This is a genomic window from Streptomyces sp. NPDC004732 (assembly GCF_040609235.1).
In the GTDB taxonomy this organism is placed as follows: Bacteria; Actinomycetota; Actinomycetes; order Streptomycetales; family Streptomycetaceae; genus Streptomyces.
In genome coordinates this window covers 1-56350 of sequence record NZ_JBEXJR010000017.1, presented here as the reverse complement: position 1 = coordinate 56350, position 56350 = coordinate 1, and the positions used below count along the sequence as shown (strand labels likewise).

General features: G+C 70.7%; 55 protein-coding genes and 1 riboswitch (1 of these 56 cut by a window edge). Of the genes, 21 read left to right on the top strand and 34 right to left on the bottom strand.

The genetic code is table 11. The features are described from left to right. The 6 genes from ABZV77_RS36840 to ABZV77_RS36815 form a co-directional block, all read right to left on the bottom strand. A protein-coding gene (locus ABZV77_RS36840) for an FtsK/SpoIIIE domain-containing protein (protein ID WP_356266727.1) crosses the window boundary here: on the bottom strand, positions 1-70 show its 5' portion. 2057 nt of this gene lie to the left of the window's left edge; the window shows 70 of its 2127 coding nt (coding positions 1-70); the start codon lies at positions 68-70; the stop codon falls past the left edge of the window. Positions 71-142: 72 nt separating this feature from the next. Then, a complete protein-coding gene (locus ABZV77_RS36835; RefSeq protein WP_356266726.1) occupies positions 143-301 on the bottom strand; it encodes a pRL2-8 in 159 nt (52 codons plus the stop codon). 2 nt (positions 302-303) lie between these two features. Then, the gene (locus ABZV77_RS36830) at positions 304-630 is read right to left on the bottom strand and encodes a hypothetical protein (RefSeq protein WP_356266724.1); all 327 of its coding nucleotides are present in this window, start codon (positions 628-630) and stop codon (positions 304-306) included. Between the two features lie 102 nt (positions 631-732). Next, the gene (locus ABZV77_RS36825) at positions 733-1590 is read right to left on the bottom strand and encodes a protein spdB (protein WP_356266722.1); all 858 of its coding nucleotides are present in this window, start codon (positions 1588-1590) and stop codon (positions 733-735) included. After that, a complete protein-coding gene (locus tag ABZV77_RS36820) occupies positions 1587-2042 on the bottom strand; it encodes a Pycsar system effector family protein (RefSeq protein WP_356266720.1) in 456 nt (151 codons plus the stop codon). Before ABZV77_RS36820 ends, ABZV77_RS36825 begins: the two co-directional genes overlap by 4 nt. Next, positions 2039-2302: a DUF6284 family protein gene (locus ABZV77_RS36815; RefSeq protein ID WP_356266718.1), complete on the bottom strand. Its 264-nt coding sequence runs from the start codon at positions 2300-2302 to the stop codon at positions 2039-2041. Before ABZV77_RS36815 ends, ABZV77_RS36820 begins: the two co-directional genes overlap by 4 nt. Before the next feature lie 534 nt (positions 2303-2836). Between ABZV77_RS36815 and ABZV77_RS36810 the strand changes: the two genes are divergently transcribed. Beyond that, positions 2837-3649 (top strand): GntR family transcriptional regulator, encoded by an 813-nt coding sequence (locus tag ABZV77_RS36810; protein ID WP_356266717.1) that lies wholly within the window; start codon positions 2837-2839, stop codon positions 3647-3649. After that, complete coding sequence (locus ABZV77_RS36805; RefSeq protein WP_356266715.1) at positions 3646-4398, top strand: glycosyltransferase family A protein; 753 nt, start codon at positions 3646-3648, stop codon at positions 4396-4398. Before ABZV77_RS36810 ends, ABZV77_RS36805 begins: the two co-directional genes overlap by 4 nt. A 469-nt stretch (positions 4399-4867) precedes the next feature. Here ABZV77_RS36805 and ABZV77_RS36800 read toward each other — a convergent pair whose 3' ends face one another. Beyond that, positions 4868-5767 carry an S-4TM family putative pore-forming effector gene (locus tag ABZV77_RS36800; RefSeq protein WP_356266713.1) on the bottom strand — a complete coding sequence of 300 codons (900 nt, stop codon included), beginning with the start codon at positions 5765-5767 and terminating at the stop codon, positions 4868-4870. Between the two features lie 14 nt (positions 5768-5781). Continuing rightward, the gene (locus tag ABZV77_RS36795; RefSeq protein WP_356266711.1) at positions 5782-6642 is read right to left on the bottom strand and encodes a nucleotidyltransferase; all 861 of its coding nucleotides are present in this window, start codon (positions 6640-6642) and stop codon (positions 5782-5784) included. 990 nt (positions 6643-7632) lie between these two features. Here ABZV77_RS36795 and ABZV77_RS36790 point away from each other — a divergent pair. Beyond that, positions 7633-7869, top strand: coding sequence for a winged helix-turn-helix domain-containing protein (locus ABZV77_RS36790; protein WP_150185405.1), 237 nt, complete (start codon positions 7633-7635; stop codon positions 7867-7869). Between the two features lie 289 nt (positions 7870-8158). On the opposite strand, the gene ABZV77_RS36785 is transcribed toward ABZV77_RS36790, so the two are convergent. Beyond that, positions 8159-11377, bottom strand: a complete 3219-nt coding sequence (locus ABZV77_RS36785; protein WP_356266709.1) for a Tat pathway signal protein — start codon at positions 11375-11377, stop codon at positions 8159-8161. A 109-nt stretch (positions 11378-11486) separates the two neighbouring features. Then, positions 11487-12908 carry an FAD-dependent oxidoreductase gene (locus ABZV77_RS36780; protein WP_356266707.1) on the bottom strand — a complete coding sequence of 474 codons (1422 nt, stop codon included), beginning with the start codon at positions 12906-12908 and terminating at the stop codon, positions 11487-11489. A 163-nt stretch (positions 12909-13071) separates the two neighbouring features. On the opposite strand from ABZV77_RS36780, the gene ABZV77_RS36775 reads away from it, so the two are divergent. The 3 genes from ABZV77_RS36775 to ABZV77_RS36765 all read left to right on the top strand — a co-directional run bounded on the left by ABZV77_RS36775 (position 13072) and on the right by ABZV77_RS36765 (position 15417). Then, positions 13072-13890: a thioredoxin domain-containing protein gene (locus tag ABZV77_RS36775; RefSeq protein WP_356266706.1), complete on the top strand. Its 819-nt coding sequence runs from the start codon at positions 13072-13074 to the stop codon at positions 13888-13890. 82 nt (positions 13891-13972) lie between these two features. Continuing rightward, positions 13973-14860, top strand: a complete 888-nt coding sequence (locus ABZV77_RS36770; protein ID WP_356266704.1) for an aminoglycoside phosphotransferase family protein — start codon at positions 13973-13975, stop codon at positions 14858-14860. Between the two features lie 80 nt (positions 14861-14940). Then, positions 14941-15417, top strand: a complete 477-nt coding sequence (locus tag ABZV77_RS36765; protein ID WP_356266702.1) for a GNAT family N-acetyltransferase — start codon at positions 14941-14943, stop codon at positions 15415-15417. Positions 15418-15426: 9 nt separating this feature from the next. Here the strand turns inward: ABZV77_RS36765 and ABZV77_RS36760 are convergent, their stop codons facing one another. The 3 genes from ABZV77_RS36760 to ABZV77_RS36750 form a co-directional block, all read right to left on the bottom strand. After that, complete coding sequence (locus ABZV77_RS36760) at positions 15427-16665, bottom strand: GNAT family N-acetyltransferase (protein ID WP_356266700.1); 1239 nt, start codon at positions 16663-16665, stop codon at positions 15427-15429. 53 nt (positions 16666-16718) lie between these two features. Further along, positions 16719-17744: a zinc-binding dehydrogenase gene (locus ABZV77_RS36755; RefSeq protein WP_356266916.1), complete on the bottom strand. Its 1026-nt coding sequence runs from the start codon at positions 17742-17744 to the stop codon at positions 16719-16721. 90 nt (positions 17745-17834) lie between these two features. Continuing rightward, positions 17835-19022, bottom strand: coding sequence for an NAD(P)-binding protein (locus ABZV77_RS36750; RefSeq protein WP_356266698.1), 1188 nt, complete (start codon positions 19020-19022; stop codon positions 17835-17837). Positions 19023-19154: 132 nt separating this feature from the next. Here ABZV77_RS36750 and ABZV77_RS36745 point away from each other — a divergent pair, with 132 nt between their 5' ends. Next, positions 19155-19841: a pentapeptide repeat-containing protein gene (locus ABZV77_RS36745; RefSeq protein ID WP_356266696.1), complete on the top strand. Its 687-nt coding sequence runs from the start codon at positions 19155-19157 to the stop codon at positions 19839-19841. Between the two features lie 19 nt (positions 19842-19860). On the opposite strand, the gene ABZV77_RS36740 is transcribed toward ABZV77_RS36745, so the two are convergent. From ABZV77_RS36740 to ABZV77_RS36730, 3 genes are all read right to left on the bottom strand, one after another. Then, on the bottom strand, positions 19861-20361 hold the full coding sequence (locus tag ABZV77_RS36740) for a hypothetical protein (RefSeq protein ID WP_356266694.1): 501 nt from the start codon (positions 20359-20361) through the stop codon (positions 19861-19863). Between the two features lie 298 nt (positions 20362-20659). Continuing rightward, positions 20660-21298 (bottom strand): response regulator transcription factor, encoded by a 639-nt coding sequence (locus tag ABZV77_RS36735; RefSeq protein ID WP_356266692.1) that lies wholly within the window; start codon positions 21296-21298, stop codon positions 20660-20662. Then, positions 21295-22494, bottom strand: coding sequence for a sensor histidine kinase (locus tag ABZV77_RS36730; RefSeq protein ID WP_356266914.1), 1200 nt, complete (start codon positions 22492-22494; stop codon positions 21295-21297). Before ABZV77_RS36730 ends, ABZV77_RS36735 begins: the two co-directional genes overlap by 4 nt. Positions 22495-22888: 394 nt before the next feature. On the opposite strand from ABZV77_RS36730, the gene ABZV77_RS36725 reads away from it, so the two are divergent. From ABZV77_RS36725 to ABZV77_RS36710, 4 genes are all read left to right on the top strand, one after another. Further along, positions 22889-23446 carry a heme-binding protein gene (locus ABZV77_RS36725; RefSeq protein ID WP_356266690.1) on the top strand — a complete coding sequence of 186 codons (558 nt, stop codon included), beginning with the start codon at positions 22889-22891 and terminating at the stop codon, positions 23444-23446. A 106-nt stretch (positions 23447-23552) separates the two neighbouring features. Beyond that, the gene (locus ABZV77_RS36720; RefSeq protein ID WP_356266688.1) at positions 23553-24155 is read left to right on the top strand and encodes an ankyrin repeat domain-containing protein; all 603 of its coding nucleotides are present in this window, start codon (positions 23553-23555) and stop codon (positions 24153-24155) included. After that, entirely contained in the window at positions 24152-25297 is a 1146-nt protein-coding gene (locus tag ABZV77_RS36715) for a YncE family protein (RefSeq protein WP_356266686.1), read from the top strand. Before ABZV77_RS36720 ends, ABZV77_RS36715 begins: the two co-directional genes overlap by 4 nt. Before the next feature lie 125 nt (positions 25298-25422). Then, positions 25423-26835, top strand: a complete 1413-nt coding sequence (locus ABZV77_RS36710) for a M1 family metallopeptidase (RefSeq protein ID WP_356266912.1) — start codon at positions 25423-25425, stop codon at positions 26833-26835. 5 nt (positions 26836-26840) lie between these two features. Here the strand turns inward: ABZV77_RS36710 and ABZV77_RS36705 are convergent, their stop codons facing one another. The 5 genes from ABZV77_RS36705 to ABZV77_RS36685 form a co-directional block, all read right to left on the bottom strand. Continuing rightward, positions 26841-27353, bottom strand: coding sequence for a GNAT family N-acetyltransferase (locus ABZV77_RS36705; protein WP_356266684.1), 513 nt, complete (start codon positions 27351-27353; stop codon positions 26841-26843). 10 nt (positions 27354-27363) lie between these two features. After that, positions 27364-28434 (bottom strand): hypothetical protein, encoded by a 1071-nt coding sequence (locus tag ABZV77_RS36700; RefSeq protein WP_356266682.1) that lies wholly within the window; start codon positions 28432-28434, stop codon positions 27364-27366. Then, positions 28412-28768, bottom strand: coding sequence for a PadR family transcriptional regulator (locus ABZV77_RS36695; protein WP_356266680.1), 357 nt, complete (start codon positions 28766-28768; stop codon positions 28412-28414). The genes ABZV77_RS36700 and ABZV77_RS36695 overlap by 23 nt, the downstream gene beginning before the upstream one ends. A 135-nt stretch (positions 28769-28903) precedes the next feature. Next, a complete protein-coding gene (locus tag ABZV77_RS36690; protein WP_356266678.1) occupies positions 28904-29281 on the bottom strand; it encodes a VOC family protein in 378 nt (125 codons plus the stop codon). A gap of 187 nt (positions 29282-29468) precedes the next feature. Further along, positions 29469-30044 carry a TerD family protein gene (locus ABZV77_RS36685; protein ID WP_055567315.1) on the bottom strand — a complete coding sequence of 192 codons (576 nt, stop codon included), beginning with the start codon at positions 30042-30044 and terminating at the stop codon, positions 29469-29471. A gap of 171 nt (positions 30045-30215) precedes the next feature. Here ABZV77_RS36685 and arfB point away from each other — a divergent pair, with 171 nt between their 5' ends. Next, the gene (arfB, locus tag ABZV77_RS36680) at positions 30216-30644 is read left to right on the top strand and encodes an alternative ribosome rescue aminoacyl-tRNA hydrolase ArfB (RefSeq protein ID WP_356266676.1); all 429 of its coding nucleotides are present in this window, start codon (positions 30216-30218) and stop codon (positions 30642-30644) included. A gap of 139 nt (positions 30645-30783) precedes the next feature. Here arfB and ABZV77_RS36675 read toward each other — a convergent pair whose 3' ends face one another. Next, positions 30784-31365, bottom strand: a complete 582-nt coding sequence (locus tag ABZV77_RS36675; RefSeq protein WP_356266910.1) for a flavin reductase family protein — start codon at positions 31363-31365, stop codon at positions 30784-30786. Positions 31366-31790: 425 nt separating this feature from the next. Between ABZV77_RS36675 and cdgB the strand changes: the two genes are divergently transcribed. Further along, complete coding sequence (cdgB, locus tag ABZV77_RS36670) at positions 31791-33428, top strand: diguanylate cyclase CdgB (protein WP_150217750.1); 1638 nt, start codon at positions 31791-31793, stop codon at positions 33426-33428. 87 nt (positions 33429-33515) lie between these two features. After that, positions 33516-34508 carry a carbohydrate-binding protein gene (locus ABZV77_RS36665; RefSeq protein WP_356266673.1) on the top strand — a complete coding sequence of 331 codons (993 nt, stop codon included), beginning with the start codon at positions 33516-33518 and terminating at the stop codon, positions 34506-34508. A gap of 20 nt (positions 34509-34528) precedes the next feature. Here ABZV77_RS36665 and ABZV77_RS36660 read toward each other — a convergent pair whose 3' ends face one another. From ABZV77_RS36660 to ABZV77_RS36640, 5 genes are all read right to left on the bottom strand, one after another. Next, positions 34529-35377, bottom strand: a complete 849-nt coding sequence (locus tag ABZV77_RS36660; protein WP_356266672.1) for a class II fructose-bisphosphate aldolase — start codon at positions 35375-35377, stop codon at positions 34529-34531. A 34-nt stretch (positions 35378-35411) separates the two neighbouring features. Then, the gene (locus ABZV77_RS36655) at positions 35412-36347 is read right to left on the bottom strand and encodes a 1-phosphofructokinase family hexose kinase (RefSeq protein ID WP_356266670.1); all 936 of its coding nucleotides are present in this window, start codon (positions 36345-36347) and stop codon (positions 35412-35414) included. A 125-nt stretch (positions 36348-36472) separates the two neighbouring features. Beyond that, the gene (nagA, locus tag ABZV77_RS36650) at positions 36473-37612 is read right to left on the bottom strand and encodes an N-acetylglucosamine-6-phosphate deacetylase (protein ID WP_356266668.1); all 1140 of its coding nucleotides are present in this window, start codon (positions 37610-37612) and stop codon (positions 36473-36475) included. Beyond that, a complete protein-coding gene (locus ABZV77_RS36645; protein WP_356266666.1) occupies positions 37612-38625 on the bottom strand; it encodes an ROK family protein in 1014 nt (337 codons plus the stop codon). Before ABZV77_RS36645 ends, nagA begins: the two co-directional genes overlap by 1 nt. Before the next feature lie 914 nt (positions 38626-39539). Continuing rightward, positions 39540-40433, bottom strand: coding sequence for a sugar isomerase (locus ABZV77_RS36640; RefSeq protein WP_356266664.1), 894 nt, complete (start codon positions 40431-40433; stop codon positions 39540-39542). 355 nt (positions 40434-40788) lie between these two features. Between ABZV77_RS36640 and ABZV77_RS36635 the strand changes: the two genes are divergently transcribed. From ABZV77_RS36635 to otsB, 3 genes are read left to right on the top strand one after another with little or no spacing between them, the layout of a single operon-like run. Beyond that, positions 40789-42006 (top strand): extracellular solute-binding protein, encoded by a 1218-nt coding sequence (locus ABZV77_RS36635; protein WP_356266908.1) that lies wholly within the window; start codon positions 40789-40791, stop codon positions 42004-42006. A 9-nt stretch (positions 42007-42015) separates the two neighbouring features. Continuing rightward, positions 42016-42294, top strand: a complete 279-nt coding sequence (locus ABZV77_RS36630) for a DUF3263 domain-containing protein (RefSeq protein ID WP_356266662.1) — start codon at positions 42016-42018, stop codon at positions 42292-42294. 19 nt (positions 42295-42313) lie between these two features. Beyond that, positions 42314-43168 (top strand): trehalose-phosphatase, encoded by an 855-nt coding sequence (otsB, locus tag ABZV77_RS36625; RefSeq protein ID WP_356266661.1) that lies wholly within the window; start codon positions 42314-42316, stop codon positions 43166-43168. A gap of 8 nt (positions 43169-43176) precedes the next feature. Here the strand turns inward: otsB and ABZV77_RS36620 are convergent, their stop codons facing one another. The 4 genes from ABZV77_RS36620 to ABZV77_RS36605 form a co-directional block, all read right to left on the bottom strand. Next, on the bottom strand, positions 43177-44691 hold the full coding sequence (locus ABZV77_RS36620) for a right-handed parallel beta-helix repeat-containing protein (protein WP_356266659.1): 1515 nt from the start codon (positions 44689-44691) through the stop codon (positions 43177-43179). A 72-nt stretch (positions 44692-44763) separates the two neighbouring features. Next, on the bottom strand, positions 44764-46179 hold the full coding sequence (locus ABZV77_RS36615; RefSeq protein WP_356266657.1) for a trehalose-6-phosphate synthase: 1416 nt from the start codon (positions 46177-46179) through the stop codon (positions 44764-44766). Between the two features lie 98 nt (positions 46180-46277). Continuing rightward, entirely contained in the window at positions 46278-48386 is a 2109-nt protein-coding gene (locus ABZV77_RS36610) for a hypothetical protein (RefSeq protein WP_356266655.1), read from the bottom strand. 80 nt (positions 48387-48466) lie between these two features. Next, positions 48467-49411: a glucosyl-3-phosphoglycerate synthase gene (locus tag ABZV77_RS36605; protein ID WP_356266653.1), complete on the bottom strand. Its 945-nt coding sequence runs from the start codon at positions 49409-49411 to the stop codon at positions 48467-48469. Between the two features lie 155 nt (positions 49412-49566). After that, positions 49567-49740, top strand: a riboswitch (SAM riboswitch). 17 nt (positions 49741-49757) lie between these two features. On the opposite strand from ABZV77_RS36605, the gene thrC reads away from it, so the two are divergent. From thrC to groL, 4 genes are all read left to right on the top strand, one after another. After that, positions 49758-51053, top strand: coding sequence for a threonine synthase (gene thrC / locus ABZV77_RS36600; RefSeq protein WP_356266651.1), 1296 nt, complete (start codon positions 49758-49760; stop codon positions 51051-51053). Positions 51054-51149: 96 nt separating this feature from the next. Continuing rightward, entirely contained in the window at positions 51150-51425 is a 276-nt protein-coding gene (locus tag ABZV77_RS36595) for a MoaD/ThiS family protein (RefSeq protein WP_306333740.1), read from the top strand. 419 nt (positions 51426-51844) lie between these two features. Further along, positions 51845-52048, top strand: a complete 204-nt coding sequence (locus tag ABZV77_RS36590) for a cold-shock protein (RefSeq protein ID WP_005315736.1) — start codon at positions 51845-51847, stop codon at positions 52046-52048. 317 nt (positions 52049-52365) lie between these two features. Then, a complete protein-coding gene (gene groL, locus ABZV77_RS36585) occupies positions 52366-53991 on the top strand; it encodes a chaperonin GroEL (RefSeq protein ID WP_356266648.1) in 1626 nt (541 codons plus the stop codon). A gap of 93 nt (positions 53992-54084) precedes the next feature. On the opposite strand, the gene ABZV77_RS36580 is transcribed toward groL, so the two are convergent. From ABZV77_RS36580 to ABZV77_RS36570, 3 genes are all read right to left on the bottom strand, one after another. Continuing rightward, positions 54085-54345 (bottom strand): Txe/YoeB family addiction module toxin, encoded by a 261-nt coding sequence (locus ABZV77_RS36580; RefSeq protein WP_356266646.1) that lies wholly within the window; start codon positions 54343-54345, stop codon positions 54085-54087. Continuing rightward, entirely contained in the window at positions 54342-54593 is a 252-nt protein-coding gene (locus ABZV77_RS36575) for a type II toxin-antitoxin system prevent-host-death family antitoxin (RefSeq protein ID WP_356266644.1), read from the bottom strand. The genes ABZV77_RS36580 and ABZV77_RS36575 overlap by 4 nt, the downstream gene beginning before the upstream one ends. Positions 54594-54669: 76 nt before the next feature. Beyond that, positions 54670-55950 carry a hypothetical protein gene (locus ABZV77_RS36570; RefSeq protein ID WP_356266642.1) on the bottom strand — a complete coding sequence of 427 codons (1281 nt, stop codon included), beginning with the start codon at positions 55948-55950 and terminating at the stop codon, positions 54670-54672. Positions 55951-56350: the final 400 nt, after the last annotated feature.

The following is a 56350-nucleotide window of genomic DNA, read 5'->3' as shown; positions in this document are numbered from 1 at the left end:
TGAGGTTCGGGCCCGGCTCGGTGTCGGGCGGGGCGGGGGTTTTGTGCAGGGGAACGACGGTGCCGCTCATGACGGCATCACTCCTGACTGCCCCGGCAGGGGCGGAAAGATCCGGGGGGTGTGAGGCGCGCGGTGGGGGTGGTCACCACCACATGGACGGCTTCTTGGGCACCAGGACGGGGCAGCCGTTGTGCAGGTGGTCCAGGCAGGGCTCGCACTGCGCGCCCTTGAGGGCGCGGTGGATGCTCGGGTTGTGGGCGTGCTCCCAGCACTGCGGGCACTCACCCGGAGGGGTGGCCACGGTCACCACCACCCCGAGGACTTCGCGGCCTTCTTGGCGGCCTTGTCGGCGGCGGCCCGCTTCACGGCCTCGTCCCGCTCGACCTGCAGGGCGTTGATCTCTGCCTGAAGCCGGATCGCGGCCGACTCCCAGGTCGCCGCGCCCTTCTCTTCGGCGCGGGTGGTGCTCTTGTGCCGCACGACGGCCTTCGTCCCGCTGGCCATCGCGGACACCAGGGCGCGGCGCTCGCGGCCGTTCAGTGCCCACATCTCGCGCTTGGCGGCGGCTTCCAGCTTGAGCTTCGTGGTGCGGATCTCACGGTCGATGCGGTTCGTGTCAGGGGTACCCACAGGGGGCCTCCTCGTGAGGAAACGTGCCAGGTCAGGGGGAAGAAGTGCGAGAGGCGTCGGCGGTGCCGGTCGGGTTGGGGCACTCGGCCGACGCGGTGGGCATCAGGCGACGCGCTTCCAGGCGGCCCGGAGCCGGACTTCGGAGGCGGAGTGTCCGGCGGCGCGGAAGCGGGCGGCCATGTCGCGGTAGGACAGGGCCGGGTCCTGGCTGGTGCGGATGTCATCGACCAGCACGTCGAGCGCGGCATCGGTGAGCGCGGGCGCGGCCGCGTCCAGCGCGGGGACCTGCTCGCTGGGGCCCCATACGGGCAGGTCCCAGCGGGCCGTGACGCCGGGCGTGACGGGGCGCGTCACGCTGGTCAGCGCCCTGCCCGTGCCCTCGCCCTTGCGGGCCGTCTCCAGCGTCGACCACGCCCCGGACAGAGTGCGGGCGGTCTTGGCCTGGACGCGGGCGACGCGCGCCCCAGCAGCCGTCACGGCCGTCAGCCGCGTCTCCTCGGTGGCCGCTTCGGCCCGCAGCCGGGCACGGGCCACGGCCGCCTCATCGCGCGCCTCCTGCTGAATGCCCTGGATGGCATCCAGCGCGTGAGGGGTGAGCGCGGTGCGCTCCCACAGACCGTGCACCAGCCACAGCGCCTTCGCGGCGACCGGCAGCCAGGCCACCGCCAGCCACGCCCCGGTGGAGTGGTCGGCGTTCACTGCGTGGGCGACCAGGACCCCGGCAGCCAGGAGGCCGAAGGACCAGCCGACGGCGGTCACGGCGCGGTTGTGGTCGCCCTGCGCGGCCAGGCGGCGTTCGTAGGCGAGGGTGGCCAGCCAGCCGCCGTCGATGCCCAGACCGACGACCAGGGCGACCGGCCACGGCACCGCGCTGCCCAGCCACATCATGAGCACAGTGAGGGTGAGCACCATGGACACGGCCGTCATCGCGACGGCGGGCAGTCCCGTCTTCCCCTTCACAGCGCACCCCCGACCGCGATGAGCGCAGCGAGGACGAGCAGGGCCCCGCCCGCGCGGGTCAGGTCCACCGCCCGCTGCAGACCGGTGAACTTCCTGACCGCGATCCGGGCGAGTTCCGCGATGTGCTGCGCCCGCTGGTCGTGGGCGAGTTCGGCGGTGATCTCCTCGGCGGTCAGCGTCGCCCACCGGGGGAAGCCGACCGGTCGGGCACCACCCAGGGCCGGGCGCACCGACGACAGCAACAGGCTCGCCGCGGCGAGTAGCAGCGCCGTGCCCAGACCGCCCACCACGTAGACGGGCACGGACAGGGAGGCGTCCTTGGCCACCGTCCACGTACCGGCCAGCAGCGCACCGACGAAGGCGAGCAGCAGGCTGGTCTTGGTGTCGGTGCGCGCGATCTCCGCCTTCACCTCGGCGTGCGCGGCCGACAGGTTCGAGTCGATGGCACTCACGCGCCCACCTCCGCGGTGACGGTGACCGTGTTGGTGAGGGCGCGGCGGGCGGCGAGCACCTTGCGGTGGGCCCGCCGGATCCGCCGCGCGTCCAGCTCGGACGGGGTGCGGTCGAGGGTGATGATCTGCGCGTCCAGCAGCTCGATGCCCGCCTCGATCAGCGGCATCTCCTGCTCGATGGCGTCCAGCTCGGCGGCCGTCGGCCCGCCGTCGAACTCGTTGGCGGTAACGGCCGCCTGAAGTGCACCGATGTACTTCATGGGTCGTGTTCTCCCTAGCAGGTGGCAACGGCCCTACAGCGGCCTCGGTGTTCCAGCACTGGGGCCGCGCGCCGTTGAAGTCGGTAGATCCGGCTCCCCTCAGCGCTGCTCGTGCGAGACGAGCAGCGGAGGCAACCGGCCGCAGCAGTAGGCCGCGGGAAGTCGATGCGCTGTTCCACGCACGGAGACAGAACTCGTGCGCGTCCGCCCTCTTGCCGAGGTGGGGCGGACTGACCTCAGACCCATCGACCACCCGTGAGCAGGTAGCTGGGCCAGCACTCTTTTGAGTTCTCAACCAACGGCCAGCAGGGGGCTCCACGTGAAGGCGAGCTGTCCCGAACCGACACGCCACGAGCGCCCCAAGAACGGCTCACCGGACGTGCCATGCCGCCCAGCTCCGGAACGTTGTCCCGGGACTGTCGTTCGGCATGGCAAGAGATTGGCACTAAGTCCCGGGACTGTCAACAGTCCCGGGATAGCCGTCAATCCCGGGACTGTGGTTCACTGGCCTGGTTGATGGAGGAGGGGTTCTGTATGGCACCCAAAACGCCGCAATGGCGTGGACTCGCGGACCAGATCGCTCGAGACATCGCGGCTGGCGCATCCGGGTACCAACCCGGTGACCAGCTCCCACAGATTCGGGACCTGGTTGCGCAAGGCAAGGGATCGAAGACCACCGTCCTTGCGGCCTACAAGGCGTTGGAGGCCGAAGGGCTGGTCAGCATGGTCCGCGGGCACGGGACGAAGGTCCGCCAGCGCCCGCCGCACCAGATCCGCCGCCACCAGGAGCGGTACGTCTGGGAGAAGAAACTGGCACTGCGGCCCGACGAGGTGCGCCGCACCACTGGCGTGGTCGACAAGGACACGGGCCTGGGGCACGACCAGATCGAGACGCACGCGACGTTCAGGGCCATCCCCGCCGATGCAGAGCTCGCCGAACGGTTCGGGGTGGACGCAGGCACCCTGATGCTGCACCGGCAGTACTGGCACAGCGCCGGGGATGACCCGACCGCGCTATCGCTGATCGACTCCTACCTCGTCCACGAGGTCGCGGCCCGTAACCCCGACCTGTTGGACAGCGCGAAGGAACCGTGGCCCGGGGGAACGCACCATCAGCTGAGCACCATCGGGCTTGAGATCGACCGCATCGACGACGGGGTCAGGACTCGGCTCGCCACCCAGGCCGAGGCCCGGAAGCTGGGCATCCCGACCGGCAGTGCGGTGCTCCTCCTCGACAAGACCAGCGTTTCGACCGAGGGCGACGTCGTCGAGTACTCGCACGTGGTGCTCCCCGGCGAGCGGACTGAGCTCCGGTACTCCGTGCCGTTGGAGAGGTGGACCCCATGACCCGGATCATGTCGATCGTGACGCCGGTTCACGATGCGGCGTTGCCCTTCCTGCCCGAAGCCTTCGCCTCGCTCCGTTCGCAGGAGTTGCCGACGGGCTGGGACTGGGAGTGGCTGATCCAGGTCGACGGTGGCAAGGCGACCGATGTGCCTGCCGACATTCGCGAAGACGCGCGCGTCGCGGTCGGCGACAACAGGCGCGGCGGCCCTGGCGTTGCCCGGACCATGGCCTGGGGCCGCAGCCGGGGCGAGCTGGTGAAGGTCCTGGACGCTGACGATGTCCTGCCCGCTGGCGCCCTCGCCCGAGACATCGAGGTGATGGAGGCGCACCCGTCCGTCGGCTGGACGGTGTGCAAGGTGCTCGACCTCATGCCGGACGGCTCACTGGTGCACTACACACTCGGCGATCCGGACCCCGGCCAGCTCACCAGGGGCGAGCTGTACGCCTACTGGACGACCACGCACCGGCCCGCGGTGCATCCCGCGTCGCTCTGCATCCGGGGGGACCTGCTTGCCGAAGCCGGGGGGTGGATGGCGCTACCTGCGTCGGAAGACACCGCCCTATTGCTGGCTCTCGACGTGATGGCCGACGGCTGGTTCATCGGCGAGGCAGGACTCCACTACCGCAAGCACGCGGACCAGACGACCGCCCACCCTGACCACCGTGGCGGTGCTGAGTGGGAGGCCAGGATGGGGGCAATCGGCAAGCATGCGGAAGCCCTTGCGCGTCGGTACTTCCCCACCACCTGAACGCTGCCGACGCATGAGCCCCGGGCATTGCGCCCGGGGCTTTTTGTGGATCAGGGGAATGGGCGCTCTGGAGGTTCCGCGTGGACCCCCAGGAGCCGTTGTTGGGTCAGCACGATAGAACTTTCTCTACACGGTCAAGGCGGCTCGCTCCGCTACCCGCGCGCGGCCTGGCTCCCCGGGCCGCCGCTCCTGTCTCCGCCCCGCTCCGGCCCGGTCTACGAGGCCGCGCGACAAGAGCTAGCGGCCAACTGATCTCAGAGAATGGGCACATCGTGGCTGGGGCGGTCGGCTCCACAGCTTTAGGTAGCCGCTTTGGGGCGAGTCTCGAAGAGCATGGCCCCAACGTCGTGCTTTACGGGCAGGTCCACAGACTGTCCGACTCGCGATGAGCTCACGGGGCCATGATCGCTCGCCCCAAAGCCGCCCCGCCGACCGGTTTGCAATATCCCGCGCGATGTGGCGAGTGGAATCAGGCAAGTTCCTTAGATCTCGCCTGCTCGACATAATCGGCAACACTAACCCGCATCACCTTCTCTCCTCTTTCCCGGAAAGCCCAATAGAACCAATCGGGAATGATTGGATTGGTTTGACGGATAGCGCAAATGCGATCTTGCACCTCGCGACACTTGGCTATGGAGGGAAGTCGGCGGCCCTTCATAGCAGATTCCCAAATGTCAGAGATCTTCGATTCCGCCTTCTCTTTTGCTCGAACGCTATCCATGTTGGACCGCCACATCTCGATGTACTCTCGGAATGTGGGCAGGAGCGGCGTAACCACCGCAGAAATTGAACTTGCGAATGATAACTCAAGTGAGTAGCAAATAGCGATGATCCCGGACGCCCATAAAATTATGGCCGTCATCACAGTCGCGGCCCATCGGCGGTGATTCGAAACACCCCAGGCCAAGTTGCTCCGTTGGCAAACGAGGACGTCGAGGGGGCGGGCCAGAGATTCAGTGTCGCTATACCAATCCTCAAGGCCATCTCCCTTATGCCGATGAGCAGCCTCCACCACAAGCCCGTTTGTTGGGCGATCGGCGAGCACACTGTTCCATGGGAGTTGAAAAATCCCGGTATCGAACTCCTCCTGTACATAGGCGGCCTCCTTGCTCTTCCTCCGCTCTCTCGCGCTGCCCACAATGCTGATCAGCAGGAGCACAACCGCAGATCCGAAGCCAATAGGGGCGCGAGCCGACGGGAAGTAAAGCGCCAAGGCCACACCGATAACGCCTGCCCCGATAACAACAGTGAGCCTGACGTTATGAATCAGCTTGGCGTCCGCATAGAGTCTCCTTTGTGCGGCAAGTACCCTTAGTGACCTAACCGAATTCTGCGCATCGGTGATAGCGGGATTCGTCGACTGGAGCATGGGATCACTTCCAGTCAACCATAGGTGGGGAAGTTATTCCCAAATACAGAACGCCAGATGCGAATCGCTTCACGATGATTGTCTCGTTCGGTATAGGTCTGAAACCAGGCTGACAAAGCCTTACTCTTCGCATCGGCGACTTGATTTTTCGCCTGCAACGCTCGCTCAAGGCTGAGATATTCTGAAACATCCTTACCCTCATGCCACAGCCATTGAAGGGAGGTCTCTGCCTCCAGGAACCATTGGTATACGGCGTATCCAGTATCATCCCAGTCGATTCCCTGCATTTTTAGCGCAATAACTTCCACGTGATAGCTCTGAATTTTGACGTCTTGGCGCCTATTCCAATCTTTCACCATCTTGACGACTCGCTTAAAGTTAGACCCCCTCTCCGAGGATGCGTCCAACATTTGTCGAGAGTGAAGATTTGGCTTCGTCTCGATCCACTCCTCTCGGTTCATGTCGGGAATCTCGTAGTGCGAAACTTTCCCATCGTCATTGCGATAGCGTGCAGCAGGAACGACATCCACGTCAGGCCATGAGAGGAACTTCATGGTCACAGCCTGTCCATTGCGGCGCACAGTGCCGGCACCTGAACCCAAGGCAGACTTCAGATTCATAAGGACAGAGGACGGTTTCTTGTCCTTGATGTGCTTCCCAAAATTGAGGACAAGCATGATGTCGAGGTCGGCATGCCCCTTAAGGGCTGTAAACCTGGGGATTGAGCCCATGGGGAAGCTATCCAAAACATCCAGAGAGCTACCGATCCGGCGAAGGATCCAGTCTTTCCGGGTGTTGGCCATGGTGCGGTGATCACCCGGAAGGTTGATGGTGGAGTAGAACTGATCAAATGCGTAAGCCACGGTCCATGCCACCACCCGATTCTAGCTTCCGGGACAGTTGCGTCAGGAGTTCTCGGTGTATCTTTTTTTGCCGAGACGATAGCGAATCGTGTTTGCCGGAGGAGATTCCGACGGAGGCAGTCCTTCCGCTTTGGGCGTCGCGGCTGCGCGCCGGTCGGGGTTGAGTGCTGTGGCCCTGGACAGACTCAGAGCAGAAGCGCCTTCCCGGGCCGTCCTGGGGCCGCGGAAGGGTGCTCAATGGTGACCTACGTCGACAACTGCCGACAGCTCGGCCGCAGGTCAGGGCGGTGATCGTTGAAGCGGCCGCAGGTACGACCGCCGGTGTTCAGTTGTGGTCGAACAGCGCAGCATCACCACCGCCCGAGTCTGGTGTGCGGCTCGCTAAGCGCGCGCCGCGCCGTTTTCGAGCCTGATTACGCCGGTGCGGTCCCGACCGGGCGTTTCGGGCAGTGCGGGCCGCACTCGTACACCTCGATGGACAAGTCGTGTGCCCCTACGTGCCCTTGGGCACGGCCAGCGGACCTTGCCCCTTCCCAGATCGTGGCGTCGCACCAGCAGCAGTGCCAGCCGAGGTACTGCCAGCCGTTGAGCGTCTTGGCGCGCGGTGGCTTCGGGCGCGAGGTCTCGGTCATGGCCGGTCGGCGAACGGGACTAGGTGGTGCTGCTCGCGGCAGGGGAGGCAGGCGAAGTCCACACGCCCTGGGCCGGATCCCTGTTCCACCACGTTGATGACGCGGACGCCTGCGCTATAGGCGCGGTGCCACGAGCAGTAGCCGTAGCTGCCGGGCTCCATGCTGGCTGTGCTTGGGCTGTTCGGAGTGTTCGGGTGCTGCGTAGCCTCGTTCATGTCGACTCCACGTCAGTCGTCCACGCCCCCGGGTCGTTCGCGCGGCCGCGGGGGTGATGTGCGTTCACGCAGCGTAGGGCTAGCTAGCTAGGGTGGCTAGGCCATGCAAGCTATATCGTCTCGCCGATCCAGCCTGTACTGCCTAGCTTCGGATCATGGATTGGAAGCCGGACATCCCGCGGTGGAAGCAGGTCTACGCCGTCTTTGAGCAGCGGATCGCCGACGGCGAGTACCCGCCGGGGAGCCAGCTGCCGGGTGTCCTCGCGATCCAGGGTGAGTTCGGGATCGCGCAGATGACCGCCCGGCGAGTACTTACTGAGCTTCGGGAAGCCGGGCTCGCGCAGATGCAACCGGGCATCGGAACCTTCGTCACCGAGCTGCCCAAGCCGTAGTTGCGCACCTGCCTCAGGGCGCTCGGACGGCTCGACCAGTCTCAGTTCTAGTCTCGATCGCCGCCCAATCCGGCATGGTCTGCACGCGTCCGCGAACGTCTGCAACACCCTTTGACCTGCGAGGCAGCCCACCCAGGGACGTCCCCGGACCACGGCAGAACTAGCCCGGCCAGCTTGTAATGCGTAGGTCGTCGGTGCGAATCCGACAGGGGGCTCCCGTAGGCGAAGGCCCAGGTCACCTTGGTGGTGGCCTGGGCCTTTGTGGTGTTGCTGGGGGTGTGCGGTGGGGTCAGGTGATCTTTGGTGTGGGCTTTGTTGTTGATGTTCCGTCGTGGTGGCCCGTGCGGTGGGTTGTCACCTTGAGTGTGATCTTTTTGCCGCGGTGGGCGGATTTCAGGGGCAGCGAGGACTTGGTCGCGCCGGTGATCTTCGTGCCGTTTGCGTACCACTGGTAGGCGTACGAGGTCGGGGTGGGTGACCAGGTGCCCTTGGTGGATTTGAGGGTCTTGCCGACCTTGGTGGTGCCGGTGATCGTGGGCTTTGTTGTGGCCTTGGGGGCTGCGCCCTTGGCGACCGTCACCGGGGCGGAGCTCGCGGACGCGTCGCGGTGGCCCGGCTTGTGGGCCGTGACGGTGACGGTCAGTTTTTTGGCCAGGTGTGCTGCCGGGATCTTGTACGTCGAGGTGGTGGCGTCGGGGATCGCCTCGCCGTTCGCCTTCCATTGGTAGGTGTACGAGGAGGGGGTTGCCGACCAACTCCCGGTTGTCGCGGTGAGCTTGGCGCCGACGGCCGCCGTGCCCGTTGCCTCGGGGGCGGTGGTGTTGCTCAGCTGCGGGGCGGTGACGGTGAAGGTGCCCTGCGAGAATTCCCAGCCGCCCGCGATGACGCTGACGTGCCAGGTGCCCTCGGGGACGTCCGTCAGGTCGAGCGTGGCCTTCAGGGTGCGGTAGTCCGCGGAGACGGACTTCGTCTTCGCGGTGAGGGTTCTGCCCGACTGCGTCAGGCGGACCGTGGCGTCGGGGTTGATGGCGGTGCCCGTCACGGTGAGCGTGGGCTTGCTGCCGGTGGCGGCCGTGGTCGGGGTGACGCCGGTGACCGTGGTCTTCTCGTCGCCGCAGCGGCTGGACCAGCACTTCAGCGTGGCGCTGTAGGAGGTGGCCGAGGCCTTGTCCGGGAGGCCGAGGACGAGCACGGAGGGCTGCTTCGGGGTCTCCGCCGGGTCGTTCACGCCACAGCGGTAGTCCATCGGCACGGCTCGCGAGCAGCCGTTCTTCCAGGCGCTGTTGTAGAGCGCAGGGACCGCTTCCTCAGTGGCTCCGGTGGTGTCGGAGATCTCGACGTCGAAGTGGTCGTTGCGGGACGTGGGCAGCGTGGCGCAGGTGGCCGTGTGCGTCTCGTCGAGGGTGCCGGTGACCGGGCCGTAGCCGAAGGCGACCGACGGGACCTTGGTGCACTCTGCCGCGGGGCCGTCCGCCGTGGCGATGCGCAGGGCGTCGAGGCGGTACTGGGGCGCGGTGGCGCGGTTCGACGGGGTCTGCACGAGGACCTGGTGGGTGGTGGAGCCGGTGGCCGCGCAGGCCTGGGCGCGCGAGTCGCACTCGCCCTTGCCGTCGCCGTCGAAGACGTACATGTCGGCGGCGCCCAGCGCGTCCCGCACGTTCAGGTGTACGACGTCGGTGGCCGCGGACGTGGTGACCTGGTGGCAGCCGAGGGTGCCGGGCGCGCCCGACGTGCCCTTGACCGAAGGGCCGCCCACCTTGCCCGCCGGTACCTTCGTGCAGCCCGCCGATGACGCCGTCGACGTCACGTCGCGCCGCGTCAGGGTGTACTCGGCGGCCTGGTCGCTGCCCGTGATCAGGACCGTGTGGGCCTTGCCGGGGGTGAGGGAGCAGAGCGTCCAGCCGTTGGTGGTGGCGTAACGGTCGCAGACGCGCTTGCCGGTGGAGTCGAGCACGGAGAACTTGGCGGGCACGTCGCCGGAGGCGGCGACGAGCTGCAGCACCTCGGCCGCCGTGTGGGCGTCCGCCGGGATGGTCAGGCAGCGCGAGAAGACGCCGTCGCCGGTGGCGAAGGATGCCTTGGCGCCGTCCGCGGCGAAGCTGCCCGCGGGCAGGACGGGGCAGTCGTTCGCGGCGTCCGTGCGGTGCACGGCGACCGTGTACGGGCCGGTGCGGGGGCTGCCGTCGGCGTGGACGAGGGCGCGGTACGGCGCGGGGCCGGTGAGCGCGCAGTCGCCCGCGCCCAGCTGCTCCGCCTCGCACTGCTCGGCGCCCTCGCTGTCGACGACCTCCACGTCGGCGTCGATCCCGGAGGCGTTGAGCGGGGTGAGCGCCGCGACGCGGGAGTCCTTCGGCACGGGCAGCGTCAGGCAGTCGTACTGGCCCGCCGTGCCGAACTCGCCCCTGTGGACGCCCAGGTCGCTCTTCAGACAGCCGCGCTCGGAGGACCGGTCCAGGACGATCAGGCCGCGTGCGGTGGTGTGGAAGGGGGACGAGCCGCTGAGTACGGCGGTGTAGGTCCCTGCGGAGGGCAGGCGGCAGCCCTGCTCGGTGGTGCGGCAGACGGTCTTCCCGGTGCGGTCGTAGACGCGTACGGCCTCGGTGTCGCCCTCACCGTCGACGGACTTGAGGGAGTGGCGGCCCGCCTTCTCGACGGTGGCGGTGAAGCAGGAGGTCTTGGTGAACTCCTGTGGCGCCAGCGGACCGTAGGGCCGGACCGGGGAGGACGGGCAGCCCTGCGGGTCGTTCAGGCGACGGACCTGGATCCCGTACTCGGCGGGGAACCCCGCCTCGGTCGTGGTGACGCGGGACAGTACGCGGTAGGGGGCCCGGCCGCCCAGGAGACAGCTGATCTCCTCGTCCTCGGACGTGCAGGCGTCGGCGCCGGTGGCGTCCGTGATCCAGGCGCGGGAGTCGTCGTACGCCTTGGTGCCGTCGGTGAGCAGGACGCGGTCGCCGGGCTCGGCGTCGAAGGGGCGGCAGCCGATCTCCAGGCCACCGGCGACGGTGTGCGTGGCGGGCGGCAGGTCCCAGGAGGTGCCGACGGACTCGTCGCAGCCGCGGGTGCCGGTCAGTGGCACGACGGTGACGGCGGTCTCCGCGTCCTCCCAGCCGTTGTTGCCGACCTTCAGCGTGTAGTCGCCCGCAGCGGGCAGGTCACAGACCCTGCTCTTGCAGTTGATCTCGGTCTCACCGGCGTAGACCTGCGTGTACGACTCGTTGCCGCTGCTGGTGAGCGAGATCTGGTGGAGTCCGGCCTCGGTGGCGGAGAAGGTGTGACAGGCCGTCGTGTCGGGCGCGACCGTCGCTCTGCCGACCGCCGTGCCCGGGTCCCCGAACGGCGCGAGGGCCAGCGGCGCGCACTCCGGTTCGGTGGCGTGGGCGGCCGTCGTCGGCAGCACGGACGGTACGAACAGGGACAGCAGTGCGGTCAGGGCGAGCAGCGCCGCGGTGTGTGCCGCGCGTCTCGTGCGTCTCTCGCGTCTTGCAACAGGACGTGGTTCAGGCATCGGTGGCCCCCCCAGGCTGAATGAATGTTCGGGCGATCGTGGCACAGGGGTGTGACACTGAGTGCTGGAGGGGCCACCGATGTGTGGTGTCAGTGGTGCCTGTGAGGCGTCAGTGGCGTCCCGCCACCTTGTCCGCCCACTGGGCCAGCCGGGACGAGTTCGCCGTGTGGGTGGTCAGTTCGCGGTGGTCGGCCGCGTTGTACGTGGCGTACATCGCGTGGACGCCGAGCCAGCGGAACGGCTCCGGCTCCCAGCGGCGGACCTTGTGGTTGACCCAGGGCAGCGTCGTGAGGTCCGTGGGACCGGCCTGGCCCGAGTCCTGCTGGACCAGGTCGCGCAGGGTGCGGGCGGCGAGGTTGGTGGTGGCGACGCCCGAGCCGACGTAGCCGCCCGCCCAGCCGAGGCCCGTGGCGCGGTCCAGGGTGACCGTGGCGCACCAGTCGCGCGGGACGCCGAGGACACCGGACCAGGCGTGGGCGATGCCGACGCCCGCGAGCTGCGGGAAGAAGCGGACGAGGACGGCCCGCAGCGCGTCGATCGTGGCGGGCTGGGTGCGGCCGTCGTTGTCCGTCTTCGAGCCGTAGCGGTACGGGACGCCGCGGCCGCCGAGCGCGATGCGGCCGTCGGCGGTGCGCTGGGCGTACATGTACGCGTGCGCCATGTCGCCGAGCGTCTCGCGGCCCTCCCAGCCGATGGACTCCCACTGCTCGTCGGTGAGCGGATCGGTGGCGATCATCGAGGAGTTCATGGGGAGCCAGGTGCGGCGCTGGCCCTTCAGGGCTGCCGTGAAGCCCTCCGTGCAGCGCAGGACGTAGGGCGCGCGCACGGTCCCGTACGGGGTGATCGCGTGCTTCGGCTTGATCTCCGTGACCGGCGTCGACTCGTGGATGGTGACGCCGAGGGCCTCCACGGTGGCGGCCAGGCCCTGGACCAGTTTGACCGGGTGCAGACGGGCGCCGTGCGGGGTCCACGTCGAGCCGACGGCTCCGGCCACGCGCACCCGCTCGGCCGTCTCGCGCGCGCCGTGCAGGGTGCGGTCCTTCTCGCCGTACGCGAGTTCCGCCTCGTGGAACGCCTTGAGGCGGGCCAACTGGGCGGGGGTGTTGGCCACTTCGAGTACGCCGCCGTGGTGGATGTCCGCGTCGATGGACTCCTCGGCCGCGGCGCGGATCACTTCGTCGACGGTGTCGTTCATCGCCCGCTGGAGGCGGACCGCCGCTTCGTGGCCGTGCAGTTTCGCGTAGCGGTCGCGGCCCGCGATGCCGTTGTAGAGCCAGCCGCCGTTGCGGCCGGAGGCGCCGTAGCCGCAGAACTTCTGCTCCAGGACGGTGACGCGGAGGAAGGGGGCGGCCTTCTTCAGGTAGTACGCGGTCCACAGGCCGGTGTAGCCGCCGCCGACGATGCAGACGTCCGCGGTCGCGTCGGAGGTGAGGGGCTCGCGGGCGGTGGGCAGCCCTTCGTCCGCGTACCAGAACGATATGCCGCCGTTGACCGTGCCGGGCCCGTGGTGCGTGTTGCTCGCGCTGCTCATGGGCGGACGTTACTGCGCAGGTGGGGGCCGTGGGCAGGGGGCGGGGCCCAAGGGCCGTCCGCAGGGCCGTAAGTCCTGAGGGGCGGGTCGTTCGGCGGTCGGGGCGCGGGGTAGATTCCGATACTTTGAGCGGTACGTGTCGAAATCCTGGAGGGCTCAACTCATGGCCGTACACAAGGCCGGACGCAAGGCCGGACGCGTCGCCACCGCGGTGGCAGCGGCGGCACTGATCGGGGTGGCCGCGTCCGCCTGTGGCCCCGGCGACGACAACGGCAGCGACAACGGCAAGGGCGGCAGCGTCAGCGAGAAGCCCGAGTCGTCTTCGTCTTCGTCGTCCTCGTCGTCGTCCGGGACGAAGTCCCCCGAGTCCGATGCCCCCGAGGCCAAGGCGCCCCCGGCGGCCGGTGCGCAGCTCGCGGACGTGCCCGCCTCGGTGAAGGGCGGTGTGATCACCGTCGGTGACCCGAAGGCCAAGCATACGGTCAAGGTCTACGAGGACCCGCGCTGCCCGTTCTGCAAGAAGTTCGAGGACGGCGGGGCGCAGGCGCTGGTCAAGCCGGTGGCCGACGGCAAGGTCAAGGTCGAGTACACGATCGCCTCGTTCCTCGACAGCAACCTCGGCGGCAGCGGCTCGGTGAACGCGGCCAACGCGCTGCGGGCCTCCGTGGAAGCGGGCAAGTTCCCGCAGTTCCACGCCGCCGTCTTCGCCAACCAGGCGGAGGACGAGTCGGACGACGCCTACACCCCGGCGTTCCTGCTGAAGATCGCCGACAAGGTCGAGGGGCTGCGCGGCGGCGCCTTCGACAAGGCGGTCACCAACGGGACGTACAAGAAGTGGGTCGGTCAGGCGATGGAGTCCTTCAGCGCCGACGGCATCAAGGGCACGCCGACCGTCTTCATCGACGGCAAGAAGTCCGCGGACGGCGGTCTGTACGAGCAGGCGGCGTTCGCCAAGGAGCTGAAGGCGGCGGGGATTTCCTGACCCGAGGGGCCGGGAGGCGTACCGGTGCGCCTCCCGGAATATCCCCGTGCGGTGGCGCGGCCGCGCCGGTAATGTCCCCGGCGTGATCGACATTCGCATTCCGGACGAGCTGGTCGAGTCGCAGCACCTGTACGCGGGAGAGCCGGGGCGCGCCTTCATCGCCGCGCTCCCCGCGCGCGTGCGGGAGTTCGTCGACCGGTGGGACCTCACCCTCGACGGCGATCCGATGCACGGCATGGCCGCGCTCGTGCTGCCCGTGCGGCGCGCCGACGGCATGCCCGCCGCGGTCAAGTTCCAGCTCCTGGACGAGGAGACCGAGGGCGAGCCGGTCGCGCTGCGCGTGTGGGACGGCGACGGGGCCGTGCGCCTCCTCGACCACGACGCCGACACGGGCACGATGCTGCTCGAACGCCTCGACTCCGCGCGGATGCTGTCGACGATGGCCGACACCCGCAAGGCCGTCCTCGTCATCGCCGAACTCCTCGCCCGGCTCACCGCGACCCCCGCACCCGAAGGCATGCGCGGGCTCGGCGACATCGCGGCCGAGATGGTCGACGACCTGCCGGGAGCGCTGAAGGCGATCGCCGACCCGGCCGAGCGGGCGATCGTCGAGCGGTGCGGGGGCGCGGTGCGCGAGGTCATGGGGGAGCCCGGCGACCGGATGCTGCACTGGGACCTGCACTTCGAGAACGTCCTGGCCAGCGACCGCGAGCCGTGGCTCGCCATCGACCCGAAACCGCTCGCGGGGGACCCCGGCTTCGACCTGTGGCCCGCCATCGACAACAAGTTCGACGCGGACGACGTGCTGTGGCGGTTCGACGCGATGACGGAGGTGCTCGGCCTCGACCGTGAGCGGGCGCGCGCCTGGACGCTCGGCCGGGTCCTGCAGAACGCGCTGTGGGAGGTCGAGGACGGGCGGCCGGTGGAGCCCGACGACATGGAGATCGCGCGGCGGCTGCTCGGCCGGTGAGGCGCGGCACGTACACCGCGCGGCCGCCCGGCCGTTGAGACGCCGTTGACTGGGCGCGGCCCGCATGGCTTGCTGCCCTCATGATTCGTACCGCCACGCCTGCCGACGTCCCCGTCATCCACGCCCTGGTCCGTGACCTCGCCGCGTACGAGAAGGTGCCCGACGAGGCGAAGGCCACCGAGGAGCAGCTGCGCGAGGCGCTCTTCGGGGAGCGCCCCGCCGCCTTCGCCCACATCGCGCAGGACGACGCGTCCGGCGAGGTGGTCGGCTTCGCGCTGTGGTTCCTCAACTTCTCGACGTGGCGCGGTGTGCACGGGATCTACCTGGAGGACCTGTACGTACGCCCCGAGGCGCGCGGCGGCGGGCACGGCAAGGCGCTCCTCACCGAGCTCGCACGGATCTGCGTGGAGCACGGCTACGAGCGCCTCGAATGGTCCGTCCTCGACTGGAACGAGCCGTCGATCAACTTCTACCGGTCGCTGGGGGCGCTGCCCCAGGACGAGTGGACCGTGTACCGGCTGACCGACGACGCGCTCGACGCGTTGGGCCGGGCCTAGAAGCCGGGCCTAGAACTCGTCCACCGTGTGCGGCAGCAGCGGCGTGTGCAGGGCCGCGTCCAGTGCCGCGGCCGTGCCCGCCGTGTGCTCCGTGGCCAGGCCCGCCCGGAGCAGGGCGTCGGTCCGCGTGCCGCCCAGATAGCAGGCCGCCAGGTCGCGCACGTCGAGGGTGAGGTCCGCGGGGTCCTCCGTCCTCTCGTACGTACACCCCTCGGGGGACGCCGTCAGGCGGTGGCGGCCCTCGTTGGCCGGGAGGCGGTCGTCGCGCACGTCCAGGACGACGTCCACCGGGGCGGCCCAGGAGCGGGCCACCAGCGCCCCGCGCACGTCGACGAGGCGGACCCACAGCGCCGGGAACTGGCCCGTGACGCGCACCTGGTCGCGGTCGGCGGCGAACAGGTACAGCGGGTCGTCGACGGGGCGTCCCCAGGCGCGGATCAGGCCCGTCAGGTCGATCGACGCGAGATAGCGCCAGAGCGCGGCCGCGACGGCGGGCGTGTCCGCCTCCAGCTCGTCGAGCCGGACCAGGCCGGGGGCGTCGTCGCGGGTCCTGGTGCGGTAGATCGCATAACCGGCGACCGGGCCGCCGGGGTCGCCGACGACGACCACGCGGGGCGGCGACAGCTCGTCGTCCTCCTCGTCCTCCGCCACGAGCCACTCCTCGCGCCACCAGGACTCGGGGCGGGCGATGCGGCCCGCGCGCTCGGCGCGCGTGCCGTCGTAATACCCCCCGAGCAGGTCGGGCGCCTCGGACGGGTCGATCAGGCGGAGCGGGCGGTCGTCCGGGGCGATGCGCAGGGCGAGCGGGCGCCGGGAGTCGATCTCCACGGTGTGGCCGTGGGTGGCGGGGCCGAAGCCGAACCTGCCGTAGATCGCGTCCTCTGAGGCCCACAGGGACGCGATCGGGGCGCCGTCCGCCGCCGTGCGCGCGAACAGCTCCGCGAGCATGCCGGAGAGCACGCCGCGGCGCCGGTGCGTCGGGGCCACGGACACGAACGTCAGGCAGGGGCAGGGCAGTTCGCCGCCCGGCACGGACACGGTGAAGGGGAACGCCGCGACGAGGCCGACGAGTTCGCCGTTCTCGTACGCGCCGATGCGGGTGCAGCCGCGCAGCAGGTCGTGGTGGTGCTTGCGCTTCTCGTCCTCCGGGTTTTCGTGGAAGACGAGGTAGGCGAGGGAGAGCGCGCGGTCGATCCCCGCCTCGGGGATGTCGCGGAACTGGACGGATTGGACGGATTCCATACCCATATAACGGACGGTAGTTCCCGGATGCCGTGCGGGCATCCGGATTTTCCCGGCCTTCAGGGGATCAGGACGACCTTGCCCATCGTGGCGCGGGATTCCAGGGCGCGGTGTGCCGCGGCCGCCTCCGCGAGGGGGAAGCGCTGCACGGCCGGGGTGAAGTGGCCGAGCGACGCGGCGGTGAGGGCGGCGAGCTCCAGGGTGCGGACCGGGTTGCCGCCGCCCGCCTTCCGCATCATCGCCGGGCCGAGGACGTTGAGCTGCGTGATGCCGCGCCCGGCCAGCTCCTCCTCGGTGAACTCCAGCTCCGCCCCGCCGTCGTCGGCCCCCGGCCCCTTGCCCGACCAGCCGAAGACGACGTGGGTGCCGCCGGGGCCGAGCAGGTCCACCGCGGCCAGGCCCGCCGCGCCGCCCACGCCGTCGAAGACGACGGTGGCCGCGCGGCCGTCGAGCTGCTCCGTGAGGTACGTGCGGACCTCCTCGGGCCACTTGGGGTCGGTGTAGTCCACGGCGAGGTCGGCGCCGTTCGCACGGACGCGGTCCGTCTTCTCCGGGCCGCCCGCCAGGCCGATCACGGTGGCGCCGCGGTGCTTGGCGTACTTCGTGAGGAGCGTGCCGATGCCGCCCGCGGCGGCGGGCACGACGGCCACGGAGTCGGACGTCAACTTGGTGAACTGCAGGATTCCCATCGTCGTACGCCCCGTGCCGATCAGGGCGACCGCCTCCGCGGAGTCCAGCCCCTCGGGCACCTCGTGCAGACGGGCCGCCTCGGTGACGACGCGCTCGGCGTAGCCACCGGGGGCGAAGCCGATGTGGGCGACGACGCGCTTGCCCAGCCAGTGCGCGGGGACGCCCTCGCCGAGTGCGTCGACGATGCCCGCGACCTCCCGGCCGGGGACGGTGGGCAGGGCGGGGAGTTCGGGCAGGGGGCCCTGTATGCCCTCGCGGACCGAGGTGTCGAGGAGGTGCACGCCCGCCGCCGACACGGTGATGCGGACCTGGCCCCTCGCCGGTTCGGGGGTCGCGATCTCCTCCAGGACGAGGTTCTCGGCGGGGCCGAAGGCGTGGAGGCGGATGGCGCGCATGGCTTGCGTGGCCTGCATGGGGGCTCCTTGGTGGTGTTCCGGTATGCCCTCACCCTTCAACCTGAAGCGCACTTGAGGTCAAGAGCAGGCTCACCTCGTCCTGAGACCGAGCGTCGACCTCGTCAGCGCCAGCGACACCGCCTCCACCGCGCTGTTGAACGACACCTCGGACAGCAGCCCCGGGGCCGCCACTTGGTCGCCCACCAGGTAGACGCCGTCGCCGTGGTCGATCGCGGGGCGGTCCCGCCAGGTCGTACCGGGGTGGTCCACCGCGCCCGTACGGCCGTTGGCGACCGAGGCGCGGTGCCAGGTCAGGCGCTCGCGCCAGCCCGGATAGCCGAGGTCGAGCAGGTGCTCGGCGTGGGCCACGCCGTCCGCCTTGGTCTCGTCGGGGGAGAGGGGGACCTGCGCCTGCACGAGCTGCTCTCCGGCGGGGGCGAGCGTGCGGTCCTGGGCGGTGAAACGCTCGACCCAGCCCGTCCTGTCCAGGTCGGAGACGGCGAAGAGGTCGCCCCGCCGGGAACGGAACGCCACGTCGACGAGCGTGGTGCGGCCGCTCTGCCAGTGCAGGGACTCGTCGTCGAGGAGCCGCCGGGCCGCGTCGAGGGACGTCGCGACGATGACGGGGCCGTCCTGGGGGAGGTCGGAGAGGGTGTCGACGCGGTCCAGGGTCTCCGTGCGTACGCCCATGTTCCAGGCGAGCGCGGCCATGCGGTCGACGACCGAGCCCCAGCCGCCGCGCGGATAGTGCGCCTGCGGGGGCAGCTTGGTGGTGCGGCGCAGGCGCTCGTGCACGAAGCGGGCGGAGAGCGAGCCGGGGTCGTGGTGGAAGGTGGCGACGGCGACGTAGCGCGCGGCGGCGCGTGCGCCCTCCTCGCCGACCTCGTCCGTGGCCCACGCCATGAAGTCCCGGTCCACGGGGGCCTGTTCCGTCCTGCGGCGCAGCAGCTTGAGCATGGCGAGGGGCGGGGTGCGGCGCAGCACGCCACCGTGGAGCAGGCGCAGTCGGGCGCCTTCGAGAGGCGGGATCGGGGCGAGCGGGCCGATCAGGTCGCGCTGCTTGAGCCAGGTCCATTGGGGGCCGCCGCTGTAGAGGGCGTGCGGACCCTCGTTCGTCTTGTACGTGCCTTCGGAGGTGCGGGCGCGGCCGCCGAGGGTGTGGTGCGCCTCCCGGAGGGTCACGCGGGCGCCGGCCTCGGCGGCGCTGATGGCCGCGGTGAGACCGGCGAGGCCGCCGCCGATGACGGTGAGTTTGAGGCTTGGCCTGGTGGTGGGCATGGAGGTGGGCTCCCTCGGGGCGGATGCTTGGGCTTGGGCCTGTTCGGGCGTCACCTCTTGGACGTATCGGGGTGGGCCGGATGTGACATCGGGGCGGCGGGCGTTGTCAGTGCGGGGGTGCACGATGGAGAGATGGCTCAGAGGACGAAACCGGTGCGGGTGGTCGAAGCGGCGCGGCGGGCAGCGGTGCGGTTGCCTCCGCTCCGGCCCTTCGAGGGCGGGGAGTTGCGGCCCGACGGGGATTACGACGGGGTGGAGTTCCGGGACCTCGACCTGGGCGGGCAGGACGGTGGCGGCGCCCTGTTCGTGGACTGCGCGGTGACGGGGTGCGCGGTCGACGAGACGCGGCTGGTCAGGGCGCGGTTCGTGGACTCCGTGCTGACGGAGCTGCGGGGGGTGGGGACCGACCTCGCCGAGGCGTCGTTGCGGGACATGGAGGTCGTCGACGCGCGGCTCGGGGGCGTGCAGTTGCACGGGGGCGTGCTGGAGCGGGTCGTGGTGCGCGGCGGGAAGATCGACTACCTGAACCTGCGGAAGGCGCGCCTGCGGGACGTCGTGTTCGAGGGGTGCGTGCTGGTGGAGCCGGACTTCGCGCAGGCGTCGCTGGAGCGGGTGGAGTTCCCGGGCTGTGTGGTGCGGGGGGCCGATCTCACGGGGGTGCGGATGAAGGACGTGGATCTGCGGGACGCGGGGGAGCTGGACATCGCGCGGGGGATCGAGCGGCTGGCCGGGGCGGTGATCAGCCCGACGCAGCTGATGGAGCTGGCACCGGCGTTCGCGGCGCAGGCGGGGGTCAGGGTGGCGGCACCCGGGGCGTAGGCCTGTCCCCCTCTGGTCCCTAGTCGGTGCGGGGGAAGCGGGACAGGAGGGACCAGATCGCGGGGTTGTCCGCCAGGGTGTCGTGGAGGTCGGTGAGGTCGGCCACCAGGTCGTGGAGGAAGTCCCGGGCCTCGCGGCGGAGCGCTGTGTGGGAGAAGGTCAGCGGCGCGTCGTCCGGGTCCATCCAGTCCGCCTCGATGTCCACCCAGCCGAAGCGGCGGGCGAACAGCATGCGGTCCGTCGACTCGGTGAAGTCGAGCTCCGCGTACTGGGGGCGGGAGGCCCGGCTGCCCATCGGATCCTGGTCGAGCGTCTCCACGATGTCGCACAGCGCCCACGCGAAGTCCAGCACGGGAACCCATCCCCAGGCTGTGGACAGCTCCCGGTCCGCCTTGGTGTCCGCCAGATACACGTCCCCGCAGAACAGGTCGTGACGCAGGCTGTGGACGTCCGCACGGCTGTAGTCCAGCTGGGCGGGGTCAGGGAAGCGGCGGGAGAGCGCGTAGCCGATGTCGAGCACGGGGTCGATGGTGTCATGGTCCGGGTGTGCGGGTCGGCATCAGGCCTCTGACCTGCAGAAACGATGCCGCTCACGCGTTCGGGTGAACGGTTTCCGGTTCCGTCGGAGCGATGAGGCCCAGGCTGACACTGTCGCGCTGAGCGAAGGAGGTTCCGTCATGGCAGCACTGCCACTTCCGGAGTACGAGCACCAGGAGATCTTCAAGCTCTCCAAGGTCGTCCCCCTCCCGGAGCCCCTCGGCTTCGAGCTCGACACCGGCGCGTTCTGACCGGCGGGTTTTGAACCCCGGTACGGGGCCTCACGGCAGTAGTCGCTGTTCCTTTGCCACCGAGACCGCGCCCGCCCGGGTGTCCACGCCGAGCTTGTCGTAGATGCGGCCCAGGTGGGTTTTTACCGTGGCCTCGCTGATGAACAGGGCGCGGGCGATGTCGCGGTTGCCGAGGCCCTGGGAGAGCTGGCCGAGGATGTCGCGTTCGCGGTCGGTGAGGGTGGGGTGCGGGGCGCGCATGCGGGCCATGACGCGGGAGGCGACCGGGGGTGAGAGCGCGGTGCGGCCCTGGGAGGCGGCCTGGATCGCGGAGAAGAGTTCCTCGGGGCGCTCAGCCTTGAGCAGGTAGCCCGTCGCGCCCGCCTCGATGGCGCGGGTGATGTCCGCGTCCGTGTCGTACGTGGTGAGGACCAGGACGTGCGGGGTGGGCGCCGGGGCCGACGTGATGCGGCGGGTGGCCTCCACGCCGTCGATGCCCTCGCCCAGCTGCAGGTCCATCAGGACCACGTCCGGCGCCAGCTTCGCGGCGAGGGCGACCGCCTCCTCGCCGGTGCCCGCCTCGCCGACCACCTCGATGCCGGGTGCGCTGCCGAGCAGGGCGAGGAGTCCGGCGCGCACGACGACGTGGTCGTCGCAGACCAGCAGGCGGACGGGTGCGGTGTCGGTCACTGTGCCTCCAGCGGGATCGATACGGAAAGGACCGCGCCTTCGCCGGGCGCCGACTCGATGGTCAGTGTGCCGCCGAGCTGGTGGGCCCGGGCGCGGATCGCGGGGAGTCCGTGTCCGCGTACGCCGGTGCCGGCGGCAGCGCCCGTGCCGGTGCCCGTGACGGGCGGTGGGGTGAAGCCGCGGCCGTTGTCCGCGACGTCCAGGACCACCTGGTCGTCGAGGAGGGTGAGGGTGAGCGCCGCCGCGGTCGCGTCCGCGTGCTCGCGTACGTTCGCCAGCGCGCCCTGCGCGATCCGCAGGAGCGCCGAGCTGACCCGGTCGGGCAGCGGCGCCGGGCCGCCCTCCGCGTGGAACCGGACGGTGAGCCCGGCGCCGGACTCCCGTTCCGCGAGGCCTCGCAGCGCCTCGGCGAGGCCGCCGCCGTCGGCGAGGTCGGCCGGGGCCAGGTCGTGCACGAAGCGGCGGGCCTCGGTGAGGCCGAGTTCGGTGATCGACTCGGCGGTGCGGACGTGGGTGCGGGCCTTGGCCGGGTCGGTGTCCCAGACGCGGTCGGCGGCCTGGAGCAGCATCTGCTGGCTGGACAGGCCCTGCGCGAGGGTGTCGTGGATCTCCATGGAGAGGCGCTGGCGCTCGGCGAGGGTGCCTTCGCGGCGCTCGGTGGCGGCCAGTTCGCGGCGGGTGCGGATGAGGTCGTCGATCAGTTCGCGCTGGCGCACCGCCTGCCGCCGCATGTAGGTGAAGACCGCCGTGGCGATCGCCGACACGGCCGGCGGCCCGAGGATCAGGTCGGGGTCGTAGCGGCCCGCAAGACGCAGCTGCGAGGCGATCACGCAGGCGGTCAGGACGGCCACCAGGGCCAGGGCCGCGCGCGGCGGCAGCGTCCGCAGGCCGGTGTAGAAGAGCGGCACCGCACACCACCCGAAGCTCGGCGCGAGCACGACGAGGACCAGCCAGACCCCGACGACCAGGGCGAGCCAGGCGAGGTGGCAGGGGGTGGGGCGGGTGTCCGGCGCCGGGCCCGAGGGGCGGGCCGCGGGCCGCTGCCGACGGAGGGCGCCGGTCAGGGGAGGGACCGCGTAGAGGACGGCCAGGACCGCGGACAGCGCGATGATCCACGGGACGCGGGCGCCGCCGGGGTGGCGCAGCAGGAAGCGGGCCAGCGAGGTCGCCAGGAGCAGGTAGAACGTGGCGTGGATGACGGCCGCGAGCCAGCGGGCGTCGGGGTCCGGGGCGCGGGCGTGGAGGTCCGGCGTGCGGGGGGTGGGGCCCGGCGTGCGAGGGGTGAGGCCCGGCGTGCGAGGGGTGGGGTCCGGCGTGCGGGGGATGGGGCCCGGCGTGCGCTGTTCCACTGGGGGCGCCTCCCTCTCGTACTACTGCCGTCACGTGGCCGTTGAACTGGGCAAACACCCTCATTGTGGCCCGCCGGGACCACGAAGGGGTCAACCGATCGGTTGACCCTGGTGTCGGCCGAGTCGCGCGCGGCGACGAGCCGGTACGTCGAGGGGTGGGGCCCGGGTGCGGCCACAGGATTGAGGGCAGAGGCAAGAACCCCTCGAACGCCTCACGAGACCGCCACCCCAGGAGCCCCCGATGCAGAAGCTCTCCCGCCGCACCCGCGTCCTCACCATCGCCGCCACCGCCGCCGTCCTCGGCGCCGGTACCTTCGGCGCCGTCTCCGCCACCGCCGGTACCCCCGACGCCGCGACCAAGGCCGCCGTCACCGCCGACGCGGGCAACAAGAACCTCACGCAGTCGACGCACCTGACCGTCGCCGCCGCCACCAAGGCCGCGCAGGCCACCCTCGACGCCGCGAAGAAGGAGAACCAGCGCGTCTCCGTCGCCGTCGTCGACCGCAACGGCAACACCATCGTCCAGCTCCGCGGCGACGGCGCGGGCCCGCAGTCCCCCGAGTCGGCCGTGAAGAAGGCCTACACCGCCGTCTCCTGGAACGCGCCCACCTCCGAGCTGACCAAGCGCCTGGAGCAGGCCCCGACCCTGAAGGACATCCCCGGCACCCTGTTCCTCGCCGGTGGCGCGCCGGTCACCGCCAAGGGCGCGCCGGTCGCGGGCATCGGTGTCGCGGGCGCCCCGAGCGGCGACCTGGACGAGAAGTTCGCGAAGGCGGGCGTCGCGGCGCTCAACCGCTGAGACGATCTCGGACGCTGAACCGCGCTCGCCGAGCCCCATGCTGCACAGGCTGTTCCCGGCCCCCGCGCCCGTCCGCGCGGGGGCCCGCACGACGAGGAGATCCGCCATGAACACCACCGCTGCCGACCGGCGGCTGCTCGACGCCGCCCGGTCGGGGAACGCCGCCGAAGTGACCGCCGCCCTGGACGCGGGCGCCCGCGTCGAGGCGCGTGACACCGAGCTGCGCAGCCCGCTGCTGCTCGCCGCGACCGGCGACCACGTCGAGGCCGCCCGGGTGCTCGTCGCCGCGGGCGCCGACATCGACGCGCAGGACCACCGTTCCGACAGCCCCTGGCTGGTCACCGGCGTGACGGGCAGCGTCGCCATGCTGCATGTGCTGCTGCCCGCGGGGCCCGACCTGAAGCTGCGCAACCGCTTCGGCGGGATCTCCGTGATCCCCGCGTCGGAGCGCGGCCACGTCGCGTACGTACGGGAAGTGCTGCGCGTCACCGACATCGACGTCGACCACGTCAACGACCTCGGCTGGACCGCCCTCCTGGAGGCCGTGATCCTCGGCGACGGCGGCCGCGCGCACCAGGAGATCGTCGAGCTGCTCCTCGCCGCGGGCGCCGCGCCGGACCTCGCCGACCGGGACGGCGTCACCCCGCTCGCGCACGCGGAGCGGCGCGGCTTCGACCGCATGGCGGAGCTGCTGCGGAGCGCGTCGTGAAGACGCCACGGAAGGCACCCCGGAAGGCGCCCCGGCGGGCCCTCGCCGCCGGGACCGCCGTGCTGGCCGCCGCCGTCCTCGCGGGCTGCGGCACCGGCGACGTAGGCCCCGCCGCGGCCGCCCCCGAGCCCGCCCGCGCCACCGCCACGCTCCCCGCCGCGACGAAGACCCCCGAAGGCACCCTCCTGGTGGCCGACTTCGGCTCCGACACGGTGACCTTCGTGGACCCGGAGAAGGGCCCCGTCGACTCGGTGAGGGTCGGGAAGGCGCCCTACGGGCTGGCGGTCGGCGAGGACGGCCGCGCCTGGGTGGCGACGGCGGAAGGCGTGGCCGTCGTCGACGTCGCCGCCCGCAAGCGCGTCGACCGCATCCCGTACGAGACGGAGACCGGTCCCGTCACGACGGGCGAGTACCGCGGCGGCGGCATGGGCATCGCCCTCGCGCCCGACGGCGAGCACGTCTACGTGGGCGTCAACGTGCCCGACGGGAACGGGGTCCTAGAGGTCATCGACACGGGCGAGCGCGAGGTCACCGACACCGTGCCCGTGGGGCGGCGGCCCTTCGACGTCGACGTGTCGAAGGACGGCCGCGAGGTCTACGCCACCGACCACGACTCCTTCGACGTGACCGCCGTACGCGCCGACTCGCTGAAGCCGCGCCGCATCGAAGTCGCCCCCTACGGAACCGAGGGCGGCCTCGGCTCCTGGCTGAAGCCGCACTACACCGCCGTACGGCCGTCGGACGGCAAGCTCCTGCTGCCCTTCGAGGGCGAGAAGCTCGTCGTGCTCGATCCGCGCACCGGCGCGTACGACGTCGAGAAGATGACCGCCAACACCCACCAGCACGGCGCGACGGTCACCGACGACGGCACGCTGTACGCGGTCGGCACCGGACCCATCGACCCGGACGCCGACGAGGGGCCCTCGCTGACCGTGCGGACGAAGGACGGCAAGGAGCGGGTGATCCCGCTGGACGGACCGCACGAGGACGTCGCCGTGTCCGCCGACGGCCGTACCGCGTACGTCACGGGCGGCTTCACGCGCGACGGCTACTGGAACGGGATCTCGGTCGTCGACACGGAGGACGGGTCCGTGCGCCGACTCCCCGCGGGCGAGCGGCCGTTGGGCATCGCGGTGCTCTGAGCCGTGCTCTGAGCCGTGCTCTGGGCAGTGCTCTGAGCGGCGCGCACGCGGCCGCGGGGCTCCCGCGGACGGGGCCTAATACCTCCCTGCTCCGAACATTTGCCGCATAAGATCACCGCGTGGAACTGCGATCACCGGCCGCCCGAGCCGCCACCGTCACCTGTGCCCTCGCCCTGCTCGCCACCCTCAGCGCCTGCAGCGGCGCGGGCGTCGACGGCACCCCCGGCGCGGACGGCGTGCGCGACCCGTACTTCCCCAAGCAGGGCAACGGCGGCTACGACGTGGCGCACTACGACCTGACCCTCGGCTACGACCCCGAGGCCCGGCACCTCACAGGGACCGCCGACATCACCGCCCGCGCCACCAAGAACCTCAGCTCCTTCAACCTCGACCTCAAGGGCCTCGACGTCTCCGGCATCACCGTCGAGGGCAAGGCCGCCCGGTTCCAGCGCGCGGGCCAGGAGCTGAGGGTCCGCCCGGCCCACGACCTCGACCGGGGCGAAACGTTCCGCGCGACCGTCCGCTACTCCGGCACCCCGGAGACCATCACGGACGAGGACGGCTCCAAGGAGGGCTGGCTCAAGACTGCGGACGGTGCGGTCGCGCTCGGCGAGCCGAACGGCTCGATGAGCTGGTTCCCCGGCAACCACCACCCGAGCGACAAGGCCTCGTACGACATACAGGTCACCGTCCCCAAGGGCCTCAAGGCCGTCTCCAACGGCGAGTTGACCCGCGAGTCGACCAAGAACGGCCGCACCACCTTCGCCTGGCACAGTGCCGAACCCATGGCGAGCTACCTGGCGACGGTGGCCATCGGCGACTACGAGCTGAAGACCTCCACGACCGAGTCGGGGCTGCCCGTCATCAACGCGGTCGCCCCGGACGAGGCCAAGGCGAGCAAGAAGGTCCTCGCGAAGATCCCGGACATCATCGAGTGGGAGGAGTACAACTTCGGCCCGTACCCCTTCTCCTCGACCGGCGCCACCGTCCTCCGCAAGGAAGAGGCGAAGTACGCCCTGGAGACACAGAACCGCCCCACCTACCCCGGCGCCCCCGAAACCGGCCTCGTCGTCCACGAGATGGCCCACCAGTGGTTCGGCAACTCCGTCACGCCCAAGACGTGGCGGGACATGTGGCTCAACGAGGGCTTCGCGACGTACGCGGAGTGGCTGTACGAGGAGGACAACGGGGGCGACAGCGCGCAGGAGACCTTCGACGCGCTCTACGAAGACGACGAGGACAACGAGGCCGTCTGGGCCTTCCCGCCCGCCAAGCCCACGAGCGCCGAGCACATCTCCGACTCGCCCGTCTACGAACGCGGCGGGATGATCATCCACAAGATCCGCAAGGCCGTGGGCGACGACACGTTCTACGACATCGTGCAGGGCTGGACGAAGACGTACCGGCACAAGAACGCGGACACCAAGGACTTCACGGAGTACGTCGAGGAGCACGCGGGCAGTGAAGGGGCGCGCAAGAAGGTCGCCGCGATCTGGGGCGACTGGCTGTACGGGGAAGGCAAGCCGGACAAGCCGTAGCGCGGCTAGGCGAGCGCCTTGCGCAGGACCGCGCACGGCCGGTGCAGGGCGCGGTCCTCGCGGTGCCCGATGACGAGGTAGCCGAGCGCGGTCCAGAAGCGCAGCGCCTTCGGGTTGTTCTCCAGGACGGCGAGGCGCACGGCGTCGTGCCCCGCGGCACGGAACCGCTCCTCGACGAGTGCCGTCAACTCCCTTCCCACGCCCGTGCGGTGCAGGCCCGCGTCGACCATGAGCAGGCCGATCCAGGGGTCGGGGTCGGTGGGGTCCGGGTGGCGGGCGAGGGTGATCGCGACGCCCGCGAGCCGTCCCCGCGAGCGCACGAGCAGCACCTCGGCGTCCGGGTGCGCGAGCTCGTCCGCGAGGGCCTTGGCGACCTGCTCGACGCGGATGTCGTCGGGGTCGGGGAAGTCGCCGCTGAGCGCGAAGAACTCACGGTTCGACGCGTACAGCCCGGTCACCTCGGTGAGGAGGTGGCCGGGCAGGGCGCCGTCGACGGCGACGAGCGGTTCGAGGATCATGCGGGGCAGGCTAAGGCCTGGGCGCTGCCAGGGCCGCGCGCTGCTTGCGCAGGGTGCGCCATTCGCTCACCGCACCCCAGGCCGCGCAACCGAACGCGCCCACGAAGCAGGCGACCCAGCCGGAGGAGCGCTCCTGCGGGTCGAGCAGCCTGTCGACGGTGAGGACACCGAAGAGCACGGCCGAGGCCAGGGCGCCGTAGAACTTCTGACGTGTGATGCGCTGTTGCCTGCGCGGGCCCTCGGAGAGCCGCAGGGCGTAGATCTCGACGTCACCGAAGGCGTCCTCGGCGGTCCCGCTCCCGGGGGCCGCTGCGAGGTGCTGGCGCACTTCCTTCACGTGGGCGCGGGCCTCGGCGGCCTGCATGCCGTGCCGCCCGCGCAGCAGGCCCTCCAGACGGGTCAGCCACCGCTCGTCGTCGGGGCCGCCGTCCGGGCGGGCCGGGGTGAACCAGCGGTCGATCGTGGCTTCGGGGAGCCGGAACGCGGCGACGCACAGCAGGGCGCCGAACAGCATCAGGACCGGGGCGGGCAAGCGGAACAGCCGCTCGTCGGGGAGCACTTCGAGGAGGGCGACCGCGCTCACCATGGCGACGGCCGCGCCCGCCAGGAACCACCACATGCCATGGAACAGCCCGGCGGCGCGCGCGACGAAGGCGACGCACCCCGCCGAGACGGCCACCGCGATCCCCGTGAAGCCCGCGACCGCGGACCAGGTCACGTCGATCCACAGGCCGTCCTGGAGCCAGGTCAGGCCGAAGAGGGCGAACAGGAGGAACCCGAGCGAGCCGAGCGAGGCGGCGATCCGCTCCCCGGGGCGCAGCCCACGCGTGTCGATCCCGGCCCGGTACCGCTCGCTGACCCGCTCGGCGGCGGCCGTACGGGCGTACGCGGCGGGGTCGCCGAACACTTCCTGGGCGGGCTGCCCGGCTTCCTCGACGAGCTGATGGGCCTCGGCGAGGATCTCGTCGGCGAATCCGACGGGCGCGTCCTCGTCGAACGCGAGCCGCACCTGGACGGCGTCGGCCCAGTCCTGGTCCTCCTTGCGCGCCCAGCTCAGCTCAGGCGCAGGTGTCTTGCTCATGTGCATCCCCCTTGGCAGGCAGGAGCGAGTCGATGGTCCGGGAGAAGTCCCCCCATGCGGCCTGGTCGCGCCGCAGCCTCGCTCGCCCCTCCTCGGTGATCCGGTAGTACTTCCGCCCGGGGCCGCCGTCACCGGCGCCCCACTCGACCTCGACGGCGCCTTCCTCTTCGAGGCGCGCGAGTGCGGGGTAGAGGGTCGCGGCCTTCACCCCGTCGAGCCCGGCGTCGCCGAGGCGGCTGAGCAGGGCGTACCCGTAGCTCTTCGGCTCGCCGTCGAGGATTCCGAGCAGGCAGAGGGGGAGCGCGGCGCGGGTCCAGGCGGTGGGTGCGGCCACGGGTCCCTCCTTTTCGACGGTTTCGACCGTGCTCTAGTCGGCGTCTCTGACTATTACAGTATCCAGAATAGTCGGGCTCCTGTAAATCCCTGGGCGGGCCGAGGGGCGGGCCGGGGTGCAGGCCAAGGGGCGGGATCAGTGGCGGACCAGGCAGAACGGGTGGCCCGCCGGGTCCGCGTAGACGTGCCAGTAGGTGCCGCCCGTGTGCTCGTCGAGCAGGACCGCGCCTGCCGCGATGAGCTGCTCGCGGGGGGCGTGCAGGTCGGGGACCTGGAGGTCCAGGTGGAACTGCTGGGGGGACGTCGGGTCCTGCCAGCGGGGCGGGACGTGGTCAAGGGCGCGCTGGAAGGCCAGGACCTGGCCCGTGGGGGTGTGCAGGGTCGCCCATTCGGCGTCGGTGGACCAGCGGGGGTCCGGTTGGTTCACGGTGCCGCCCAGGACCGTGCGGTAGAACTCCGCCAGGGCCGTGGGGTCGGGACAGTCGAGGACCACGCATTGCAGTTCGGCGATCATGGCGGAGAGCGTAGGGGAGGGGTGGGGCGCAAAGGCCCGAAAGGCCCGGAAGGCCGGAAAGGGGCGAGTCCGGCGGTGGGGGCGGTGGGGGCGGTGGCAGGGACGCCGAAGGGCCCCGGCGGCACTGCCACCGGGGCCCCTCGAACTTCCGGCCGGTCTCAGCCGGTCACGTCACACGGACGCTCGCTCAGACGTTCACGCCGAAGTCCTGGGCGATGCCGACCAGGCCCGAGGCGTAGCCCTGGCCGACCGCGCGGAACTTCCACTCCGCGCCGTTGCGGTACAGCTCGCCGAAGACCATGGCGGTCTCGGTGGCGGCGTCCTCGGAGAGGTCGTAACGCGCGATCTCCGTGCCACCGGCCTGGTTGATGATGCGGATGAAGGCGTTCCGCACCTGGCCGAAGTTCTGCGAGCGGTTCTCGGCGTCGTAGATCGAGACCGGGAAGACGATCTTCTCGATGTCGGCCGGGAGGCCCGCGAGGTTCACGTTGATCTGCTCGTCGTCGCCCTCGCCCTGGCCCGTGACGTTGTCACCGGTGTGGACGATGGTCTGGTCCGGCGTCGCCTTGTTGTTGAAGAAGACGAAGTGACCGTCCGAGTAGACCTTGCCCTCGGTGTTCACCGCGATCGCGGAGGCGTCCAGGTCGAAGTCGGTGCCAGTGGTGGTGCGGACGTCCCAGCCGAGGCCCACGGTGACGGCGGTCAGGCCCGGAGCCTCCTTGGTGAGCGAGACGTTGCCACCCTTGGACAGGCTTACTGCCATTGTTGGGAGTCCCTTCCCTCGTTGCATACGTACGGGCTTCGTACTGGGGACGAAGCTACCGTCACCCCTAACAACGCGGACCAGGGTCCCCGGGGTTCCACATCGCTTTACTTTCTTTACCCGCGGGAAAAGAGCGTGACGTGAGCCCGACAGACGCGGGACCATAGGGGCATGTCCGGTCCCCATGTCATCCGCGGCTCCGTCTCCCTGCCCGAGGCCGAGCTCATGTGGCGTTTCTCGCGGTCGTCAGGGCCGGGCGGGCAGCACGTGAACACCACCGACTCCCAGGTCGAGCTGCGGTTCGACCTCGCCGCCACCAACGCGCTCCCCGAGGTGTGGAAGCAGCGGGCCCTGGAGCGGCTCGAGTCCCGGCTCGTCGACGGCGTCGTCAGCGTGCGGGCGAGCGAGCACCGCTCCCAGTGGCGGAACAGGGAGATGGCCGCCACCCGGCTCGCGTCCCTGCTCGCCGAGGCCACCGCCCCGCCGCCCAGGCCGCGCCGCGCCACGAAGATCCCCCGCGGCATCAACGAACGCCGTTTGCGCAACAAGAAGCAGCGCAGTGACACCAAGCGGGGGCGCTCTGGACAGGGTTGGTCCTGACGCTCCCCGTCAGGGGCGCGGGGAACTGCGCGCTCAGCGCGCGAAAAGCCGCAGACGCGTCTGCCGGGATCCCGGCACATGCGACTGCGGCTTTTCTCTGGTTGCTCGCGCAGTTCCCCGCGCCCCTTACGGGGCGCGCTCAGCCCAGCTGTCGGTAGCGGCCCCGGAAGTACGTCAGGGGTCCACCCTCACCGCTCGGCAGCGACGCAGTCAGCACGCGGCCGATCACCAGCGTGTGGTCGCCTGCCGGAACCGTCTGCTCTGTGCGGCACTCCAGCGTCGACAGCGCGCCGCCCATCAGCGGGGCGCCCGACGCCGCACCCCGTACGTACGGGATGTCCTCGAAGAGCAGCCGGTCGCTGATCCGGCCCTTCATCGCGAAGCGGCCCGCGATGTGGCGCTGGCTCTCCGAGAGCACCGACACCGCCCACAGCGGCTGCTCGGCCAGCAGGTCGTCCATCCGGGAGCCCTCGCGCAGGCTCACCATGACCAGGGGCGGGTCGAGGGAGACCGACAGGAAGGCCGTGGCCGTCATGCCCACGTCCTCGCCCGCAGGGGCGGTCGGGTCGTCCGGGTCCAGGCCGGGCTCGCGCGCCGTCACCAGGACCACACCCGCGGCCAGGCGGGACATCGCCGCGCGGAACTCGTCGTTGCTCACCCCATCAGCATGCCCATCCGATGACGGGAGGCGTGGGGAAGGCGGGGCCGGGAGAGTCTTCAGTACGTGAGCCACATCGTCGAAGCTAGCCGGTGCGTGCCCCCTGAAACATCGGGCTGTGGGCCCAGAGGAGTCCTAGGACCGACGGCGGACCCGTGCGCTTGCGCGGGCCGGGTTCCGCGGGCCGGGTAAAGACTTCAGCGGACTCGGCAAAGTTGGCACGCAGTGCCGCGCGATGCGGTGGACTAGTCCAAGGGACTGGACCAACGGCGGCTTCTCACCTGTGACTTGAGTCACAGGACCCATATTTTGTTGACCCTGTGTACCGAGTGAGCAGCTCGCTGTGATTCAGTGACGGTGGCAATAAGACACTGAGGGCACAAAGGCGCAAGGTCATCGAAGACCATCGCCGACAGAGGTCCACACCGAAGAACACTGCGGGCGCTGCGCATCCTGGAGTTGCTGTCGAGGTCTCGGGGAGAACGAGCATGGAGACCGAGTCGGAGCCGTACGTCCGTCTTGCGACCCTGCGGCAGCTGCACCAGGTGGTAGCGGAGCTGAACACGGCCCGGAGCCTGGCGGACACGCTGCAGACCGTCGCCGACGGCGTCGTCAACGGCCTTGGCTACGAGCTGGCCTGCGTCAATCTCGTGCGCCCCGACGGCGACCTGGTCGTCGCCGCCTTCGCGGGCAACCCCTCCGCCGAGGCCCTCATCACCGGACGCGTCGGCTCCCGCGACGCCTGGGAGCGCCGCCTCGCCATGGGCGAGGCCTGGGGGGCCCTGCGCTTCATCTCGTACACCGAGGGCTGGGTCCTCGACGACGACGACGTCCCGCAGTGGTACACGGAAGGGCCCGAGCCCCGCTTCGAGGACGAGTGGCACCCCTCGGACCGCCTCTTCGCCCCCATGTACGCGACCGGGGCAGCCGGTGGCGAGCTGCTCGGCGTGATCTCCGTGGACCGGCCGCGCAACGGCCGCAGGCCCGGCGCCTGGGGCCGCGAGGCCCTGCAGATGTACGCCTTCCAGGCCGCCATCGCGATCAGCAACGCCCGCCTGCGGGCCAACATGCAGCGCGCCCTGGTCCGCCTGGAGCGCGAACAGCAGGCACTGCGGGCCAGCGAGGAGAGCTTCCGGCAGGCCTTCGAGTACGCGCCGTCCGGCATGGCCATCGCCGAGATGGGCGGCGACCAGCACGGGCGGATCCTGCGCACGAACGACGCGCTCTGTCGCCTTTTGGGAAGGCCCGCGTCGGCCATGCGGCGCTACTCGTTCTCCGACCTCGTGCACCCCGAGGACATCGGTACGCTCCTGCGCACCTCCGCCGAGGGCGGCCGCGCCGAACTGCGGCTCGCGCGGCGCGACGGGACGTACGTATGGGTGTCGCTGCGCAACTCCGTCGTCGCGGACGCCGCCGACGGGCCGCGCTTCCTCCTCACGCACGTCGAGGACATCGAGGACCGCAAGCGCCGCGAGCTGCAGCTCGCCCACCGGGCCAGCCACGACTCTCTCACCGGACTGCCCAACTCCGCCGAGCTCCGCGCCCGCCTCAGCGCCCGTCTCTGTCGCAGGCCCCACGCGGGCCAGCCCAGCGCGGTGGACTCCCTGGACGCCGCCTACGAACACGGCTTCGACTTCGGGCACACCTCGCACCAGCAGGAAGAAGGCTTCGACCACCACGTCCACACCGTCGCCCCCGAGGGCGGGGACGACGACGTGGACGACGGCACGAAGGGCCTCGCGGTCCTCTTCTGCGACCTCGACGGCTTCAAGTCCATCAACGACCGGTTCGGCCACCACACCGGCGACGCCGTCCTCATCGAGGTCGCAAGGCGCCTGACCAGCGGGGTCCGGGACGGGGACACGGTGGCGCGGCTCGGCGGCGACGAGTTCGTGGTCCTGGCCGACGGGCTCGGCCGCGCCGACGCGCAGGACCTCGCCGTCCGGCTGCGGAACGCGATCATCCCGCCGATCCGGGTCGACGGAAGGGCAGTGCGCGTAGGGGCCAGTTTCGGCATCGGATGGGCCCACTGCGGGATGTCCGCCGACGAAGTGTTGCACTCCGCTGACCAGCGGATGTACGTGGAGAAACGGTCACGTGCCAAGCAGCACAGGCGGGCCGGATAGCGACCTGGATGAGGCCAACGCCACCCCTTGGCCGTACTGGGACCGGGTAGGCTCCCCGCGTCAGCGATGTGAGGGAGTGACCAGGGAATGACGCCCGGCAATAACGGCGAGAACACGCCGAGCGCGCCGCAGGGCGACGACGATCCGTTCGGCTACCTGTACGAGGACGGACAGGCCGCCGGTGCGACCCCGCCCAGCGGTGGGGGCGGCTACGGGTACCCGGGTCCCCGGTCCTCGTACAACCAGGTCCGAGCGGTCGGCGACCGGCGGCCGGCGTACGGCCAGCAGACCTACGGCGGCCAGCAGGCGTACGGCCAGCAGGTCCCGCAGCAGACCCAGCAGCAGGCCTACGGCCAGCCCAACGCCCACTACACCGCCCCCGAGGCGCAGCCCGGCGGCGCACCCGCCGCGGCGCCGCAGTACGCGCCCGCGGACGGCGGCCGCGGCAGGGGCCCCAACACCAAGGGGCTGCTGATCGCCGCCATCGCCGTGGTGGCGGTCGTCGCCATCGGCATCGGCGCCGCGATGATCTTCGGCGGCGGGGACAAGAAGGACGAGGGCGCGGACGCGGGCGGCAAGCCGTCGCAGGCCGAGTCCGTCCAGCCCAGCGAGAAGCCGGAGAAGAAGCCCGACAAGAAGGTCAAGCTGCCCGAGACGGACGCGAAGGCCCTGAAGCTGGAGGGCGGCACGAGCACGGCGTCCGACATCGAAGGCGCCAAGGCCGCGGGCGGGGTCTACGTGGCCGGGTTCGACAAGGTCGGCGCCCAGGTGACGTGGACCGTCAACGGCATCCCCAAGGCCGGGGCGTACAGCCTCCGCGTGAACTACGGAGTCCCGGGCAAGGACTCCAACGCCACCATCCTCGTCAACGGCAAGAAGCAGACTCGTCCCCTGAACATGAAGAACTTCGCGCACGGGGAAGAGGGGAACTGGGAGAAGGGCTGGACCAACACCTGGGCGGTGGTCCAGCTCACCAAGGGCACCAACACCGTCACGCTCACCTGCGCCCAGAGCGACCTGTGCGGGACGACCGGGGCGAACATCGACCAGATGTGGCTCGTAGAGGGCAGCAACGGCTGACTACTGGTTACCGGTAACGGCTACTTCAGCAGCCCCAGGAATCCCGCCACCGTCCCGGCCATCGCCTCGCGGGCCGGGGCGAGGTATTTCCGGGGGTCGACGCCCGTCTCGTGGGCGTCGAGGTAGGCGCGGACCTCGCCCGTGAACGCGGTGTTGAGGGCCGTGCCCACGTTGATCTTCACCATGCCGGACGTGATGGCCTGCCGGATCTCGTCGTCCGGCACGCCGCTCGAACCGTGCAGCACCAGGGGCACGGGCACGGCCGCCGCGAGGGAGCCGATCAGCTCGTGGTCCAGGGCCGCCGTGCGCTCCGTCATGGCGTGCGAGGAGCCCACCGCCACCGCGAGGGCGTCCACGCCCGTCTCCGCGACGTACGCGGCCGCCTCCGCCGGATCGGTCCGCACCCCCGGCGCGTGCGCGTCCAGCGGCGCCTCACCCTCCTTGCCGCCCACCTTGCCGAGCTCCGCCTCGATCCAGATGCCGCGCTCGTGGCCCCAGCGGACGGCGTCCGCCGTCGCCTTCACGTTCTCGCCGTACGACAGCTTCGACGCGTCGAACATCACCGAGCTGAAGCCCTCGGGGTGCGCGGCCCGCAGGAGTTCGACGTCCATCACGTGGTCCAGGTGGAGCGCGAGGCGGGCCGAGGAGGCGCGGGCCACCGCCGACGTCGCCGCGGCTATCGCGGACAGGCGGCCGCCGTGGAACTTCACCGCGTTCTCGGATATCTGCAGGATCGCGGGGGCCCCGGCCCGCTCCGCGCCCAGCGCGACCGCCTCCGCGTGCTCCAGGGTGATGACGTTGAACGCGGCGACGCCGTGACCCGCGGCGCGGGCCTCCGCGACGAGTTCGCCGGTGCTGACCAGTGGCACGGTGCTCCCCAATTGCTGTAGGCGGTGCGGCGGTTCAGGCCGCGGTGACCTGCCCGGTCACCGCGACACGAGGCAGCAGATCTCTGTACGTAGAGGGGTCGAACTCGCCCGCCACCGGCGCCACCACCGTCGCCGCCGACAGGGCCACGGCGCGGGCCAGGCGGTCCGGCCACGGGAGGCGCTCGGCCAGGCCGGAGAGCAGCCCCGCGACCGCCGAGTCGCCCGCGCCGGTCGGATTGCCGCGCACCCGCTTCGGGGGGCGGGCCCGCCAGCCGCCGTCCGCGGTCACCGCGAGGAGTCCTTCGGCGCCGAGCGAGGCGACCACGGCGTGCGCGCCCCTGCGGCGGGCGTCGCGGGTGGCCTGCGCGGGCTCGTGGGAGCCGGTGAGCTCGGCGAGCTCGTCCGCGTTGGGCTTGACGATGTCGGGGCGGGCGGCGACGCCGCGGCGCAGCGGCTCCCCGCTCGTGTCGAGCAGGACGGGGACGCGGGCGGTCCGCGCGGACCGTATGAGGCTGGCGTACGCGCCCACGGGGACGCCGGGGGGCAGGCTGCCGCACAGGGCGACCGCGGTCAGGCCCTCGCGGTGCACCAACTCCTCGTAGGAGTCCAGGAAGGCGGTCCACTCGGCGGGGGTGACGGCCGGGCCCGGCTCGTTGAGCTGGGTGGTGTCGCCGGTCGCCGCGTCGACCACGGCGAGGGTGCGGCGGGTGGCGCCCGCGACCGGGGCGAGGGCGTCCGTGAGGTGCGGTTCGGCGGCGAGGCGCTCGCGCAGGGTGCGGCCGGTGTCGCCGCCCGCGAAGCCGGTGACGGTCACGTCGTGGCCGAGGGCGGCGAGCACGCGGGCGACGTTCAGGCCCTTGCCGCCGGGGCGTTCGGTCACCTCGGTGACGCGGTGCGAGGCGTGCGGGGTGAGGGCGGGGACGCGGTAGGTGATGTCGAGGGCCGCGTTCAACGTGACGGTGAGGATCACTCGTACCACCCCCGAAGTACCTGTACGTGCGGCGTTTTCAGGGTTCTGATCATGCCAAACAGAAGGCGGTTGGCCCAGAGGTGAGGGCCAACCGCCTTGAGTTCAGGAGGGGTTATCAGAAGGGGTTAAACGGGCTCAACCACCCATTCGCCCTTGCGCATCACGCCCTTGACGTCGAAGGACGCGTCCAGGACCACCAGGTCCGCGTCCTTTCCGGGCTCAAGGGAGCCCACCGTGTCGTACTGGCCGAGGAGCTTCGCCGGGTTGGCGGAGATGGCGCGGACGGTGTCCTCGACGGACAGCCCGTCCACGGTCACCGAGCGCTTGAACGCGCGGTCCAGGGTGAGGGTGGAGCCCGCGATCGAGCCGCCCTCGACGAGCCGCGCCACGCTGTCCTTCACCTCCACCTCCAGCGGGCCGAGCATGTAGCGGCCGTCGCCGAAGCCCGCCGCGTCCATCGCGTCGGTGATCAGCGCGACGCGGGAGGCGCCCGCGTGGTGGAAGGCCAGCTCGAAGGAGGCCGGGTGGAGGTGGGTGCCGTCGTTGATCAGCTCGACGGTGATCCGCTCGTCCTCGAGGAGGGCGGCGATCGGTCCTGGGACGCGGTGGCCGAGGCCCGGCATGGCGTTGAAGAGGTGCGTCGCGACGGTGGCGCCCGCGTCGATCGCCTCGACGGTCTGCTCGTACGTGGCGTCCGTGTGGCCGATGGCCGCGATCACGCCGTGCTCGGCGAGCAGCCGCACGGAGTCAAGGCCGCCCGGGAGTTCGGTGGCGAGCGTGACCATCTTGGCGTGGCCGCGGGCCGCGTCGATGAGCTTGCGGACGTCGGCCGGGTCGGGGTCGCGGAGCAGCGTCTCGTCGTGGGCGCCCTTGCGGCACGGAGAGATGAACGGGCCCTCGAAGTGGATGCCCGCGAGGTCGCCCTGCTCGGCGAGCTCGGAGAGCAGCCCGGCCCGCTGGATCAGGAAGTCCATCTCGCCGGTGACGAAGGACGCGGCGACGGTGGTCGTGCCGTGCAGGCGGTGGGTGTGGATGCCCTTCAGCACGTCCTCGACGGTGCCGGAGGTGAAGGAGGCGCCGCCGCCGCCGTGGTTGTGGATGTCGACGAAGCCGGGGACCACCCAGTGGCCGGTGAGGTCGGTCGTCTCCGCGTCCGCGGGAGCGCTCCCGACGATGCGCGTGCCGTCGACGATCACGCGGCCGTTCGTGAGGGTCCCGGTGGGCAGGACCACCTGTGCACCGGCGAGAACCTTGCTAGTGGCCATCAGGTGGATACCTCCGTGGGGTCAATGTCAGTGGGGGTGGTGTTTGTCGGGGCGGTGTCCGTCGGGGTGGTGGCGGTGGGGGTGGTGGCGGTCTTCTCTACGAGGTCCCAGGCCAGCAGACCCGCGCCCAGGCACCCGGCGGTGTCGCCGAGGGCCGCGGGGACGATCTCGGGGAGCGTCTGGAACCGGACGATGCGTGCCGCGACGGCGGCCCGCAGCGGCGTGAACAACGTTTCCCCGGCCTCGGCCAGACCGCCACCGATGATCAGCGTGTGCGGGTCCAGCAGAGTGAGGGCGGTGAGCAGACCGTCGGCCAGGGCGTCGACGGCGTTCCGCCAGACCTCCTCGGCCCGCGGGTCGCCGGACTCCACGGCCTTCGCGCAGTCCGCGGCGTCCGCCTCCGGGTCGCCGCTCGCCTCGGCCCACGCCTTGCTGACCGCGGACGCGGAGGCGAGGCGCTCCAGGCAGCCGTGCTGGCCGCAGCCGCAGGGCGGGCCGCCGGGGCGCACGACGATGTGGCCGATCTCGCCCGCCGAGCCGTGGGCGCCGGGTTCGATGGCGCCGCCGATGCCGATGGCGCCTGCGATGCCGGTGCCGAGGGGGACGAACAGGAACCGGTCGGCGCCCTTGCCCGCGCCGATGCGGCCCTCGGCGAGGCCGCCCGTGCGGACGTCGTGGCCGAGGGCCACGGGGACGCCTTCCAGGCGGGCGCTGAGGAGGTCCCGCAGGGGGACGTCGCTCCAGCCGAGGTTGGCCGCGTAGACGGCTATGCCGCGCTCGGCGTCGACGATGCCGGGGACGGCCACTCCTGCCGCTTCTGCGGGCTCGCCGAAGTGGGCGATGCCGTGGGCGCGGAGGGCCGCGGCGAAGTCGAGGATGCTCTCGACGACTGCGTCGGCGCCGCGGGTGCGGCCTGTCGGGCGGCGCGCCTCGTGCAGCAGCGTGCCGTCCGCCCCTACCAGGGCGGCCTTCATTCCGGTGCCGCCCACATCGAGGGCGATGACGTGTCTCACGGGGGACAGTGTCGCGCGTCACCCGTGAGAGGTCTAGTCCACTTCGGGTACCCGTGTCGGGTCCAAGGTCCTTTTCAGGTGACCTGTCCGCTTGTGAGCCCTGCCCGGGGGGGCGCCGGAACAACCCCACCGCTCCGCGGCGGCCCTTCCCGTTCCTCCGCACCTACGGCCCCCGGTAATACCCCGCCGCTCCGCGGCGGCCCTTCCCGTCACCCCGCACCTACGGCCCCCGGCAACACCCCGCCGCTCCGCGGCGGCCTTCCCACCCGCCCACCCGGCACCCCGCACCTGCGGCCCCGGTAATGCCCCGCCGCTCCGCGGCGATACCCCGCCGCTCCGCGGCGTTTTTCCCACCCGCCCGCCCGTTGCTCTGCACCTGCGACCCCCGGTAATGCCTTGCCGCTCCGCGGCGGCTCCTACGGGGCGGTTCGGTGCGGGGTAAACGGGTGGGTGGGTGGGAGGTCTCCGCCGCGGAGCGGCGGGTCTGGGTTCGCCCCTCCGGGCGGAGAGCCGGGAACCGACGGTGTGGGAGGTTTCCGCCGCGGAGCGGCGGGTCAGGGTTTGCCCCTCCGGGCGGAGAGCCGGGGACCGGTGGTGTGGGCGGCTTCCGGGTTCGTTCGTCCGGGCGGGGAGTCGGGAATCGACGGTGAGGGAGGTCTCCGCCGCGGAGCGGTGGGTCTGGGGTCGTCCCTCCGGGCGGGGAGTCGGGAACCGATGGTGTGGTGGGCGGCTTCCGGGGGCGTCCCTCCGGGCGGGGAGCCGGGGACCGGCGGTCAGGGGAGGTTTCCGGCGCGGAGTGGCGGGACAGGGCGCCGAAGGCCGCCGCCCAGGGCCGGGTGGGGCTCCGTTACCCCCGCCGCCCAGGGCCGGGTGGGGCTTCGGTGCCCCCACCGCCCCGGGCGCCCCCGCCAGACTCAGCTGAGGATCACGCTCCGCGTCAGGTTGCGCGGGTGGTCCGGGTCGTAGCCGCGGGATTCCGCGAGGGCCACGGCGAGGCGCTGGGCGCGGATGAGGTCGGCGAGCGGGTCCGACTCCTGGCGGGCCACCAGTTCGCCGCCGACCCGGGACACGTCCGCCGCCAGACCCTCCGGCAGCGTGCCGAACATCCAGGCCACCCGGCCGGGGCCGGTGATGGAGATGGGGCCGTGGCGGTACTCCATCGCCGGGTAGGACTCCGTCCACGCGCCCGCGGCCTCCCGCATCTTCAGCGCCGCTTCGAGCGCGAGGCCGTACGTCCAGCCGCGGCCGAGGAACGTCCACTGCTCCGCTTCGACGACCGACGCGGGCAGCGGCTCGGTCACCGCGAGCTCCGCGTCGACCGCCGCCTCGTCGAGCGTCTTCAGGCCGGGGATGTGGCCGAGCCCGGCCCGCAGGAAGGCGAAGGCCGTCGTCGCGAAGCGGGTCTGGACGACCGACTCCTCGTCCGCCCAGTCCAGGACCGCCACCGCGTCCGCCGCGTCCATGACGGGGGTCTTCGGGTCGGCCGTGAGCGCGAGCGTCGGGACCGTGCCCTTCAGGCGGGTCAGGAGGTCGAGGACCTCCGTCGTCGTGCCGGAGCGGGTGATCGCCACGACGCGGTCGTAGCTGCGGCCCGCCGGGAACTCCGAGGAGGCGAACGCGTCCGTCTCGCCGAGGCCCGCCGCTTCGCGCAGCGTCGCGTAGGCGATGGCCATGAACCAGGACGTCCCGCAGCCGGTGACGGCGACCCGCTCACCGGGCCTGGGCAGATCGTCGAAGGCGGCGGCCGCTTCCACCGCCCGGCGCCAGCATGCGGGCTGGGTGGCTATTTCTTCTGCGGTACGCGACATGCGCCGAGGCTCCTCGTCAGTGCGGGACTGGTGCGGGGTTTCCGTTGTGCATTTCCGTTGTGCTGTGCATGAACGTGATGTGCATAGCAGCAGCCAGGGGCGGGCTGCAATGGTCGGCCGCCCGGCGGGAGGTCCGCGGGGGCCCGCGGGCGGCGGCGCGGGGGCAGTTGTGGAGGCCGTTGCACAAGTGATACTCGGGTGGTGTAGACCTTGTGTCCGGGCTCGGGGGAAACTCGCAGTTCAGCAGTTCAAGGGCATGGGGGCGCAAAGGCGCCCGGAACGTGGAAGCAATGAGGGTGGGACAGCTGTGCAGCGGCGCGTGACAGGACTGACCGCGGCGGTGGCCGCACTGGGCATGGCGGGCGTACTCGCCGGCTGCGGCGGTCCCGGCGACTCCGGCGACGTCACCCTCAAGCTGGTGGCCGCCGACTACGGCGACTCCGCGGCGAACAGCTCCCAGAAGTACTGGGACAAGGTCGCCAAGGGGTTCGAGGAAGAGAACCCCGGCATCAAGGTCGACGTCACCGTCCACTCCTGGAACGACGTCGACCGCGAGGTCAAGGAGATGGTCAAGAAGGGCGAGGCCCCCGACCTGGCACAGATCGGCGCGTACGCCGACTACGCCGCGCAGGGCAAGCTCTACGAGGCCGACGAGCTCCTCTCCATCGCCACCCAGGCCGACTTCCTGGCCCCCCTCTCGCGCGCCGGAGAGGTCAACCGCATCCAGTACGGCATGCCGTTCGCCTCCTCGACCCGCCTGCTCTTCTACAACACCAAGCTCTTCAAGGACGCGAACCTCACGCCCCCGCAGAGCTGGAGCGAGCTGCAGTCCGACGCGAAGGCGCTGAAGGCGCGCGGCGTGAAGATCCCGTACGCGCTGCCCCTCGGCCCCGAGGAGGCGCCCGCCGAGACGCTGATGTGGATGCTCAGCGGCGGCGGCGGTTACACCGACAACGTCGGCTCGTACGCCATCGACTCCCCGCAGAACGCCAAGACGTTCGACTGGCTCAGGGACGAGCTCGTCGGCAAGGGCCTCACCGGCCCGACGCCGCCCTCGAAGATGAACCGTGCCGAGGCGTTCGCGGCGTTCTCCCGCGGTGAGGTCGGCATGCTCAACGGCCACCCGACGCTGATGAAGATGGCCGCCAAGAAGGGCGTGAAGTTCGGCATGGTGCCGGCGCCCGGCGTCAACGGCAAGGCGCAGGGCACGATGGGCGTCGCCGACTGGATGATGGCGTTCAAGCAGAACGGCCACCGCAAGGAGGTCGGCAAGTTCCTGGACTACGCCTACAGCAAGAAGAACGTGCTGGAGTTCTCGAACGAGTACGACATCCTGCCGGTGACGACCTCCGCGTCCCAGGCGATGGCCAAGGACCGCGGCCACACCGAGCTCGGCAAGTTCCTCGACGAACTGCCGACCTCCGAGCTGTACCCGGTGGGCAAGACGTCCTGGGCGCAGGTCTCGGCCGACATCAAGAAGGACATCGGCAAGACGGTCGGCGAGGGCGGCAACCCCAAGTCGGTGCTGAGCCGGATCCAGAGCCGGGCGATGACCGAGGAGAACGCCGAGTAGCGTGCGGGCATGACCGATCACGAGTCCGACGGACCCGGCGAGCCCGACGTGCCCGATGAGTCCGACGAGCTCTCCGCGCGGGACCGTGCCGTGCTGGCCCTCGAGCGGCGGCAGTGGACGGGGCCGGGAGCCAAGGAGCGTGCCATCCGCGAGGAGCTCGGGATGGTTCCGGTGCGCTACTACCAGATCCTGAACGCCCTCCTCGACGACACGCGGGCGCTCGCCCACGACCCGATTACGGTCAATAGGCTGCGCCGGGTGCGGGAGTCCCGGCGCGACGAGCGCTGACGCGACTATGGTCGGGCCCATGGGTGACCCTACGTACTCACTGTCGGACCGGCCCGAGCCCGTGACACCGGCGGGGCGCGACGGTCTCGCCGCGCTGCTCGCCCGGCCCGAACGGGCCGTCGTGGCACTGGACTTCGACGGCACGCTCGCCCCGATCGTGCCCGACCCCGAGCAGGCGCGCGCCCATCCCGACGCGGCGCCCGTGCTCGCCGCGCTCGCCCCGCGGCTGCGCTCGGTGGCGGTGGTCACGGGCCGCCCCGCGGGCGTCGCCGTGCGGTACGGCGGCTTCGCTGGCGTGCCGGGCCTGGAGCACCTCGTCGTCCTCGGGCACTACGGCGCCGAGCGCTGGGACGCCGTCACCGGCACGGTGCGCGCCGCCGAGCCGCATCCCGGGGTCGCGGCCGTGCGCGCCGAGCTCCCCGGGTTCCTGGACGCGCGCGGCGCCTGGCGCGGCACGTGGATAGAGGAGAAGGGGCGGGCCGTCGCGGTGCACACGCGCCGGGCGCAGGATCCGCAGGCGGCCTTCGAGGCGCTGCGGGAGCCGCTGGGCGAGCTGGCCGCGCGGCACGGCCTGATCGTCGAGCCGGGCCGTCTCGTCCTGGAGCTGCGGCCGCCCGGCATGGACAAGGGCGTGGCCCTCGCCGAGTACCTGCGGGAGGTGGGCGCCGAGTCCGTGCTCTACGCCGGGGACGACCTCGGCGACCTGCCCGCGTTCGGTGCCGTGGAGAAGCTCCGCTCGGACGGGATCGCGGGTCTGCTCGTGTGCAGCGGCAGTTCGGAGGTCGCGGAGCTTGCCGGGCGGGCCGACCTGGTGGTGGACGGTCCCGCCGGAGTGGTGGGGCTGCTGTCGTGGATCGGCGCTCGACTCGACTGATCTCTGGTTCAACTGGACTGATCCGCCCCGATGTTGGGCGGGTTCGGGATCGGATGGCCGAAGTAGTCGTGCGTGGTCCCGTCGGCGGTCGGTGTGCCCGCGCCCCGCGCCGGTGAACCGGGCTTCAGGCGTACGTCGCCGGGGGCGCGCGGCGCGGTGGAGACCAGGCGCGGGTCGGCGTTCACGGCCTTCGGGTCGCGGGGCTGCGCGGTGTTCCAGTACAGGTTGCCCTCGTACGTGCTGACCGTGTCCTTGATGGGGGAGCCCGCGCCGGGCGCGCCGACGAAGACGTTGTCGCGGAAGGTGACGCCGGACGGCCCGTTGTTGGAGACGAGGGCGGTGTCGGAGCGGTCGGTGACGACCGTGTTGCGGTAGACCTGCGTGTCCGTCGACGCGCCGCAGACCACGGAGATCACGGCGTAGGGCGACGCGGTGTTGCGGTCGTTGATGCTGATGTTGTCGTGGACGCGGTTGCCGTCGCTGATCGTGTCCTCGGCGTTGCAGACCAGCAGGAAGCCGCCCTCGTTGTCGTGGCTGTAGTTGTAGCGGTAGACGTTGCGGTTGTTGCCGCCGTCGATGTCGTACGCCATGGAGTCGCGCGTCCCGTGGCCGCCGGTCACCTCGTTGTACTGGTAGACCACGTCATCGGACTGCCAGGCCCACAGCCCCGCGTTGTAGCCGCCGGAGCGCATGTTGAAGCCGTCGACGTAGTTGTGCTCCGCGAGCGCGCCCCTGGCCTTCTGCACGACGATGCCGTCGCCGCCCGCGTCGTACACCTTGTTGCGCCGGAACTGCACGCCGGTGGAGAGCCAGTTGGCGCCCTCGACGTCGCGGCCCCAGGTGGAGGAGGTGGCGATGCCGGTGCGGTCGACGTGGCGCACGGTGGAGTTCTCGACGCGGACGCCGTCGAATCGGGTGGGCTTCGCGCTGCCCTGGACGGTGAAGAGGATGCCGCCGCTGGGGTCGGGGTCCTTGAAGTCGGCGCCGTTCACGTCGTGCACGTCCACCCCGTCGACGACGAAGTGGTGGGCCACGCCGTAGTCGGCCAGCCGGACGTAGAGGCCCGCGCGGCGCTCGGTGGTGGTGGCGGGCCCGGTGTTGGAGAGGTCCAGGTTCCGGATCTCCCACTGTTCGGTGTTGACCAGGTGGAGGGCCGCGCGGGCGCCGCCGCCCTCGATGTGCGGCTTGGCGGCCCGCTTGCTTCCGTACGCGTCGATGAGCACGGGGGCGCCGGCCGCACCCGCACCTTTGGGAGCCAGCACCCCCGTGCAGCTCGTGCCCCGCTTCAGCAGGAGCCGGTCGCCGGGGCCGAAGGCGTGCCCGCTCGCCTTGGCCACCGTGCGCCAGGCCGTCCTCGCGGAGGTGCCGGACGCGGAGTCGTCGCCCGCGGCGCAGTCGACGTAGTGGGTGGCCGCCTTCACTGAGGCGGAGGCGGAGGAGGCACCGGAGGCGGAGGGGGCCAGCGGTGCCGCCGCCGCGGCCAGGACCACGGCTGCCACGATGCTCGTGCGACGCAGAGTCATGCCGTGGACCGTAGTGACGCCCGCGCCCCGGCGCCCATGGACAAACGGAAGGGGTGCTTGGACTGCCCGGGGTCAGCCGGTGAGCGCCCGCAGCTGGTCCAGGAACCACTGCGCGGGCGGCAGCGCCGTCGCCGCCGCCGCGAGCCGCTTGGTGCGTTCGGCGCGCTCGTCCAGTGGCATGAGGAGGCCCGCGTGCAGCGCCTCGGCCGTGGCCGTCACGTCGAAGGGGTTCACGGAGAGGACGTCCTCGGCGAGCTCCTCGTGGGCGCCCGCCTCCCGCGAAAGGACCAGCGCGCAGCCCTCGTCGGAGACGACGGGGACCTCCTTCGCGACGAGGTTCATGCCGTCGCGGATGGGGTTGACCAGGGCCACGTCCGCCATCCGGTAGGCGGCGAGCGAACGCGCGAAGTCGTCCTTGACGTGCAGGACGACCGGGGTCCAGCCCTCCGTGCCGAACGTGGAGTTGATCTCCGCGGCGACCCGCGAGACCTCCTCCGTGTAGTCGCGGTAGACGGCGAGGTCCTGCCGGGACGGGTAGGCGAAGGCGACGTGCACGACGCGCTCGCGCCACTCGGGGCGGGTGTCGAGCAGCTCCCGGTAGGCCAGCAGGCCGCGCACGATGTTCTTGGACAGCTCCGTGCGGTCCACCCGGACGATCAGCCTGCGCCGCTCCCCGTCCTGCTCGCCCGCCTGCTCCCGCAGCGCCCGCATCCGCTCCTCGACGTCGTCCCGCCGCGACCGCTCCCGCAGGAAGTCCGCGTCGGCGCCGAGCCCGTGCACCCCGATCCGGGTGCCCGACGTGCCGCCGACGACCCGCACGCAGCACTCGGTGAACGCGTCCGCCCACCGCCCGGTGAGGAAGCCGAGCCGGTCCGCGCCGAGCATCCCGCGCAGCAGCTGTTCGGCCACGTCGTCGGGGAGCATCCGGAAGTAGTCGGAGGGCGCCCACGGGGTGTGCGAGAAGTGGCCGATGCGCAGGTCCTCGCGGAGTTCGCGGAGCATGCCCGGCACCAGCGCCAGGTGGTAGTCCTGCACCAGGACCGCCGCCCCCGGCGCCGCTTCCCGGGCCAGCGCCTCGGCGAACGCCCGGTTGTACGTCTCGTACGCCGCCCACTGCGCGCGGAACTCCGGCCCGAAGACCGGCTCGAGCGGTGTCTGGTAGAGCATGTGGTGGACGAACCACAGCACCGAGTTCGCGATGCCGTTGTACGCGTCCGCGTGGATCGCCGCGTCGATGTCCAGCATCCGCACGCCGGGCTCCCCGACGCCGCGCCGCACCGCCTCGCGGTCGCCCTCGCCGAGCGCCGCGCACACCCACAGGGCGCTGGGGCCATCGGCGGTGTCGCCGATGGCGCTGAGCCCGGAGACGAGACCGCCGCCGCCGCGCCTGGCGCTCAGCTCCCCGTCCTCTCCCACGCTGTACGAGACGGGGCCGCGGTTGGACGCGACGAGGACGTGCGCTGCTGACGATGCGGACTCGGAGACCATGTGGCAGAACGTAGCCAGTCCCGGAAACCCTCAAACGTACGGCGGCCGGACTCCCTGGGAAGGGGGTCCGGCCGCCGTGCTCCGCTGTGCCGGGCGGGTCAGTCGCGGCGCCCGCGTGCCGCGACGAGCACGAGCACGCCGAGCCCGCACAGCGCGGCCGCGGCCCCGCTGTAGAGCAGGGTCGGGGAGTGGCCCGCCGCGGCGAGCTCACCGCGCGCACGGGGCTGCTGCTTGCCGGGCCGCTGCGCTCCGGACTGCCGCTGCTCGGGCTGTCCGGGCTGCTCCGGTGCCGGTGCGGCCCTGCCCTGCACCCGCTGGGCGAGGATCGCCGTGGTGCAGGGGTCGTCGCCGCCGCGCCGCGTCCTGGCGCAGTTGCTGCCCGGTGCCGTCACGGTGATGACGGTGACCTTGCCGGGGGTGCAGGACACCTTGATCTGCTGGGTGATGGTGACCTTCCCCTTGGCGCGGACGTTGCCCTGCCACACGTAGCTGGAGCCCCGCTTGGTGACCTTGCCCGCACTGGCCACGGGCTTGGTGCCGGGCCGCACGGGCCAGGACGCGGTGGCGCCGATGCGGGGGTCGCGCGACGGGTTGCGCACGGTGATCGTGTTCGTGGTCGAGCCGCATGCGGGGACGACCCGCCGGGCGGGGGAGCTGCCCACGACGACCGGTGGCACGGGCATGTCGATGACCGGCTCGGACGTGCAGTTCGGGTCGGTGCTGCCCTTGTCGCAGTTGGAGCGCGGGGTCTGGACGTCGACGTTGTTGAGCAGCTTGCCGTCGCCGCTGACCGGATCGTTCACGGTGACCGAGTAGGTGACGGTCGCGGTCTCGCCGGGACCGATGTCACCGACGTAACCGATCTTCGGTTTCGTGTACGAGACGGACCCGGTGGAGGCCTTCGCGTCGTGGTTGTACGTCGCGTCGTCGAGGTTGCCGCTCAGGTCGTCGCTGAACTTCGCGCCGGGATAGGGCAGTTTGCTGATGTTCTTCGCCTTGACCGTGTACGTCAGCTTGTCGCCCGGCTGCACCTTCGCGGGCGAGGCGGTCTTGGTGACCTCCAGGTCCGGCACCGGCACGGAGAGCGCCAGCTGGGAGGGGACGTACACGTCGCCGGTGCTGGTGAAGGTCAGCTTCGCCGACGTGGCGCCCACGGGGATCGCCCCGTCCGGCACCTCGAACGCCTTGGCGTCGATGCTCAGGTTGTTGCGGTACTTGGGCTTGACCGCGCCGTCGTCCTCGCTGACGAAGAAGTTGTCGGCCTTGCCCGAGTGCGGCTCGGTGACCGGCTTGCCGTCGACGAGGAACCGGTCGCCCTTGGTGTTCCAGTCGCCCTCGTAAGCGGTCACGCTGGCGTGGATGTCGCCCTCGGTGCGGTAGAAGCCGTCGACGGGGACGGTGGTGGAGCCGTCCGGGGCCGCGGCGCGCCTGGTCGAGCGCTGGATGACGTGGCCGCCCCAGAGGTAGACGTTGCGGCGGTCCGGCGCGTACTGCTCGTTCGGCCCGTCGTACTTGTAGACGACGGTCAGCGACCAGCCGCCGACACAGCCCTGGCCGGACGGCGCCCAGACGTTGCCGACGGCCACCTCGACGGGGCTGCCGGTGGGCGCGCCCTGGAAGGCGTCGGTGACGTCGGCCTCGGCCGTGTAGTAGTGCGGGCCCTGCGTCGCGTTCGGGGAGCGGACCGCGTTCTCGACGTTCACCGTGGACTGGGCGCCGCCGCCGACGCGGATGACCGGGCTCGTGGTGAGCGGGTCGCCGGGGGCCGGGTCCACGGGCTCGTTGCCCTCGCGGTTGAGGTCGCAGATGTCGCGCACGGTCCTGCCGAAGCGGTGCGTGCCCGCGTTGCCGCCCCAGAACAGGCGCGCGTAGTCGACCTGGGCGCCCGGCGGGACGGTCACCCGGCCGGTGCTGGAGTCGAAGGTGCCGGTCAGGCCCGCGGTGTCGATCCGGCGCTCGATGAAGTTGTTGTTGTTCTTGGTGCCCTTGGCCTGCTGGGTCTCCTTGCAGGAGGCGGCCACGTCGGCGGGGCTCGTCGGGCAGTCCAGGACCGTGTTGCCGATGGTCTTGAAGTCCCCGTACAGCGATTCGTCGTAGCGCTTCGCGAAGGGCTCGATGACCTCGGCGGAAGCGGGCGTCGCGGTCGCGGTGAGCACCCCGGCGGCGACGGTGGCGGTGGCGAGCGTCAGTCCGCCCGCTCGCCGCATGGCTCTCATGGCATCTCGTGCCCACATACGTCTGACCCACATAAAAGGGCAATGTAGGCAAAACGGATCATAACCAGCGGTTACGCCACGCGACGGTGCGCATACTCGGCGATATCGGCCATGGGTGGCCGCTCCTCCGTGTCCACCGGATGGGTCCTCGGCTCGAACCCGTGCTCGCCGCGGACGAACTGCGTCAGCTCGGGACGTACGAGATGCCCGCGCGCGAGCCGCAGCTGCGCCGTCCGGTAGATCGCCGCCGCCATCCGCCCGAGCGCCTGCCCGTCCTGGTGCCGGTGCCTGCGCACCCCCACGTCGACCTGCGCCAGCGCGTCCAGGCCCACGGTATGCAGCGCGTCCACGAGCAGGCCGAGCTCCACGCCGTACCCGACGGGGAACGGCAGCCGCTCCAGGAGCGACCTGCGGGCCGCGTACTCACCGCCCAGCGGCTGTACGAAACCGGCCAACTGCGGCCAGTGCATGTTCAGCAGCGGCCGCGCCATCAGCTCGGTGACCCGGCCGCCCTGCCCGGCGGCCCCGGCCAGCGGACGGTCGTACATCGCCTTCACGAACGCCACGTCCGGGTCGGTGAGCAGCGGGCCCACGATGCCGGAGACGAAGTCCGCCGAGAAGTCCCGCAGGTCCGCGTCGACGAACGCCACGATGTCGCCGCCCGTCACCAGCAGCGAGCGCCACAGCACCTCGCCCTTGCCCGGGACCGCGGGCACGCGCGGCAGGATCGCGTCACGGTGGACGACCTTGGCGCCCGCGGCCGCGGCGACCTCGGCGGTACGGTCGCCGGAGCCGGAGTCGATCACCACGAGCTCGTCGACCAGCGGGACCTTCTCCATCAGCTCACGACGGATCTCGGCGACGATCTCGCCGACCGTCCCCTCCTCGTCGAGCGCGGGCAGCACGACGCTCACCGACGCGCCGCCCGCACGTTTTGCGGCGGCCAGTCGGTCCCGCGGGCGGTCGGCGACGGACCAGGAACGCCTGCTCAGCCAGTGCTCGACCTCTTCCAGCACGGTCGTGGTCCTCCCATATGTGATCCATCTCGCGGTTCGGACGACTATCTCAAGGGTCCGGGGCTTCGGTTACAGTCTTGAACAACGCCGGTGACCATCGCATGTCGGGGTCGCCGCCGCGTTGAGATCGACAACTGAAACCCATAATCGAATACCGCTCATCCAGAGGGGCAGAGGGATACGGCCCGTTGAAGCCCCGGCAACCACCCAGCCGCCACGCGTCGGTAGACGCATTCGTCACCGTGTGCGCAGTAAGCGCCGCGAGGCTCCCGGCTCGGGAAGGTGCCAATTCCGTCTCGTGGCGAGATGCGTCGCGAGGAAGATGAGGAGAAAGGGCCTCGCCTCCATGGCTGTGCAGACTGTCGCCACCGAAAGCACCACCTCTTCCGTAGACCTCGGGCCCGCCTCCGGCCTCTCCTGCCGTGAGTGCGGCACCAAGTTCCCGCTCGGTCCGATCTTCGCCTGTGCCGAGTGTTTCGGTCCCCTCGAAGTCGCGTACGACCTGCCGCTCGGCGACCCGGAAGCCCTCCGCAAGCAGATCGAGTCGGGCCCCGCCAACATCTGGCGCTACGCCCCCCTCCTGCCCGTCCCCGCCGACGTGGCCGACAAGCCCAACCTGAACCCGGGCTGGACCAAGCTCGTCAAGGCCGACAACCTCGCCGCGGCGCTCGGCATCGAACAGGGCAAGCTGTTCGTCAAGGACGACTCCGGCAACCCCACGCACTCCTTCAAGGACCGCGTCGTCGCGCAGGCGCTCGAAGCGGCGCGCGCCTTCGGCTTCACCACCCTGTCGTGCTCCTCCACCGGCAACCTCGCGGGCGCCGTCGGCGCCGCCGCGGCCCGCGCCGGTTTCCGCTCCTGCGTGTTCATCCCGCACGACCTGGAGCAGGGCAAGGTCGTCATGGCCGCGGTGTACGGCGGCGAGCTCGTCGGCATCGAGGGCAACTACGACGACGTGAACCGTTTCTGCTCCGAGCTCATCGGCGACCCGCTGGGCGAGGGCTGGGGCTTCGTCAACGTCAACCTGCGGCCGTACTACGGCGAGGGCTCCAAGACCCTCGCGTACGAGATCTGCGAGCAGCTCGGCTGGCAGCTGCCCGACCAGCTCGTCATCCCGATCGCCTCCGGCTCGCAGCTCACGAAGATCGACAAGGGGCTCAAGGAGCTCATCGCCCTCGGTCTCGTCGAGGACAAGCCCTACAAGATCTTCGGCGCGCAGGCCGAGGGCTGCTCGCCGGTGTCGGCGGCCTTCAAGGCGGGCCAGGACGTGGTCCGCCCGCAGAAGCCGAACACCATCGCGAAGTCGCTGGCGATCGGCAACCCGGCCGACGGGCCTTACGTGCTGGACATCGCGCGGCGCACGGGTGGTGCGGTGGAGGACGTGAACGACGAGCAGGTGGTCGAAGCGATCGAGCTGCTCGCTCGGAGTGAGGGGATCTTCGCGGAGACCGCCGGGGGCGTGACGGTCGGCGTGACCAAGAAGCTGGTCGACGCCGGGCTCATCGACCCGAACCTCACCACCGTGGTGCTGAACACCGGGGACGGTCTGAAGACCCTCGACGCGGTCGCCGAGAGGTCTCAGGCGACCGCGACGATCAAGCCGAGCCTCGACGCGTTTCGCTCCGCGGGTCTTGCCGGATAGGTCGTAGCTTCCCTGCGGGCCCGCTGTGGCTGGTCGCGCAGTTCCCCGCGCCCCTTCCAGGGGCGCCGTCTCCCCCGAACCTCTGAGGTGAACACCATGAGCGTCAACGTCCGGATCCCCACCATTCTCCGCACCTACACCGACGGCAAGTCCGAGGTCGCCGCCGAGGGGGCGAACCTCGGGGAGGTCATCGCCGACCTGGAGAAGAACCACACCGGCATCGCCGCCCGCGTCCTGGACGACCAGGGCAAGCTGCGCCGCTTCGTCAACGTGTACGTGAACGACGACGACGTCCGTTTTGAGCAGGGCCTGGAGACGGCCACTCCGGACGGCGCCGGCGTCTCGATCATTCCCGCCGTCGCCGGCGGCTGAATCTTTACGCAAGCACCCTGCGTTATCTGAATTGCCCCCTCCGCGAGAGAAACGGAGGGGGCAATTCTGCATGGTTGAGCGCGGTACAGTTGGGAAGCGTGCTTCGCCGTCAGTGCCGAGTGCATATACGAAGTCGGCCTGGAGCCGACAAGAAGTAGCCAAAGAGCGCTGCCCATTTGATCCTTATGCGGCATTTGCCTGGCCCGACTTGCCCTGACTTCCGGTGAATTCTCCGCATATTACCGATCGCGCGTGCCCAGAATTCTCGTCCGATTGACCTGTTGCAGACGGCAGTTGGACAGATACATTCAGCGGCGGTCGACGCGTTCCGGCGCACACCCCTACCAGTGGGGGGTGAGGTCTGACCCGGGTCCGCGAAGTGCGGTCCTGTGCAAGGGCCAGTAATAGGGGAGTTAGGCATGGCTCAGGGCACCGTCAAGTGGTTCAACGCGGAGAAGGGGTACGGCTTCATCGCGGTCGACGGTGGTGCGGATGTTTTCGTCCACTACAGCGCGATCCAGATGGACGGTTACCGCACCCTTGAAGAAGGTCAGCGAGTCGAGTTCGAGATCTCGCAGGGCCAGAAGGGTCCGCAGGCGGACATGGTCAAGCTCGCCGTCTAGCTCGGCGCGACCGACCACCGAAGCAAGCATCGCGAGGGGCTCGTATCCCATCTGGGGTACGGGCCCCTCGTGTGCGTCCGGGGTGTCCGGGGTAGGCCAGGGGCCTGTCCGGGATCTGCGAGAGGCGCTTGCACTCGCAGGGGTCGAGTGCTAATCATTGGGCTTAGCACTCTCCCAGTGAGAGTGACAGAACTTGGATCGGACCGGTGAGGTCCGCAGGCCGAGTGGGGCAAGGAACCACAAGGGCTGCAGGCCGTCCGTCGCGGGCACCCCACGATCCGTTTGTGTTTCCACCGCGTCCGGGAGGACCACTTCACATGGCCAAGATCATCGCGTTCGACGAGGAGGCACGGCGCGGCCTCGAGCGCGGCATGAACCAGCTCGCCGACGCCGTCAAGGTGACCCTGGGCCCCAAGGGTCGCAACGTCGTCCTCGAGAAGAAGTGGGGCGCCCCCACGATCACCAACGATGGTGTTTCCATCGCCAAGGAGATCGAGCTCGAGGACCCGTACGAGAAGATCGGCGCCGAGCTGGTCAAGGAGGTCGCGAAGAAGACGGACGACGTCGCCGGTGACGGCACGACGACCGCGACCGTCCTGGCCCAGGCCCTGGTGCGCGAGGGTCTGCGCAACGTGGCCGCTGGTGCCAACCCGATGGCCCTCAAGCGCGGCATCGAGAAGGCCGTCGAGGCCGTCTCCGGCGCCCTCCTTGAGCAGGCGAAGGATGTCGAGACCAAGGAGCAGATCGCTTCCACGGCCTCCATCTCCGCCGCCGACACCCAGATCGGCGAGCTCATCGCCGAGGCGATGGACAAGGTCGGCAAGGAAGGCGTCATCACCGTCGAGGAGTCGCAGACCTTCGGGCTCGAGCTTGAGCTCACCGAGGGCATGCGCTTCGACAAGGGCTACATCTCGGCGTACTTCGCCACCGACATGGAGCGTATGGAGGCGTCGCTCGACGACCCGTACATCCTGATCGTCAACTCGAAGATCTCGAACGTGAAGGACCTCCTTCCGCTCCTCGAGAAGGTCATGCAGTCCGGCAAGCCGCTGCTGATCATCGCCGAGGACGTCGAGGGCGAGGCCCTGTCGACCCTGGTCGTCAACAAGATCCGTGGCACCTTCAAGTCCGTCGCCGTCAAGGCGCCCGGCTTCGGTGACCGCCGCAAGGCCATGCTCGGCGACATCGCCATCCTCACCGGTGGCACCGTCATCTCCGAGGAGGTCGGCCTCAAGCTGGAGAACGCCGGTCTCGACCTGCTCGGCCGCGCCCGCAAGGTCGTCATCACCAAGGACGAGACGACGATCGTCGACGGCTCCGGTGAGAGCGACCAGGTCCAGGGTCGTGTCAACCAGATCCGCGCCGAGATCGAGAACAGCGACTCGGACTACGACCGCGAGAAGCTCCAGGAGCGCCTGGCGAAGCTCGCGGGCGGCGTGGCCGTCATCAAGGCCGGTGCCGCGACCGAGGTCGAGCTCAAGGAGCGCAAGCACCGCATCGAGGACGCCGTTCGCAACGCGAAGGCTGCCGTCGAAGAGGGCATCGTCGCCGGTGGTGGCGTGGCCCTGCTGCAGGCCGCTGCCGTCTTCGAGAAGCTCGAGCTCGACGGTGACGAGGCGACCGGCGCCAACGCCGTGAAGCTCGCCCTGGAGGCACCGCTCAAGCAGATCGCCGTCAACGGTGGTCTCGAGGGTGGCGTCGTCGTGGAGAAGGTCCGCAACCTCACCGTCGGCCACGGCCTCAACGCCGCGACCGGTGAGTACGTGGACATGATCGCCGAGGGCATCCTCGACCCGGCGAAGGTGACGCGCTCTGCCCTGCAGAACGCCGCCTCCATCGCCGCGCTGTTCCTCACCACCGAGGCCGTCATCGCCGACAAGCCGGAGAAGGCGGGCGCTGCCCCGGCCGGCGGCGGCATGCCGGGCGGTGACATGGACTTCTGATCGACCTCTGGTTGATCACGTCCTGACGTACCGAGGGCGGCACTCCTTCTCACGAAGGGGTGCCGCCCTCGGGCGTTTCTCGAACCGGACGCTTCAGCGTTCGTAGTGGTAGCGGCAGGCCGCGATGCGGATTTCGTCCTCGACGACCTTGTAGACGAGCCGGTGCTCGTCCGTGATGCGACGGGACCAGTAACCCTGGAATCCGTGCTTCAGAGGTTCCGGCTTTCCGATGCCCTCGTTGCCGTTGCGGGCGATGTCCTGGAGCAGGGTGTTGATCCGCCTGAGCACCCTGCGGTCCTGGGCCTGCCACCACACGTAATCGGCCCAACTGGATTCGTCCCAGACGAACTTCACTCGGCAAGCTCCCGAACCGTGCCGCCGCCATTCTCCAAGCGGTCGATGGAAGCCAGCAGGCGCCGCGCGTTCTCCGGGCTCCGCAGGAGATAGGCGGTCTCCTTCAGGGACTCGTACTCCGACAGGGCGACGATCACCACCGGTTCGTGTCCCGCGCGGGTCACTATGACCTCCTCGCGGTCGTCCACCACGGCATTCAGCGTCTCGGCGTAGTTGGCCCGGGACTCGGTGGCGGTCATCGTGCGCATGGCGACTCCTTTGGGATGTACAGGATCCTGTACGTACAGGAAAGTGTACGCCAGCTCCCGCTTGGGCGGCCGGAAACTACGGCAGCCGTTCCAGGAGCCAGGTGCAGAGTTCCTCGGTGACCAAGGTGTGGCCCTCGTTCTGGGAGGCGCAGAGGAATTCGTCCAGCTCGCTGTCCTTCTCCGCGGCGTCCGTCACCGGCTCGTACAGCTTCTCGTGGGTGTCGATGTCGCGCAGGGCGATGGCGCTGACCGTCGGCACGAAGCAGTGCTCCCGGATGTCCGCCTCGGAGCGGAGGCCGATCAGGGCCGGGACCTTGTTCAGCTCGTCGGCGAGGATGCCGAAGCCCTCCAGGGTGCCGCCCGGGGCGCCGTCGATCTCCGGCAGTCCGGAGGTGTTGATGTGCGGCCTGCGCAGGGTCACGACCCTCAGCTGTGCGACGAGTTCCTCCTCGCCCGCGGGCTGCGTGTACAGACGCGTGCCGGTGATGGCGATCCCCCTGCCGTGGAAGGCCTGCTCACCGGGGCGTATCCCGTTGCTCTCCCCGATGCGCACCCCGTTGGCCACGCCGATCTTCCTGGGCCGCGACGGCCACCCGCCCACCCGCTCCAGCTCCGCGAGGAACGTGCCGCGCTCCTTGTCCGTCTCCGGGCTGTCCCGCCACTCCGAGATGTGCTGCCACAGCAGTTGCCGTGCGGCCGGGCTGTTCATCTGGTTCGAGAACGCGGCGTTGAGGCTGCGGATGTAGTGCGCGAACGCCTGCAGCGCGATGGGGATCCAGGCGCCGCGGTGCGGGCTGTCGTACGAGAAGTACAGCGCCGTCTGGTGGTCGTTCTCCGGCCCGCCCTCGTGCTCCATCTTCGCCAGCGCGTACCGCGTCACGAGTCCGCCCATGCTGAACCCGCCCACCGTCAGCGGGCGGTCGCCCGTGCGGCGCGCGATCGCCTCCAGGATCGCGGCCCTCGCGACCTCCGCGTTCTCCAGGATCGACGCGCTGCGCTCGTCGAAGCCGAGCAGGATGACGTCATGTCCGCGCCCGTGCAGCGCGCTGATGAACGCGTACGGTCCGCGCTCCAGGATCTCCCAGGAGAAGTCGAGCTCGCTCGGCCCCGAGTTGAAGCCGTCGGCGAGGATGACGGGCCGGACCAGCCCCTTCTTCGGGTCGGCCAGGTACACCCACGCGGTGCCGCCCGGCAACGTCCACGTGTCGTCCGGCGCGGGCGCCTCGGCGGGGGCCTCCCTCGCCTCCTTCGGGCCGGGGGCCAGGGTGATGCGGGCCGCGGCCCCGATCGCTTCGGCCATCTCGCGCTCGTCCAGCTGCTCCAGGTCGGGCTGGGTGGGCTCGTTGGAGTCGGTCATGAGGGTCCCCTCCGGTCGTGCCGCTTCGATGACGTGGGGTGCCATCATCGGTACGCGCGGTGATCGGGGGCAGGGCCTCAACGGCCTTTCGGCCAGGGTGCGTTCGGCCGTTCCCGTGCGAGGGCCGGGAGGGGGTGGAAGCGTTGGCCAAGGGTGACCGGGTGGTACGGGGTGGGGGCGTCCCGGAAGCGGTGGTGCGTCGGCCAAGTGGGGGTGGGTCGGGGGTGTGACTGCTGCCCGTCCGGCGGGGGAAGTATGTCGTGAAGACGACGCGGCGGCTTTGGTGGGCCTGCACCGGATGGTCGCCGGGGCCGCCCGGTTTTTTGCGGAGTGTGGCGGTTCCGGGCCGGGAGTAAAGGGCGCTCCTGCGTCGCGTCGGCTGCGCCGATTCCGCTGCGCT

Coding starts and splice junctions, on each gene's coding strand:
- ABZV77_RS36815 (WP_356266718.1), bottom strand. CDS start 2,302: ATGAAGTACATCGGTGCACTTCAGGCGGCCGTTACCGCCAACGAGTTC.
- ABZV77_RS36810 (WP_356266717.1), top strand. CDS start 2,837: ATGGCACCCAAAACGCCGCAATGGCGTGGACTCGCGGACCAGATCGCT.
- ABZV77_RS36805 (WP_356266715.1), top strand. CDS start 3,646: ATGACCCGGATCATGTCGATCGTGACGCCGGTTCACGATGCGGCGTTG.
- ABZV77_RS36800 (WP_356266713.1), bottom strand. CDS start 5,767: ATGCTCCAGTCGACGAATCCCGCTATCACCGATGCGCAGAATTCGGTT.
- ABZV77_RS36790 (WP_150185405.1), top strand. CDS start 7,633: ATGGATTGGAAGCCGGACATCCCGCGGTGGAAGCAGGTCTACGCCGTC.
- ABZV77_RS36785 (WP_356266709.1), bottom strand. CDS start 11,377: ATGCCTGAACCACGTCCTGTTGCAAGACGCGAGAGACGCACGAGACGC.
- ABZV77_RS36780 (WP_356266707.1), bottom strand. CDS start 12,908: ATGAGCAGCGCGAGCAACACGCACCACGGGCCCGGCACGGTCAACGGC.
- ABZV77_RS36775 (WP_356266706.1), top strand. CDS start 13,072: ATGGCCGTACACAAGGCCGGACGCAAGGCCGGACGCGTCGCCACCGCG.
- ABZV77_RS36765 (WP_356266702.1), top strand. CDS start 14,941: ATGATTCGTACCGCCACGCCTGCCGACGTCCCCGTCATCCACGCCCTG.
- ABZV77_RS36760 (WP_356266700.1), bottom strand. CDS start 16,665: ATGGGTATGGAATCCGTCCAATCCGTCCAGTTCCGCGACATCCCCGAG.
- ABZV77_RS36755 (WP_356266916.1), bottom strand. CDS start 17,744: ATGCGCGCCATCCGCCTCCACGCCTTCGGCCCCGCCGAGAACCTCGTC.
- ABZV77_RS36750 (WP_356266698.1), bottom strand. CDS start 19,022: ATGCCCACCACCAGGCCAAGCCTCAAACTCACCGTCATCGGCGGCGGC.
- ABZV77_RS36745 (WP_356266696.1), top strand. CDS start 19,155: ATGGCTCAGAGGACGAAACCGGTGCGGGTGGTCGAAGCGGCGCGGCGG.
- ABZV77_RS36725 (WP_356266690.1), top strand. CDS start 22,889: ATGCAGAAGCTCTCCCGCCGCACCCGCGTCCTCACCATCGCCGCCACC.
- ABZV77_RS36720 (WP_356266688.1), top strand. CDS start 23,553: ATGAACACCACCGCTGCCGACCGGCGGCTGCTCGACGCCGCCCGGTCG.
- ABZV77_RS36705 (WP_356266684.1), bottom strand. CDS start 27,353: ATGATCCTCGAACCGCTCGTCGCCGTCGACGGCGCCCTGCCCGGCCAC.
- ABZV77_RS36700 (WP_356266682.1), bottom strand. CDS start 28,434: ATGAGCAAGACACCTGCGCCTGAGCTGAGCTGGGCGCGCAAGGAGGAC.
- ABZV77_RS36690 (WP_356266678.1), bottom strand. CDS start 29,281: ATGATCGCCGAACTGCAATGCGTGGTCCTCGACTGTCCCGACCCCACG.
- ABZV77_RS36685 (WP_055567315.1), bottom strand. CDS start 30,044: ATGGCAGTAAGCCTGTCCAAGGGTGGCAACGTCTCGCTCACCAAGGAG.
- arfB (WP_356266676.1), top strand. CDS start 30,216: ATGTCCGGTCCCCATGTCATCCGCGGCTCCGTCTCCCTGCCCGAGGCC.
- cdgB (WP_150217750.1), top strand. CDS start 31,791: ATGGAGACCGAGTCGGAGCCGTACGTCCGTCTTGCGACCCTGCGGCAG.
- ABZV77_RS36665 (WP_356266673.1), top strand. CDS start 33,516: ATGACGCCCGGCAATAACGGCGAGAACACGCCGAGCGCGCCGCAGGGC.
- nagA (WP_356266668.1), bottom strand. CDS start 37,612: ATGGCCACTAGCAAGGTTCTCGCCGGTGCACAGGTGGTCCTGCCCACC.
- ABZV77_RS36640 (WP_356266664.1), bottom strand. CDS start 40,433: ATGTCGCGTACCGCAGAAGAAATAGCCACCCAGCCCGCATGCTGGCGC.
- ABZV77_RS36635 (WP_356266908.1), top strand. CDS start 40,789: ATGGCGGGCGTACTCGCCGGCTGCGGCGGTCCCGGCGACTCCGGCGAC.
- ABZV77_RS36630 (WP_356266662.1), top strand. CDS start 42,016: ATGACCGATCACGAGTCCGACGGACCCGGCGAGCCCGACGTGCCCGAT.
- otsB (WP_356266661.1), top strand. CDS start 42,314: ATGGGTGACCCTACGTACTCACTGTCGGACCGGCCCGAGCCCGTGACA.
- ABZV77_RS36620 (WP_356266659.1), bottom strand. CDS start 44,691: ATGACTCTGCGTCGCACGAGCATCGTGGCAGCCGTGGTCCTGGCCGCG.
- ABZV77_RS36615 (WP_356266657.1), bottom strand. CDS start 46,179: ATGGTCTCCGAGTCCGCATCGTCAGCAGCGCACGTCCTCGTCGCGTCC.
- ABZV77_RS36610 (WP_356266655.1), bottom strand. CDS start 48,386: ATGCGGCGAGCGGGCGGACTGACGCTCGCCACCGCCACCGTCGCCGCC.
- thrC (WP_356266651.1), top strand. CDS start 49,758: ATGGCTGTGCAGACTGTCGCCACCGAAAGCACCACCTCTTCCGTAGAC.
- ABZV77_RS36595 (WP_306333740.1), top strand. CDS start 51,150: ATGAGCGTCAACGTCCGGATCCCCACCATTCTCCGCACCTACACCGAC.
- ABZV77_RS36590 (WP_005315736.1), top strand. CDS start 51,845: ATGGCTCAGGGCACCGTCAAGTGGTTCAACGCGGAGAAGGGGTACGGC.
- groL (WP_356266648.1), top strand. CDS start 52,366: ATGGCCAAGATCATCGCGTTCGACGAGGAGGCACGGCGCGGCCTCGAG.
- ABZV77_RS36575 (WP_356266644.1), bottom strand. CDS start 54,593: ATGCGCACGATGACCGCCACCGAGTCCCGGGCCAACTACGCCGAGACG.
- ABZV77_RS36570 (WP_356266642.1), bottom strand. CDS start 55,950: ATGACCGACTCCAACGAGCCCACCCAGCCCGACCTGGAGCAGCTGGAC.